The 55,384-nt window shown below is 70.0% G+C and carries 58 protein-coding genes and 5 pseudogenes (1 of these 63 cut by a window edge); 16 read left to right on the top strand and 47 right to left on the bottom strand.

Translation table 11 applies throughout. From position 1 onward, the window contains the following. From ACF08M_RS27430 to ACF08M_RS27390, 9 genes and pseudogenes are all read left to right on the top strand, one after another. Positions 1-385, top strand: a pseudogene (locus ACF08M_RS27430) (transposase); it begins 145 nt to the left of the window's first position. 79 nt (positions 386-464) lie between these two features. Continuing rightward, on the top strand, positions 465-944 hold the full coding sequence (locus tag ACF08M_RS27425; RefSeq protein ID WP_392187928.1) for a tyrosine-type recombinase/integrase: 480 nt from the start codon (positions 465-467) through the stop codon (positions 942-944). 79 nt (positions 945-1,023) lie between these two features. Next, on the top strand, positions 1,024-1,881 hold the full coding sequence (locus ACF08M_RS27420) for a HipA family kinase (protein ID WP_392187927.1): 858 nt from the start codon (positions 1,024-1,026) through the stop codon (positions 1,879-1,881). Beyond that, positions 1,878-2,261, top strand: coding sequence for a DUF3037 domain-containing protein (locus tag ACF08M_RS27415; RefSeq protein WP_392187926.1), 384 nt, complete (start codon positions 1,878-1,880; stop codon positions 2,259-2,261). The genes ACF08M_RS27420 and ACF08M_RS27415 overlap by 4 nt, the downstream gene beginning before the upstream one ends. Before the next feature lie 236 nt (positions 2,262-2,497). Next, entirely contained in the window at positions 2,498-3,259 is a 762-nt protein-coding gene (gene fabG, locus ACF08M_RS27410; protein ID WP_392187925.1) for a 3-oxoacyl-ACP reductase FabG, read from the top strand. A 20-nt stretch (positions 3,260-3,279) separates the two neighbouring features. Then, positions 3,280-4,035 carry an SDR family oxidoreductase gene (locus ACF08M_RS27405; protein ID WP_392187924.1) on the top strand — a complete coding sequence of 252 codons (756 nt, stop codon included), beginning with the start codon at positions 3,280-3,282 and terminating at the stop codon, positions 4,033-4,035. 118 nt (positions 4,036-4,153) lie between these two features. Then, positions 4,154-5,734: an ABC transporter substrate-binding protein gene (locus ACF08M_RS27400; RefSeq protein WP_392187923.1), complete on the top strand. Its 1,581-nt coding sequence runs from the start codon at positions 4,154-4,156 to the stop codon at positions 5,732-5,734. 88 nt (positions 5,735-5,822) lie between these two features. Further along, positions 5,823-6,506 carry a uracil-DNA glycosylase gene (locus ACF08M_RS27395; protein ID WP_392187922.1) on the top strand — a complete coding sequence of 228 codons (684 nt, stop codon included), beginning with the start codon at positions 5,823-5,825 and terminating at the stop codon, positions 6,504-6,506. A 150-nt stretch (positions 6,507-6,656) separates the two neighbouring features. After that, entirely contained in the window at positions 6,657-7,142 is a 486-nt protein-coding gene (locus ACF08M_RS27390; protein ID WP_392187921.1) for a hypothetical protein, read from the top strand. A gap of 80 nt (positions 7,143-7,222) precedes the next feature. Here the strand turns inward: ACF08M_RS27390 and ACF08M_RS27385 are convergent, their stop codons facing one another. Further along, a complete protein-coding gene (locus ACF08M_RS27385) occupies positions 7,223-7,684 on the bottom strand; it encodes a hypothetical protein (RefSeq protein WP_392187985.1) in 462 nt (153 codons plus the stop codon). Positions 7,685-7,780: 96 nt separating this feature from the next. Continuing rightward, the gene (locus ACF08M_RS27380; protein WP_392187920.1) at positions 7,781-8,446 is read right to left on the bottom strand and encodes a TetR/AcrR family transcriptional regulator; all 666 of its coding nucleotides are present in this window, start codon (positions 8,444-8,446) and stop codon (positions 7,781-7,783) included. A 76-nt stretch (positions 8,447-8,522) separates the two neighbouring features. On the opposite strand from ACF08M_RS27380, the gene ACF08M_RS27375 reads away from it, so the two are divergent. The 3 genes and pseudogenes from ACF08M_RS27375 to ACF08M_RS27365 all read left to right on the top strand — a co-directional run. Beyond that, a complete protein-coding gene (locus tag ACF08M_RS27375; RefSeq protein WP_392187919.1) occupies positions 8,523-9,734 on the top strand; it encodes an FAD-dependent monooxygenase in 1,212 nt (403 codons plus the stop codon). 85 nt (positions 9,735-9,819) lie between these two features. Continuing rightward, complete coding sequence (locus ACF08M_RS27370) at positions 9,820-10,719, top strand: Gfo/Idh/MocA family protein (RefSeq protein ID WP_392187918.1); 900 nt, start codon at positions 9,820-9,822, stop codon at positions 10,717-10,719. Between the two features lie 40 nt (positions 10,720-10,759). Then, positions 10,760-10,888, top strand: a pseudogene (locus ACF08M_RS27365) (IS5/IS1182 family transposase); the annotation flags it as partial. Between the two features lie 284 nt (positions 10,889-11,172). On the opposite strand, the gene ACF08M_RS27360 reads toward ACF08M_RS27365, so the two are convergent. The 10 genes and pseudogenes from ACF08M_RS27360 to ACF08M_RS27315 all read right to left on the bottom strand — a co-directional run bounded on the left by ACF08M_RS27360 (position 11,173) and on the right by ACF08M_RS27315 (position 20,185). Then, complete coding sequence (locus ACF08M_RS27360) at positions 11,173-11,526, bottom strand: hypothetical protein (RefSeq protein ID WP_392187995.1); 354 nt, start codon at positions 11,524-11,526, stop codon at positions 11,173-11,175. 360 nt (positions 11,527-11,886) lie between these two features. After that, positions 11,887-13,071 (bottom strand): RNA polymerase sigma factor, encoded by a 1,185-nt coding sequence (locus ACF08M_RS27355; RefSeq protein WP_392187984.1) that lies wholly within the window; start codon positions 13,069-13,071, stop codon positions 11,887-11,889. 8 nt (positions 13,072-13,079) lie between these two features. After that, on the bottom strand, positions 13,080-13,487 hold the full coding sequence (locus ACF08M_RS27350) for a YciI family protein (RefSeq protein ID WP_392187917.1): 408 nt from the start codon (positions 13,485-13,487) through the stop codon (positions 13,080-13,082). Between the two features lie 240 nt (positions 13,488-13,727). After that, on the bottom strand, positions 13,728-15,350 hold the full coding sequence (lnt, locus tag ACF08M_RS27345) for an apolipoprotein N-acyltransferase (RefSeq protein WP_392187916.1): 1,623 nt from the start codon (positions 15,348-15,350) through the stop codon (positions 13,728-13,730). A 102-nt stretch (positions 15,351-15,452) separates the two neighbouring features. Beyond that, positions 15,453-15,941, bottom strand: a complete 489-nt coding sequence (locus tag ACF08M_RS27340; RefSeq protein ID WP_392187915.1) for a nuclear transport factor 2 family protein — start codon at positions 15,939-15,941, stop codon at positions 15,453-15,455. Between the two features lie 69 nt (positions 15,942-16,010). Next, positions 16,011-16,871 (bottom strand): universal stress protein, encoded by an 861-nt coding sequence (locus ACF08M_RS27335; RefSeq protein ID WP_392187914.1) that lies wholly within the window; start codon positions 16,869-16,871, stop codon positions 16,011-16,013. Between the two features lie 435 nt (positions 16,872-17,306). After that, positions 17,307-17,990: a hypothetical protein gene (locus tag ACF08M_RS27330; protein ID WP_392187913.1), complete on the bottom strand. Its 684-nt coding sequence runs from the start codon at positions 17,988-17,990 to the stop codon at positions 17,307-17,309. A 164-nt stretch (positions 17,991-18,154) separates the two neighbouring features. Continuing rightward, a pseudogene (locus tag ACF08M_RS27325) lies at positions 18,155-18,295 on the bottom strand (undecaprenyl-diphosphatase); the annotation flags it as partial. Next, positions 18,292-19,671, bottom strand: coding sequence for an integrase (locus tag ACF08M_RS27320; protein WP_392187912.1), 1,380 nt, complete (start codon positions 19,669-19,671; stop codon positions 18,292-18,294). The gene ACF08M_RS27320 and the pseudogene ACF08M_RS27325, both read right to left, overlap by 4 nt. Positions 19,672-19,849: 178 nt before the next feature. Next, the gene (locus ACF08M_RS27315; RefSeq protein WP_392187911.1) at positions 19,850-20,185 is read right to left on the bottom strand and encodes a hypothetical protein; all 336 of its coding nucleotides are present in this window, start codon (positions 20,183-20,185) and stop codon (positions 19,850-19,852) included. Between the two features lie 872 nt (positions 20,186-21,057). Between ACF08M_RS27315 and ACF08M_RS27310 the strand changes: the two genes are divergently transcribed. Both ACF08M_RS27310 and ACF08M_RS27305 read left to right on the top strand, forming a co-directional pair. Then, on the top strand, positions 21,058-21,285 hold the full coding sequence (locus ACF08M_RS27310) for a GrpB family protein (RefSeq protein ID WP_392187910.1): 228 nt from the start codon (positions 21,058-21,060) through the stop codon (positions 21,283-21,285). Between the two features lie 70 nt (positions 21,286-21,355). Next, positions 21,356-22,159 (top strand): class I SAM-dependent methyltransferase, encoded by an 804-nt coding sequence (locus ACF08M_RS27305; protein ID WP_392187909.1) that lies wholly within the window; start codon positions 21,356-21,358, stop codon positions 22,157-22,159. A 182-nt stretch (positions 22,160-22,341) separates the two neighbouring features. Here ACF08M_RS27305 and ACF08M_RS27300 read toward each other — a convergent pair whose 3' ends face one another. From ACF08M_RS27300 to ACF08M_RS27285, 4 genes and pseudogenes are all read right to left on the bottom strand, one after another. After that, positions 22,342-23,010 carry a PolC-type DNA polymerase III gene (locus ACF08M_RS27300; protein WP_392187908.1) on the bottom strand — a complete coding sequence of 223 codons (669 nt, stop codon included), beginning with the start codon at positions 23,008-23,010 and terminating at the stop codon, positions 22,342-22,344. Between the two features lie 117 nt (positions 23,011-23,127). Beyond that, complete coding sequence (locus ACF08M_RS27295) at positions 23,128-23,745, bottom strand: class I SAM-dependent methyltransferase (RefSeq protein ID WP_392187907.1); 618 nt, start codon at positions 23,743-23,745, stop codon at positions 23,128-23,130. Beyond that, on the bottom strand, positions 23,742-24,992 hold the full coding sequence (locus ACF08M_RS27290; RefSeq protein ID WP_392187906.1) for a protein-L-isoaspartate O-methyltransferase: 1,251 nt from the start codon (positions 24,990-24,992) through the stop codon (positions 23,742-23,744). The genes ACF08M_RS27295 and ACF08M_RS27290 overlap by 4 nt, the downstream gene beginning before the upstream one ends. Before the next feature lie 160 nt (positions 24,993-25,152). Then, positions 25,153-25,629: pseudogene (locus tag ACF08M_RS27285) on the bottom strand (ABC transporter); the annotation flags it as partial. A gap of 298 nt (positions 25,630-25,927) precedes the next feature. On the opposite strand from ACF08M_RS27285, the gene ACF08M_RS27280 reads away from it, so the two are divergent. Continuing rightward, on the top strand, positions 25,928-26,617 hold the full coding sequence (locus tag ACF08M_RS27280; RefSeq protein ID WP_392187905.1) for a hypothetical protein: 690 nt from the start codon (positions 25,928-25,930) through the stop codon (positions 26,615-26,617). 38 nt (positions 26,618-26,655) lie between these two features. On the opposite strand, the gene ACF08M_RS27275 is transcribed toward ACF08M_RS27280, so the two are convergent. The 25 genes from ACF08M_RS27275 to ACF08M_RS27155 form a co-directional block, all read right to left on the bottom strand. After that, positions 26,656-27,426 carry a class I SAM-dependent methyltransferase gene (locus ACF08M_RS27275; protein WP_392187904.1) on the bottom strand — a complete coding sequence of 257 codons (771 nt, stop codon included), beginning with the start codon at positions 27,424-27,426 and terminating at the stop codon, positions 26,656-26,658. A gap of 93 nt (positions 27,427-27,519) precedes the next feature. Continuing rightward, the gene (locus tag ACF08M_RS27270; RefSeq protein WP_392187903.1) at positions 27,520-28,170 is read right to left on the bottom strand and encodes an HAD family hydrolase; all 651 of its coding nucleotides are present in this window, start codon (positions 28,168-28,170) and stop codon (positions 27,520-27,522) included. Then, on the bottom strand, positions 28,167-29,267 hold the full coding sequence (locus ACF08M_RS27265) for a DegT/DnrJ/EryC1/StrS family aminotransferase (RefSeq protein WP_392187902.1): 1,101 nt from the start codon (positions 29,265-29,267) through the stop codon (positions 28,167-28,169). Before ACF08M_RS27265 ends, ACF08M_RS27270 begins: the two co-directional genes overlap by 4 nt. Then, positions 29,264-30,313, bottom strand: coding sequence for a radical SAM protein (locus ACF08M_RS27260; RefSeq protein WP_392187901.1), 1,050 nt, complete (start codon positions 30,311-30,313; stop codon positions 29,264-29,266). The genes ACF08M_RS27265 and ACF08M_RS27260 overlap by 4 nt, the downstream gene beginning before the upstream one ends. Before the next feature lie 78 nt (positions 30,314-30,391). Beyond that, positions 30,392-31,348: an aminoglycoside phosphotransferase family protein gene (locus ACF08M_RS27255; protein ID WP_392187900.1), complete on the bottom strand. Its 957-nt coding sequence runs from the start codon at positions 31,346-31,348 to the stop codon at positions 30,392-30,394. A 56-nt stretch (positions 31,349-31,404) separates the two neighbouring features. Continuing rightward, the gene (locus ACF08M_RS27250; protein ID WP_392187899.1) at positions 31,405-32,082 is read right to left on the bottom strand and encodes a dTMP kinase; all 678 of its coding nucleotides are present in this window, start codon (positions 32,080-32,082) and stop codon (positions 31,405-31,407) included. Then, the gene (locus ACF08M_RS27245) at positions 32,076-32,906 is read right to left on the bottom strand and encodes an inositol monophosphatase family protein (protein ID WP_392187898.1); all 831 of its coding nucleotides are present in this window, start codon (positions 32,904-32,906) and stop codon (positions 32,076-32,078) included. Before ACF08M_RS27245 ends, ACF08M_RS27250 begins: the two co-directional genes overlap by 7 nt. After that, positions 32,903-33,472: an AAA family ATPase gene (locus tag ACF08M_RS27240; protein ID WP_392187897.1), complete on the bottom strand. Its 570-nt coding sequence runs from the start codon at positions 33,470-33,472 to the stop codon at positions 32,903-32,905. Before ACF08M_RS27240 ends, ACF08M_RS27245 begins: the two co-directional genes overlap by 4 nt. Beyond that, complete coding sequence (locus tag ACF08M_RS27235) at positions 33,469-34,359, bottom strand: nucleotidyltransferase family protein (protein ID WP_392187896.1); 891 nt, start codon at positions 34,357-34,359, stop codon at positions 33,469-33,471. The genes ACF08M_RS27240 and ACF08M_RS27235 overlap by 4 nt, the downstream gene beginning before the upstream one ends. Next, on the bottom strand, positions 34,356-35,495 hold the full coding sequence (locus ACF08M_RS27230) for a hypothetical protein (protein WP_392187895.1): 1,140 nt from the start codon (positions 35,493-35,495) through the stop codon (positions 34,356-34,358). Before ACF08M_RS27230 ends, ACF08M_RS27235 begins: the two co-directional genes overlap by 4 nt. Next, positions 35,492-36,319, bottom strand: coding sequence for a hypothetical protein (locus ACF08M_RS27225; RefSeq protein ID WP_392187894.1), 828 nt, complete (start codon positions 36,317-36,319; stop codon positions 35,492-35,494). The genes ACF08M_RS27230 and ACF08M_RS27225 overlap by 4 nt, the downstream gene beginning before the upstream one ends. Beyond that, positions 36,312-37,100, bottom strand: a complete 789-nt coding sequence (locus ACF08M_RS27220) for an HAD family hydrolase (protein ID WP_392187893.1) — start codon at positions 37,098-37,100, stop codon at positions 36,312-36,314. Before ACF08M_RS27220 ends, ACF08M_RS27225 begins: the two co-directional genes overlap by 8 nt. Beyond that, on the bottom strand, positions 37,097-37,801 hold the full coding sequence (locus ACF08M_RS27215) for a ribulose-phosphate 3-epimerase (protein WP_392187892.1): 705 nt from the start codon (positions 37,799-37,801) through the stop codon (positions 37,097-37,099). Before ACF08M_RS27215 ends, ACF08M_RS27220 begins: the two co-directional genes overlap by 4 nt. Then, positions 37,789-38,652 (bottom strand): dTMP kinase, encoded by an 864-nt coding sequence (locus tag ACF08M_RS27210; RefSeq protein WP_392187891.1) that lies wholly within the window; start codon positions 38,650-38,652, stop codon positions 37,789-37,791. The genes ACF08M_RS27215 and ACF08M_RS27210 overlap by 13 nt, the downstream gene beginning before the upstream one ends. Positions 38,653-38,695: 43 nt before the next feature. After that, complete coding sequence (locus tag ACF08M_RS27205; protein WP_392187890.1) at positions 38,696-39,523, bottom strand: hydroxypyruvate isomerase family protein; 828 nt, start codon at positions 39,521-39,523, stop codon at positions 38,696-38,698. Between the two features lie 77 nt (positions 39,524-39,600). After that, positions 39,601-40,305 carry a 7-cyano-7-deazaguanine synthase gene (locus ACF08M_RS27200; RefSeq protein ID WP_392187889.1) on the bottom strand — a complete coding sequence of 235 codons (705 nt, stop codon included), beginning with the start codon at positions 40,303-40,305 and terminating at the stop codon, positions 39,601-39,603. Positions 40,306-40,320: 15 nt separating this feature from the next. Continuing rightward, positions 40,321-40,932, bottom strand: coding sequence for a phosphoribosyltransferase (locus ACF08M_RS27195; RefSeq protein ID WP_392187888.1), 612 nt, complete (start codon positions 40,930-40,932; stop codon positions 40,321-40,323). After that, positions 40,929-42,983, bottom strand: a complete 2,055-nt coding sequence (locus tag ACF08M_RS27190) for a hypothetical protein (RefSeq protein ID WP_392187887.1) — start codon at positions 42,981-42,983, stop codon at positions 40,929-40,931. The genes ACF08M_RS27195 and ACF08M_RS27190 overlap by 4 nt, the downstream gene beginning before the upstream one ends. Further along, positions 42,980-43,630 (bottom strand): HAD family hydrolase, encoded by a 651-nt coding sequence (locus ACF08M_RS27185; protein ID WP_392187886.1) that lies wholly within the window; start codon positions 43,628-43,630, stop codon positions 42,980-42,982. Before ACF08M_RS27185 ends, ACF08M_RS27190 begins: the two co-directional genes overlap by 4 nt. Beyond that, entirely contained in the window at positions 43,627-45,456 is a 1,830-nt protein-coding gene (locus tag ACF08M_RS27180) for a non-ribosomal peptide synthetase (RefSeq protein ID WP_392187885.1), read from the bottom strand. The genes ACF08M_RS27185 and ACF08M_RS27180 overlap by 4 nt, the downstream gene beginning before the upstream one ends. Positions 45,457-45,494: 38 nt before the next feature. Continuing rightward, positions 45,495-46,127 (bottom strand): GTP cyclohydrolase I, encoded by a 633-nt coding sequence (gene folE / locus ACF08M_RS27175; protein WP_392187884.1) that lies wholly within the window; start codon positions 46,125-46,127, stop codon positions 45,495-45,497. Positions 46,128-46,179: 52 nt separating this feature from the next. Beyond that, the gene (locus ACF08M_RS27170) at positions 46,180-46,926 is read right to left on the bottom strand and encodes a 7-carboxy-7-deazaguanine synthase QueE (protein ID WP_392187883.1); all 747 of its coding nucleotides are present in this window, start codon (positions 46,924-46,926) and stop codon (positions 46,180-46,182) included. Further along, positions 46,923-47,168: a hypothetical protein gene (locus tag ACF08M_RS27165; RefSeq protein WP_392187882.1), complete on the bottom strand. Its 246-nt coding sequence runs from the start codon at positions 47,166-47,168 to the stop codon at positions 46,923-46,925. The genes ACF08M_RS27170 and ACF08M_RS27165 overlap by 4 nt, the downstream gene beginning before the upstream one ends. Next, the gene (locus ACF08M_RS27160; protein WP_392187881.1) at positions 47,165-47,824 is read right to left on the bottom strand and encodes a 6-pyruvoyl tetrahydropterin synthase family protein; all 660 of its coding nucleotides are present in this window, start codon (positions 47,822-47,824) and stop codon (positions 47,165-47,167) included. Before ACF08M_RS27160 ends, ACF08M_RS27165 begins: the two co-directional genes overlap by 4 nt. Continuing rightward, the gene (locus ACF08M_RS27155; protein WP_392187880.1) at positions 47,821-47,967 is read right to left on the bottom strand and encodes a hypothetical protein; all 147 of its coding nucleotides are present in this window, start codon (positions 47,965-47,967) and stop codon (positions 47,821-47,823) included. The genes ACF08M_RS27160 and ACF08M_RS27155 overlap by 4 nt, the downstream gene beginning before the upstream one ends. Before the next feature lie 302 nt (positions 47,968-48,269). Between ACF08M_RS27155 and ACF08M_RS27150 the strand changes: the two genes are divergently transcribed. After that, the gene (locus ACF08M_RS27150; protein WP_392187879.1) at positions 48,270-49,583 is read left to right on the top strand and encodes a helix-turn-helix transcriptional regulator; all 1,314 of its coding nucleotides are present in this window, start codon (positions 48,270-48,272) and stop codon (positions 49,581-49,583) included. 449 nt (positions 49,584-50,032) lie between these two features. Here the strand turns inward: ACF08M_RS27150 and ACF08M_RS27145 are convergent, their stop codons facing one another. The 6 genes and pseudogenes from ACF08M_RS27145 to ACF08M_RS27120 all read right to left on the bottom strand — a co-directional run. Next, entirely contained in the window at positions 50,033-50,404 is a 372-nt protein-coding gene (locus ACF08M_RS27145; protein WP_392187878.1) for a hypothetical protein, read from the bottom strand. A gap of 685 nt (positions 50,405-51,089) precedes the next feature. Next, positions 51,090-52,196 (bottom strand): hypothetical protein, encoded by a 1,107-nt coding sequence (locus ACF08M_RS27140; RefSeq protein WP_392187877.1) that lies wholly within the window; start codon positions 52,194-52,196, stop codon positions 51,090-51,092. A 362-nt stretch (positions 52,197-52,558) separates the two neighbouring features. Then, positions 52,559-53,563: a hypothetical protein gene (locus ACF08M_RS27135; RefSeq protein ID WP_392187876.1), complete on the bottom strand. Its 1,005-nt coding sequence runs from the start codon at positions 53,561-53,563 to the stop codon at positions 52,559-52,561. Positions 53,564-53,695: 132 nt separating this feature from the next. Next, positions 53,696-54,262 (bottom strand): hypothetical protein, encoded by a 567-nt coding sequence (locus tag ACF08M_RS27130; protein ID WP_392187994.1) that lies wholly within the window; start codon positions 54,260-54,262, stop codon positions 53,696-53,698. 300 nt (positions 54,263-54,562) lie between these two features. After that, positions 54,563-54,766 (bottom strand): annotated as a pseudogene (locus ACF08M_RS27125) (GntR family transcriptional regulator); the annotation flags it as partial. A gap of 126 nt (positions 54,767-54,892) precedes the next feature. Beyond that, on the bottom strand, positions 54,893-55,384 hold a 492-nt coding region (locus tag ACF08M_RS27120; RefSeq protein ID WP_392187875.1), incomplete at its 5' end, for a glycoside hydrolase family 15 protein.

The raw sequence follows: 55,384 nt of genomic DNA, 5'->3' as shown, positions 1-55,384 counted from the left end.
CCGGGACGACGGCCGCCGCGACGGTCGCAAGAGCTTCTCCTGGCGCGACCACCGAGACCTGCTGATCGCCGCCCACCAGCAGCTCGGCGGCCCGATCGTCCTCATCTGGGACAACCTGAACGTCCACAAGGCCGCCGGCCCGCGGGAGTTCGCCGCCTCTCGGGACTGGCTGACCATCTACTACCTGCCGCCCTACGCACCCGACCTCAACCCCGTCGAAGGCATCTGGCCCCTCCCGCGGCGCGGCTGGCTCTCCAACGTCGCCTTCACCACCCCCGAACACCTCATCCAGCGCGTCCGACGCGGCTTACGGCACATCCAGTACCGCAGCGACCTCATAGACGGCTGCCTCGCCGAGACCGGCCTGACCATCAGACCCACCTGAACAACCCAGCGACATCACGAGTTCAGCCTCAGTAACGCCGGCAGAACTGCGTGTATACATAGCGAAGCTTGGCAGCTCCGTGAGGTCGGTCGACTATGTGCGTGGCATCTTGGGTGAGCTGTCAGGGATCCTGGAGACAGCTGTTGATGACAAGCGGATCGCTCGAAATCCGATGCGCGTGAAGTCGGTGCAGTGGCCGAAGGCATCGAAGGGGTGCAGGGAGGCGTGGTCGTTATGGAACACCTATACGTGGAAGCCTGCTCTGGCCAAGGCTGAGGTCATCCCCCAGCGGCCCGAGGGAGCCAAGCCCTGGCAGTGGGCTGCAGCTCCCAAGGACGGTTTCCACGTGCTGCGACATACCTACGCCTCGATCATGTTGGAGGCAGGCGAGTCTGTCGCCACCCTGGCCCAGCGGTTGGGGCACTCATCGCCGACGATTACGCTCGGTTACTACGCGCACTTCATGCCCGGGGCCGGGAACCGGGGCCGGGCTGTGATCGACGGTTTCCTCGGAAAGCGGGTCGCCGGCCAAAACTCCCCAGATTCTCCCCAGGGCTGATCGGGGTGATTCCCCAGGCTGTACGGCCCTGACCTCGGTCCGTGGATCTCCAGGGATCTGAGCCATATAGCCTGGGGAAATGCTCACCGAAGTCATCGCGACCCGCTATGTCACACCCTTGCGGGAGGGCGGATCGCTCCCCGGGATCGTCGAGGCCGACGACCTCGGCACCTACGTCATGAAATTCACCGGCGCCGGACAGGGGCGCAAGACGCTGGTCGCGGAGGTCATCTGCGGACAGCTCGGCCGCAGGCTCGGCCTTCGCGTCCCCGACCTCGTACAGATCCAGCTCGACCCGGTCATCGGGCTCGCCGAGCCCGACCAGGAGGTGCAGGAGCTCCTGAAGGCCAGCGGCGGGCTCAATCTCGGGATGGACTTCCTGCCCGGATCGATCGGCTTCGACTCGCTCGCCTACCGGGTGGACTCCCGGGAAGCCGGCCGGGTCGTCTGGTTCGACGCGCTGATCAACAACGTCGACCGGTCCTGGCGCAATCCGAACATGCTGATCTGGCACGGCGACCTGTGGCTCATCGACCACGGCGCCACCATGATCTGGCACCACAACTGGCCCGGCGTCCGGACGTCCGCCGCCAAGCCGTACAACGCCTCGGACCATGCGCTCGCCCCCTTCGCCCCCGACATCGCGGCGGCGGCCGCCGAGCTCGCCCCCCTGGTCACCGAGGAACTGCTCACCGAGGTCGCGGCCGACGTCCCCGACGAATGGCTGGTGGACGAGCCCGGCTTCGACTCCACGGACGAGCTGCGCCGCGCCTATGTGGAGGCGTTGTTGCCGCGCGCCGCGACCATTCATGAGCGGATCACGCTGGAGGGCCCCACCGAGCCCAAGCCGTCCCAGGCTCCTGGCTGGCTCACCGAACACCTCACCCCGTGGCCCCACCCCACCAAGAAGAAGAACGACAAGGACGGCCAGCAGTGAGTGAGCGCGATGTCTTCGAGTACGCGCTGCTGCGTGTGGTGCCGCGGGTGCAGCGCGGCGAGTTCTTCAACGCGGGCGTGGTCGTCTACTGCCGCGCGCGGAGCTTCGTCGCCGCCCGTACCCATCTCGACGAGACCAAACTGAACGCCCTTGACCCGACCGCCGACGTGGTCGGAGTACGGGCCGCCCTGCGCGCCGTCGAGGGCGTCTGCCGCGGCGGTGCGGACGCGGGCCCGGCCGCTCGCGACGACGCGGGCCGCCGCTTCCGCTGGCTGATCGCGCCGCGCTCCACCGTGGTCCAGCCGAGCCCCGTGCACAGCGGCCTCACGAGCGACCCGGAGGCCGAGGTCGAACGGCTGCTGGACCTGCTGGTGCGCTGACATTCCTGCCCCGGCGCCGCGACTCGTGACCACTGCGGCAGCGGCGCCACCGGGTGTGACATGCGCCCCTGCGGCCGTGGGCCGTTGACACCGGGTGCCAGGGCTTCTAGCGTCTCGTCTGCTGAAGGTACTAAGCGGTTGCTCAGCTATCGGGAAGGGTCCGCGCACACGAACGCTCCGTGCCGGGCCTCCCCGACGTCCGCTGAGCGGCGATCCAAGGGCGAGGAGAACCAAGCATGTCCACCACCGAGCAGCGCGTCGCCATCGTGACCGGAGCGGCGCGGGGCATTGGCGCCGCCACCGCGGTGCGCCTGGCGGCCGAGGGTCGCGCAGTCGCCGTACTCGACCTCGACGAGGCGGCCTGCAAGGACACCGTCGAGAAGATCACCGACGCTGGGGGCACCGCCCTCGCGGTCGGCTGCGATGTGTCGGACAGCGTCCAGGTGGAGGCCGCGGTCGCGCGGGTCGCCGCCGAGCTCGGCGCCCCGACGATCCTCGTCAACAACGCGGGCGTGCTCCGCGACAACCTGCTCTTCAAGATGACCGAGTCCGACTGGGACACCGTGATGAACGTGCACCTCAAGGGCGCGTTCCTGATGGCCAAGGCCGTCCAGAAGCACATGGTGGACGCCAAGTTCGGCCGAATCGTCTCGCTCTCCTCCTCGTCGGCGCTCGGCAACCGCGGGCAGGCCAACTACTCCGCGGTGAAGGCCGGCCTGCAGGGCTTCACCAAGACCCTGGCCAAGGAACTCGGCAAGTTCGGCATCACCGCCAACGCCGTCGCGCCCGGCTTCATCGTCACCGAGATGACCGCGCAGACCGCGGCCCGGGTCGGCATGGGCTTCGAAGAGTTCCAGGCCGCCGCCGCCACCCAGATCCCGGTGCAGCGCGTCGGCCGCCCCGAGGACGTCGCCAACGCCATCGCCTTCTTCGCGGGCGACGAGGCCGGCTTCGTCTCCGGCCAGGTCATGTACGTCGCCGGCGGACCGCTCAACTGACCTGGGGGGCTACGGACATCATGGCTGTGCAGGAGAGTGGGAAGGTCGCGCTGATCACGGGCGCGAGCCGGGGCATCGGCTACGGCGTCGCCGAGGCGCTCGTGGCCCGCGGCGACCGGGTGTGCATCACCGGGCGGGGCGAGGACGCTCTGAGGGAGGCCGTGGGGCGGCTCGGCTCCGGCCGTGCGATCGGTGTGGTGGGCAAGGCGCACGACGAGGCGCACCAGGCGGAGGCGGTCGAGCGCACCATGGAGGTGTTCGGCCGGGTCGACTTCCTGGTCAACAACGCCGGTACGAACCCGGTCTTCGGCCCGATCGCGGAGCTCGATCTCAACGTCGCCCGCAAGGTCTTCGAGACGAATGTGATCTCGGCTCTCGGTTTCGCCCAGCAGACCTGGAAGGCCTGGCAGAAGGAGAACGGCGGGGCGATCGTCAACATCGCCTCGGTCGCCGGTATCTCCGCCTCGCCGTTCGTCGGCGCGTACGGCATGAGCAAGGCCGCCATGGTCAACCTGACCCTCCAGCTGGCGCACGAGTTCGCGCCGGTCGTCCGGGTCAACGCGATCGCCCCCGCGGTCGTGAAGACGAAGTTCGCCCGGGCGCTGTACGAGGGCCGTGAGGCGGAGGTCGTCGCGGCCTATCCGCTCGGCCGGCTGGGGGTCCCCGAGGACGTCGGCGGCGCCGCTGCCTTCCTCACATCCAGCCAGTCCGACTGGATCACGGGACAGACACTGGTGGTCGATGGCGGGATCTTCCTGAACGCGGGCGTGAACTGACAACGGCCTGAGCGGGTTTGGCCCTGATTGACTCAAGTGCCCTGTCGGGCCTGGGGATTGACCCGACGGGGCGCTGCGGTAAGGTCTGCCGACCCATGGCTGATCGAGGAGCGTTCACGTGTTCTACCGAGCCAGTCTGCAGGCCGCTGCAGTCCTTGCTTCCCTTTCTCTGCTGGCAGGTTGCGGATTTCTCGCCGACAGTGGCTCGAAAGTGGAGCAGAAGATCGTCGTCGGTACGACGAGTGAGCCCTCCACCCTCGATCCCGCGGCTGCGTGGGACAACTCCTTTGAACTGATGCGGAATGTCTTTCAGACGCTGGTGAGTTTTCCGACCGGCAGCACCACCCCCGAGCCCGATGCCGCGGAGTCGTGCAGGTTCACCGACACCACCAGCACGGCCTACCGGTGCAAACTCCGCAAGGGTCTGAAATTCTCCAATGGCGACAGACTCGACGCCGAGGCCGTGAAGTACTCCATCGACCGGATCTCGGAGATCAAGGTCAAGGGCGGCCCCGTCGGCATGCTCGGCTCGCTCGACCGGGTCGAGACCAGGGGTGACGACATCGTCGTCTTCCATCTCACCAAGCCGGACGCCACTTTCCCCTTCATCCTCGCCACGCCCGCGATGTCGCTGGTGGCGCCCAGCGACTATTCCAAGCACAAGATCCGCAGTGATGGAAAGGTCACCGGATCCGGTCCCTACCTCCTCGATACGTACAAGCCGGGGAACCGGGCCGAACTGGTGAGGAATCCGGGTTACAACGGTTTCGCCAACCGCAAGAACGACGCTGTGACCATCCGGTACTTCAAGGATTCCGCCCCCGTGGTCGCCGCGCTGAGGAAGAACGAGATCGATGCGATCTATCGCGGCCTCACCGCCGAGGAGGTCGTCAGCCTGGAAGACAACAAGGACAAGAACAGCAATCTGCAGATTGTGGAGACTGTCGGCGCCGACATCCGGTTCCTGGTCTTCAACCCGGATGATCCGGCCGCCGGGAACGTGGCCGTACGGCGGGCCATCGCCCAGCTCGTCGACCGTGACGCGCTGGTGGCCAAGGTCTACCAGGGCACGGCCGAGCCGCTGTACTCCATGGTCCCCAAGGGCATCGCGGGACACACCACCAGCTTCTTCGACGCCTATGGCGATCCCGACCGGGACAAGGCGAAGCGGATCCTCGTCAAGGCGGGCCTCACCAAACCTGTCGCATTGACGTTCTGGTACACGACCGACCGGTACGGCTCCTCCACGGCCCCCGAGTTCGACGAGCTGAAGCGTCAGCTGGAAGCCTCCGGACTGTTCGAGGTCACGCTGAAGAGCAAGCCCTGGAAGGATTTCCAGGAAGGCTTCACCAAGGGTGAGTACCCCGTCTTCGGCCGTGGCTGGTTCCCGGACTTCCCGGACCCGGACAACTTCATCGCCCCCTTCGTGGGCAAGGACAGCATCACCGGGACGCCCTACATGAAGGACGAGATCACCGAGCGGTTGCTGCCGCAGACCCGCAAGGAGAGCGACCGGGGCGCGGTCAGCAAGCAGTTCGAACGGGCCCAGCAGATCCTGGTCGACGATGTGCGGCTGCTGCCGCTGTGGCAGGGCAAGCTGTACGTCGCATCGGGCGAGGACATCGGCGGCGGCGAGCGCGCCCTGGACCCGCAGACGGTCATGCAGATGTGGGAGCTGTACCGCAAGGCCAGCTGGTAGGCCCCCGACGGGGCTCGCGGGGTCCGTTGTCAGTGGCCCCCGGTAGGTTCTCGGATGGAGAACGTATTACTTACCGGAGGTTGTTGACGTGACCGACACCGACCTGCTGCCCGAGTCCTGGCGCGGCGTCCTCGGCGAAGAGCTGCAGAAGCCGTACTTCAAGGAGCTCACCGAGTTCGTCGAGGAGGAGCGGGCCAAGGGGCCGGTCTATCCGCCGCGCGACCAGGTGTTCGCCGCTCTGGACGCCACTCCCTACGACAAGGTGAAGGTCCTTGTCCTCGGCCAGGACCCGTACCACGGGGAGGGCCAGGGGCACGGCCTGTGCTTCTCCGTACGGCCCGGGGTGAAGACACCGCCCTCCCTGCGGAACATCTACAAGGAGATGAAGGAGGAGCTCGGCCTGCCCGTCCCGGACAACGGGTATCTGATGCCGTGGGCCCAGCAGGGCGTCCTGCTGCTCAACGCGGTGCTGACGGTGCGTGCCGGCGAGGCCAACTCGCACAAGGGCAAGGGCTGGGAGAAGTTCACCGACGCGGTGATCCGCGCGGTCGCCTCGCGGTCCGATCCGGCGGTCTTCGTGCTCTGGGGCAACTACGCCCAGAAGAAGCTCCCGCTGATCGACGAGGACCGCCATGTGGTGGTGAAGGGCGCGCACCCGTCGCCGCTCTCCGCCAAGAAGTTCTTCGGTTCCCGTCCGTTCACCCAGATCAACGAAGCGGTGGCGGCGCAGGGGCACGAGGCCATCGACTGGCGCATCCCCGACCTGGGCTGACGCCACGGTCCCGGTCCCGGCCGGTGGCGGGCGCCCGGTGGACAGTCCCGGACGCCCGCCCGAGCCTCAGCGGTATTGGTCGCGGCTGCGGCTAGCGTCGATCGGGAACGGTCGGTCGGGAACGGGTGGACAAAGGACAGGGAGGCCGCAGTGACGGAGCAGCGGGAGGCGTCGAAGGACGCCGTCATGACCAGGATCGGCCAGGCGATCATGCTCCTGCACGGTGGTGACCGGGAGGAGGCCCGCAACCGCTTCGGCGACCTCTGGTCGGAGATCGGCGAGGACGGTGACGCCCTGCACCGGTGCACCCTCGCCCACTACATGGCCGACACCCAGGATGATCCCGGTGATGAACTGGCCTGGGACCTGAGGGCGTTGACCGCGGCCGACAGCCTGACGGACGAGCGGGCGGCGCAGCACTCCGACGCACTCGCGGTGCGGGCGTTCTACCCCTCGCTCCATCTCAATCTTGCCGCGGACTATGTGAAGCTCCAGCGTCCCGAGGCGGCCCGGATCCATCTGGACCGGGCCCATGCCGCCTCCGGTGTGCTCGCCGAGGACGGGGCGGACGACGGCTACGGGGGAGGGGTCCGTGCGGCGATCGCACGGCTGGAGCTGAGACTGCGGGAGATGTGAGGGGTGGTCCGTCCATGGCGGACGGGCCACCCGCTCGCTCTTCCCGTACCGGGTCCGGTGGCGTCTTTCCCGTACCGGTCTCAGCGGCCGTAGGTGTTGTCGCAGATCCGGGACTGCGGGCTGCCGGCCGGCCAGTGCCCGTACCCCCGTCCCAGTGCACAGACGTCCGTTCCGGTGACGGGGGCCGGCGCGGCCGGGGCGGGTACGGCCGGAGCGGGCACGGCCGGGGCGGGCACGGTCACGAGGGGCGGGGCATGACGCGGTCGGGGCCGTGCCGCCCCCGGATGGTTCCCTTGCCGTGGCGCGAGGGCGGCGGCGCGGCCGGTGTCCGCCGGTGTCCCGGCCGTGGGAGCGGACGCGGAGGCGGACGGTCCGGGGGCCGGTACGGCTTCCAGGCTGTCGTGAACCGGTGGCCGCGCGATCTGTGGTGCCAGGTCCTGGGCGGGGCTGCTGTTCCCGGGCAGGGGCGGAACGTCCGGCTGCGGGGTCACGGACACACAGCCGGACAGCGTCGTGACCGCCACGCCGACCAGGAGCTTCATGGTGATTCTGGTTCGTTGCACCTGGTCAACTCTGCTGGGCGGAACCGCTTCCCGGTGAGCCGGGAGGCCCGGATTGGCCCGCACGAGTGACTCCGGTCAGCGCAATGCCCCGTCGGATCCCAGCATCCCGCGCAGCAGTTCGGCGAAGCCGGTGCGCAACTCCTCCTCGGTCGGCACGGACTGGTGGTACGAACCCGCGGCGCACGAGAACATCAGCCCCTCGCACCAGGCCACCAGGGACAGGGCGTGCCGCTCGGGCTCGGCCGATCCGGCCGCCGCCATCAGGGCCGTCAGCGGCTCGCGGAACTGACGGCCCGTCGCGTCGTAGAACTTCCGCAGTTCCGGGCGGCGGGTGGCCTCCAGGGCGAGCTCGTAGCGGCAGACGAGCAGTTCGGGATGGCGGGTGAGATACCGGTGCAGGGCCGACGCGAGACCGGCGACCAGCGCCTCCGGGCCGGGGCGCGGGCCGTTCTCCGCACCGCGTCCCGGGCCCGTGTACGTCCCGGATGCCTGCCCGGCGCCAGGAACGGGGAGCTCACCCGGGGCGAGCACCCGTGCCTCGCGCTCCGCCAGCCGTCGCACCGTCGCCTCCAGCAGGGACTGCCGGGTGCGTGCGTAGTTGGATGTCGACCCCTGGGGGAGTCCGGCGCGCTCGTCCACCGCCCGGTGGGTCAGTCCGCGCATCCCTCGTTCGGCGAGGAGTGCGAGAGCGGCATCGGCGATGAGATGGGCCCGGGAGGTGCCGGTGGTGCGTGTGGCCATGGGGCCAATCTATCCGGGGAACTACAGCTGTAGTACGGTGGAATCGCTACTACAGGTGTAGTTTCGAGGAGGAGTGATGGACAAACCCCACGCCGTCGTCATCGGCAGCGGAATCGGCGGCCTCACCACGGCGGTGGCCCTGCGCGGGTGCGGTTGGCGGGTCACCGTCCTGGAGCGCGCCGCCTCCCTGGAACCCGTCGGTGCCGGCATCGCCCTCTCTCCCAACGCCCAGCGCGCTCTGGACGTCATCGGCCTCGGCGACGAGATCAGATCCCTCGCCGCCTGGCAGGGCGCGGGCGGCATGCGCACCCCGAGCGGGCGCTGGCTCTCCCGTACGGACAGCACCGCCGCGGCCGAGAGGTTCGGCGGCCCGATCGTCCTGTTGCACCGGGCCACCTTCGTCGGCCGTCTGGTGAGCCGGCTGCCCGACGCCACCGTCCGTACCGATACCGCGGCGGAACTTCTCGATCCGGGTGCGGCGGGCGGTGCGCGCGCGGTTGTCCGGACGGCGTCCGGGACCATCGAGGCCGACCTCGTGATCGGTGCCGACGGCATCAAGTCGGGCGTACGCGGCGTACTCTTCCCGGCCCACCCCGGGCCCTCGTACGCCGGATTCACCACCTGGCGCTTCGTCGTCCCCGCGTCCGGGCGGTCCTTCGCACCGCACGAGACCTGGGGGCGCGGCGCCCTCTGGGGCACCCAGCCGCTCAAGGACGGCAGGATCTACGCCTACGGGGCCGCGATCGCTCCCGCTGGAGCCCATGCCGTCGACGACGAGAAGGCGGAGATGATGCGCCGCTTCGGTGGCTGGCACGATCCGATCCCCTCGGTCATCGCCGCCGCCGAGACCGGCCAGGTGCTCCGCAACGACGTGCACCATCTGATCGACCCCCTGCCGTCCTTCCACCGGGGCCGCACCGTCCTCGTCGGCGACTCCGCCCATGCCATGGCACCCACCCTCGGCCAGGGCGGCAACCAGGCAGTCGAGGACGCGATCGTGCTCGCCCACCACGTGACGCCGGACGGCGACCTCGGTGCGGGGCTGGCCGCCTACACCGCCGACCGGCTGCCCCGCACAACAGCCGTCGTCCGCAAGGCCGCGAAGGTGTCCCGGCTGATGGGCCGGACCGGTGCCCCTTCCGTGATGCTGCGCGATGCCCTGATGTCCACCGTCTCGCGGCTCGGACCGACGCTCGTCCTGCGCACCTTCGACGGCATCGCCGACTGGCGGCCGCCGCAGCACACGTATGCTGCCCGGACGAAGGACGCGCACAGGCCATCGCGGTAGACATCGGCTCGAAGAGCCCGACGGAGCACCCTCGCCGGCGAACACCGCGCCGGCGAGGGTGCCGAACAGTGAGAGGGAGAACCCCGTGAAGGTCGGCTGCATCGGGCTCGGAGACATCGCGCGAAAGGCGTACCTGCCGGTTCTGACCACCCTGCCCGGGGTCGAACTGCATCTGCAGACCCGCACCCCCGCCACCCTGACCGCGGTCTCCGAGGCCCACCGGATCCCGGCCCGGCAGCGCCACGCCGACCTCGAATCGCTGCTCGCCGTGGGCCTGGATGCCGCGTTCGTCCACGCTCCCACCGCCGTACATCCCCAGATCGTGGGCCGGCTGCTGGACGCCGGCGTCGCCACGTACGTCGACAAGCCGCTGGCCTACGAACTCGCCGAATCGGCAAGGCTGGTGAGCCTCGCCGAGGAGCGCGGGACGAGCCTCGCCGTCGGTTTCAACCGCAGGGTCGCGCCCGGCTACGCGCAGTGCGCCGAGCACCCGCGTGAACTGATCCTCATGCAGAAGAACCGGGTCGGCCTGCCCGAGGAACCACGCACCATGGTGCTCGACGACTTCATCCATGTCGTCGACACCCTGCGCTTCCTCGTCCCGGGGCCGATCGAGCACACCGTCGTACAGGCCCGGATCCGCGACGGTCTGATGCACCACGTGGTGCTGCAGTTGTCCGGTGACGGATTCACCGCGATCGGCCTGATGAACCGGCTCAGCGGCTCGACCGAGGAGCGGCTGGAGGTCTCCGGCCAGGACTCCAAGCGCGAGGTCGTCAACCTTGCCGAGGTGATCGACCACAAGGGCCAGCCGAGCGTACGCCGGCGCGGGGACTGGGTTCCGGTGGCCCGGCAGCGCGGTATCGAGCAGAGTGTGCTGTCGTTCCTGGACGCCGTGCGGGCTGGGGAGGTGCTGAACGCCAGGGACGCGTTGCAGACGCACGAGCTGTGCGAGCGTGTCCTGCGCGACCTGGACTGTGCCTGAAGCGTGTTGCGGAAGGCTGCGGGGCGGGTATTTCTCCTGTGTGGGTGGGGTGTTGCGGGCTGAGCTGTTGTGGGTGGAAGCGTTCACCGGGCTGCGGATGAGGCAGTTCGATCGGCTGCAAAAGACCGTGCGCGAACGGGGAGGGAACGGGCCTGGTGAGGGCCTGCCCGGATCGGTCCGCGGGACAGGGGCAGGCACGGCCTCCACCCGGATCACGGGGCGTCGAGAGCTCCGCCGTCCCGGAAGTCCGTGCCTGTCCCACTGCCGAGTCCCGTCGAGCCGGCAGATCATCACGAACCGGATGTCAAATGGCCGAATTCGACGCCTTGGGGCCCATGGAGGCGTAGAGAATTCCCCTCGCCCCAGCTCAGCGGGCACCTCTTCGTGTCAGACCCCTGCGGCCCGTCATCGATCGGTGGATCCGGGGCGAGCGAACCGTGCCGTGGTCAGGAATCAGCTCACGTGGCCGCGGAACACCCAGCGTCCCCTGACACCGCTCTCGTCGACCTTGCAACTGCCGATGCAGATGAAGATGTTGGATTCATTGACGCAGTGAAAATAGCTGCGCACCTTGTTTCCGGGGTAGACGACGTCGATCTGCGCCGCTTTGTTGGACGGGCCGGAACGTACCGGAGCGGGCTTCGATTTTACCGTGTACGTCTTGCTCTCCGGGGCGCACTGGATTGTCCCCTGGATCTGAACGGAGCCATTGACGGTGGGGGTGGCGGCCTGAGCGGGGGCGCCAAGCCCCCATACGGCCAGGGCGGTTCCGACGGTCACCGTTGCTGCACGCATTCGGAATTTCATCAATACCCTTTCCTTGCACCAAGTTCCACATATTATTTTCCGTCGCCATCCAACCCGGTCTCGAAGGTGCATGGGCGACCCCTCGCGGGAAGGAGCGGAGACGATCAAGTCTTGACTTCTCGGTGGGGCAGTAGCAACCGGAATATTCGTATCGTGATCACATCTTGATCAAGGCTGATTCCATGCGGCGCTTCGTTGTCATCAAGCGGAATTCGGTATTCAGTAAAAGCGGTCACGGCAACCGCAGTTCGTGATGGGCAGGGCGACGTGCAGCTGGTCTCGACCTGACTGCTCGCTGTGGGCCGGCCGTTCTGGCCGCGGGGCCGTGCCAGTGCCGCGGGAAGGTTCGAGCGTGGTCCGTCAGCGGCGCCGGCGGGCGTTGAGCCGGGCGGCCCGGCGCGTCAGGTGGTCGCGCTCGGCGAGGTTGGGCGCCTTTTGGGCCGCCTCGGCGTACAGCCGTGCCGCTGTTGCCAGATCGCCGTCGCGCTCGTGGAGGTGCGCCGCCACCGCGGCGTGGCGGGGCAGTGTGTCGTCCAGCGCCGCGAGCGCCGCCAGGCCGGCGCGCGGTCCGTCGGCCTCGCCGACGGCCACCGCGCGGTTGAGCCGGACGACCGGGCTGTCGGTCAGGCGCGCGAGCTCGTCGTACCACTCGACGATCTGCACCCAGTCGGTCTCCTCGGCCGTGGGCGCGTCGGCGTGGAGCGCCGCGATGGCGGCCTGGGCCTGGAACTCGCCCAGCCGGTCGCGGGAGAGGGCCGCCTGCAGGATCTCGACGCCCTCGGCGATCGACGTGGTGTCCCACCGGCCGCGGTCCTGCTCGGCGAGCGGCACCAGACTGCCGTCGGGCGCGGTACGGGCGGCGCGCCGGGCGTGGTGGAGCAGCATGAGGGCGAGCAGCCCCGCCACTTCGGGGTGGTCGATCGCGGCTGCGAGTTGCCGGGTGAGCCGGATGGCCTCGACGGCGAGATCGATGTCGCCGGAGTAGCCCTCGTTGAAGACGAGGTAGAGGACGCGCAGCACGGTGGCGACGTCGCCGGGGCGGTCGAACCTTCCCCGAGCTCTCGGCTTCGCTCGAGCAGGGGATACCCCATTGCCGGCGACGGTGCGTTTGGCCCGGCTGATGCGCTGCGCCATGGTCGCCTCGGGCACCAGGTGGGCCTGGGCGATCTGGCGGGTGGTCAGCCCGCCGACGGCGCGCAGTGTGAGTGCGACCGCGGACGACGGCGTCAGTGACGGGTGGGCGCACAGGAAGTAGAGCTGGAGGGTGTCGTCGACCGCGGGTGCGGGTCCGGGCGCAGGCTCGTCGTCGACGAGGTCCTCGCGTCGGCGGCGGGCGGTGTCCGCCCGGGTCGCGTCGAGGAACCGGCGCCAGGCCACGGTGACCAGCCAGCCCTTCGGGTCCCGTGGTGGGTCGGCCGGCCAGACGCGGACCGCCTCGACCAGTGCGTCCTGTACGGCGTCCTCGGCCGCCGCGAAGCCGGCTCCACGGCGGACGAGGATCGCGAGCACGCTCGGTGTGAGGCTCCGGAGCAGTACCTCGTTCATCTCGGAGGTCACTCCGTGACGGTGGGCGGCGCGGTCAGGAACGGGCGCACCTCGAGCCACTCGTGGATCGGCTTCCCGCCCGCCCCAGGGGCGGCCGACAGTTCCCCGGCCAACTCGACGGCGCGCTCGTAGCTGTCCACGTCGATCACCATCCAGCCGGCGATGAGGTCCTTGGTCTCGGCGAATGGGCCGTCGGTGACCGGAGGGCGGCCCTCGCCGTCGTACCGGACGAACGTCCCCTCGGGGGCGAGCGCCTGTCCGTCGACGAACTCGCCGGTCCCTTCGAGCCGGGCCGCGAAGTTGTTCATGTACTGCACGTGGGCCGAGATCTCCTCCGGCGTCCACTGGTCCATGGGGACGTCGTTGACCGGAGCCGGGGCGCCGCGGTAGTGCTTGAGCAGCAGATACTTGGCCATGGTGTTTCTCCTCGGTGCTGGTGCGACCCATTCTGGTCGCGTTCACAGCGGGGACGGAGCCGGTCACGGGTTCTCGACATCGCCGTCGGATATTTTTTGGCTCTCGTGGACGGGCCCGGGTGAGCCGTCCCGTGTCGTCCGGGCCCATGGCGTGGCGCGAGAGCGGGGCGGAACGAGGCATTTCAGGACCGGCACGGCACTGCCCCGAACCTTCGGGACCGGCCTCCGGCCCACCCCGGCTCAGAGCCGGGGCTCGCCGCCCGAGACGACCACCGACGCCTTGGCGTCCCCCGCACCGGCCCGCCCGCCCCCGTCACGGCTCCTGAGCGTCCGCACCCCCTCGTACGCGCAGAACACGGCCAGCACCGCCGACGCCCCGTGCACCGGCCAGTCGCCCAGCCGTACGTAGAGGGTGGTGCCGGACGCCAGCGGTACGTCGAACACCGCGGCCCCACTGGTATTCGTACCGAGTGGGGCACCGACGCGCGCACCCTGCGGGCCGTACACGGCACTGACGCCGGTGAGCGTGGCATGCACCATCGGGCGGCCGTTCTCGGCGGCACGCAGCGCTCCGAGCGAGGCATGCTGTTCGGGAGCCCAGCTGTGCTGGAACGTCGTGGTCGACGACTGGTCGATCAGCAGCTGCGCCCCGTCCCGGGTCAGCCGTCGGCTCATGTCGGGGAAGGCGGACTCGAAGCAGATCAGCGGCCCGATGCGCAGCCCCTTGCCTCCGTCGGCTCCGGGGAGCCGCATCGTGACCGGATGGGTGCCGCGGAGCCGGTCCTTGCCCGCAGCCTTGCCCACGGATGTGACCCACCCGAGCACCGAACGGGCCGGCACGTACTCGCCGAACGGCACCAGCCGCATCTTGTCGTACCGATCTCCGGTCAATCCCTCCGGACCCACCAGCACCGCGGACTTGAAGATCCCCGTCCGACCCTTTGCATCGGTCTGCAGAGCGTCCATGTTGACCAGTACATCGGCACCCACCCGACGCGAGAGGGCCGCGATCCGGGCGGTGATGTCCGGGTGCCTGGAGAGATCCACACCGACACTGCTCTCGCCCCACACCACCAGATCGAGACCGCGTCCCGCCAGCGAGCCGGTCAGCTGCTCACTGACGGCGAGCCGGCGCTCGACGCTGTGGGGTCCTGCGAGCACGCCAGGCTGCACGACGGCGACCCTGGCCACGCCCGACGGCTCGGGCCGCGGTGCCCACCGGGCCATCGCCGACACCGCCACGGCGCATGCCACGACGGCGACGACGGCGACCGTCCGGGCGGCCGCGGTCACGAATACCAGGGCCACGGCGGTGTTCACCGCGACCACCAGCAGGCTCACCAGCCACACCCCGCCGACCGATGCCACGCGGAGCGCCGGAGCCACCTCCCACTGACTCGCGCCGAGCAGCCCCCAGGGGCCGCCGAGCCCCTGCCAGGAGCGGACCAGTTCGATCACCAGCCACCCGCACGGCACCACCACGACCGCGGCCGCGGCGGACCCCGCGCGCGCCGGCCCGTGCAGTGTCCGGAAGACCAGCAGTCCCCACGGCGCCCACAGCAGACCGAGCAGAGCCGCCAGGATCACGAGGAACACATGGAGACTCGGCAGCAGCCAGTGATGCACGGCGAGCAGGTAGCCCGTCCCGCCGAGCCAGCCGTCGAGCGCCGCGCGGCGCGCCGTACCGGCGGACCGGATCAGCAGCAGCCACGGCACCAGACCGACGTAGGCGAGCCACCACAACGAAGGGGCGGGGAAGGCGAGCGCGGGAAGCGCACCGGCGAACAGCGCGCCGCAACCGCGCCACCGGCCGGACCGCCGAATCCGCTGCCACTGCTCGCGCCGACCGGCCGGAATCCGCATGCCGCGCCTCCTCGTCCCCGCCTGATCAGCAGTGTCACCCCTGGGCACCCGTTCCGCAGTTCTTCCCCGGCGCCGGAAGGCGGAAGCACTCGTTGGGCGGACTCAGCCGACGGCGCGCGGGCCCGCTGTGCCGCGCCACTTCTCGTCGACGGTCACGGTACGGATCCGCCAGCCGCTCTCCGTACGCGACAAAGTGAACGTGTACCGTCCGCCGGAGACGAAGTCCGGCGCCCTCGTCCCCGCCCCGGTGCCGCCCCCGCCGCCCTCCAGCCGCATCGGGTTCAGGTAGTCCGCCAGCACCTCGGCGCGGTCGCCCGGGCGGCCGTCCAGATCCTGGATGCCGAGCCTGCGGTTGACGATCAGATGCTGGCGCACGGGGAAGAGCCGCATGGTCTTTGCGAGCCACTGGGAGACTTCGTCGGCAGGCCCTTCGACACCGCCCGCGCTGCGGTAGTCGGCGCGTCCGTCCGCGGTGAACAGGGCCCGGTAGTCCGTCCATGCGCCGTCGTCCACCGCCCGGGCATAGCCGGTGATCACTGCATCGATGGACAGCTGGTCCATCACGGTCGAGAGATCCTCGCGCTGCGTCATCGGGCCAGTGTCTGCCCGCCGGCGTGCGAGGCCAAGGGGTGTGCACGCACGGGCGGGCCGGCACCGCTGTCAGCAGGGCACCACGGCCACCGGGCCGAGCGCGTGCGTGAGCGTGGTCTGCGCGACGGGGGAGAGTCCGAGACCGAGGGACTCGCCGCCCCTGCGCCGTCCGATCACGGTCAGCGCGGCGGTCGCCGAGGCGGTGACCAGGGTGCGGGAGGCGGAGCCGCCGACCGGCTCCCTGACGACCTCGACCTGCGGGTACTTCTCCTGCCGTCCGGCGGTGATTTCGGCGAGGGTCCGCTCGGCCGCCCCTGCCGCCGCATCCCGGTCGAAGACGGGGCCGCCGGACAGCATCGAGGAGAACATCGTCCAGCCGTGCACGATCCGCAGGCGCGCACCGGGTCGGGAAACGGCCGTCTCGAAGGCGAAGTCCAGTACCGCTTCACTGCTCTCGTCGGCGGCCACGCCCGCGACAATGTCGGCGTAGGCCTCCGTCGCCCCGTCGTCCACCTCCGACGGCCCGCCGTGGATGACGACGACGGGGCACCTGGCCATCGAGGCGGTCGCCAGGCTGTTGGAGCCGAGCATCAGCGACCGGAATCCGCCGAGCCCGCGCGAGCCGACGACCACCAGCGACGCGTCGCGGCTGAGCGAGGTGAGCGCCGCCGCGGGGAAATCCAGCGGTGCGAGCGTCGTCGGGTGCAGATCCGGAGCGATCTCGCAGACCCTCCGTACCGACTGGGTGAGCAGCTCCTCCGCCCCGCGAAGCTGCGTCTCCTGAACGCTGCTCCGGGTCGGCGTCCGGGCGTGCACGATCACCAGCGCGAGCCCCCGGCGGACGGCTTCGCGCGCGGCCCAGTCGAGTGCCTCGCGGCTGTGCGACGAGCCGTCGACGGCTGCGATCACGGGAAGCTCGGCGGTGGTCATGGTTTCCTCCAGGTTCCGGCGGTACGTGTCCCAGGCTGGTACGCGCGCACGTCGTACGGCAGGGACTTTCGGCCCCATCTGCCTGAACCCCATCAACCCGGATGATCCACGCGGATGCCACCCGTGGTGTCGGGTCGGGGCACGCCTCGTACGCTACGGCCGGCCGTGGTCTGCCCGTGGCACCGCCCGTACTCCGCGCGGCACCACCCGTTCCTCGACTTCCTTGCCGGGCAAGCCCCAGCGTGTGCCTGTGAAATCGGCGCAATCGGCGGAATCAGCGAAAGGAGTCCGGATGGGATCGCGTTGCGTCATCTTCGACATAGGAGGGGTGCTGGAGGCGATCCCAGTGCCTGGGTGATGTTCCCCAAGCGCACCACGGCGTATCCCCCGGCGTCCCGTTTGGAGGCCGTTTTCTTTGGTCGTTGGCGGGGTCGGCTACAGGGGAGGTCGTCCTGACAACTCCAGCACGGTCATCAGGTGGCGCTGGGTGTGGGCGTATGCCTCCTGAGCGTTCAGTGTTCCTGCATTCACGTTCAGAACGTGCCACGAGGTCTGTGCGAGGAGGCGACGGGTCAAGGCAGCTTCGAAGCGGAGATGAGCGGCAGCCGACGAGAGGTCATGAACAGCCCGAGTACCAGGGCAGTCGGCGAGTTTCCGTACGTACCAGTCCTCCCAGGCATCGCCTTCCCGCTCGACTGCGCGTCGCAGCGCCGTTTCCGGGTTGTCGTGGACATACACCACGGTGACCTGGGCCGGCTCCACGGCCCGGGACAAGTCTTCCATGACCTGGACGAGAGTCCCCTCGTCGTGGCCCCATGCCACGAGGGACGGGATGAAGGGCAGAAGGGCATCCGTCACCAGGTAGTCCGTGCCCGCCGCGAGTGACTCCGCGACGTAGGCGCGAGTGCAGTCAACTAAGGTCGCAGGCTGGACGGCGGCAGTCTCACTGGCGAACTCTTCAGCCACGGGCCTGAAGGCCGACCGTGTGAGAATGTCGGCCTCCTCGAAGTGGTCGACCGATGCGCCGACGCCGGTAAGCCACTGGGCCACCGCACGACACAGGGTGGTCTTGCCGACTCCGGGGCTACTGCCGATGACGGAGATGAGGTGCATAGCCATGGCGGCAGTCTCGCACCCGTTGCAACCTGCGCTTGCACACTGCCAGCTGCCCGCCTCCCGGTCTCCCGAGTGGGAGACCGGGAGAAAAGTGGGAGATGATCAAGGCGCGTAGATGCGTGTAAGCGTCAGAATGCGCTGGACAGCCCTTAGGCGTGGCAACTTGGTCAGCCCGCGGACTCGCCCGCGTGCGGGCTCAGTACACCCGCCGCCACCAGGGCGAACAGCAGCACGCCGAGCAGCACGCGGTAGATGACGAACGGCATGAAGCTCTTGGTCGTGATGAACTTCATGAACCAGTTCATCACTCAGGGCTCTTTGCTGCCTTGACCTGGGCTTTCACCCATTCGTCAAGATCGACTGGGAGGGAAGTGGGAGGTACTGGCAGCCATTCGGGGTCCAGCGTCACAACGAACCTCTCCCACCGCATCTGCAACGACTCCATCATGCGGCGTTCCATCGTCGTGGTGACGTTGCTGTACAGCCCCTCAACACCCGCGACCTCATGCCCCATCCGCGACTCGACCACCACCCGGGCGTGCCCACCGCCAACCTCGTCAATCCACTCCTTGTGCCCGTGCCGCACCAGGTATAGGCGCTTGCCCGCGTATGGCGTCGCAGGAATCCTGGGCAGCGGCCGACGCGAGCGCACCATCTGCTTCCGCCCCAGCCTCGTCCTGTCGAAGTTCTCATGGACCGCCCTTCCGTCGGCTATGGGCCTCCAGTAATGGTAGGTAAAGTTCGCGTTCGCCAGCAGACCGCCACGTATGGACAGAAAAACCCATTCGCTGTCATGGCTGCTCAGAAGCATCTCCAGCAGTTCCGCCAAGAACCGGGGGATCACCAAGTCGCGGTGTGACTCGTACTTCGGTGGAAACAGCTTTAACTGGCCGTGTTCCCGCTGATGTTGCCAGTGCACCCGTACCGCCGGCATCGCGTCCTGACCGGCGTATCGCTCCAGCGCCTCCTCTCGCCGGTCAGGATCTGGATCGGAGGCTGGCCAGGCTGGGTGACAGAACTCGCGACGGAGTGCGTACAACTCGCCCGGCCGCATCCCGGTCATGGCCATCGTCCAGATGAACACGTAGCCGGGGAAGCCCCAGAAGACCAGTGCATTGCAAGCGAGTTGATGCACATCCTCGATGCGCATCTCCCGCTTCTTCTCCCGCTTCTTCTTCTTGTACCTGCCGCGCTTCTGCTTCGCTGCCTTCGGCACGGGGGAGGAAGTCCGCAGCTCATCATCGACGGCGTCGTCCATTAGCATCGAGAAGACCGTGAGGATCTCCTCCCCGTACTTTTCGCCCACGTTGGGGAGCGCCTTGAGCTGCTTCCTCCAGGCCCGATAGGCGGAAGGCTTGATGTCGCCCACGGCTGTTTCGCCCCAGCGGGGCACGATGTGCAGACGGATCATGGAACGGATCGCCTTGTCCCGGAGGTGCCCGACGTCGAGGGTGTCGGGCCAGGTTTGACAGTACTCCTGCATCAGGACAGAACCGTCACGACGCGAGAGGTACCGATCGTTGCGGACATCTGACTCACGATCGAGGCCATAGTTGTAGGCCTCTTCCTCGGTCCACTCGGTACTCGACTTCGAGTCGAGCAGCTTCTTGCCTGTCTCGGGATGAACCTTTCCGGTTTCCCATCGAACTCGGCAACTCTTCCCTCGCCACTCGATCCATGGCATACGTACCCCTTGTTGCTGTCGAGTTGGATTGCGGAGCGCTTGCAGACATTCCTGTCCGTCAGCACTCCACAGGGCCCAATTTTGTCGGGCCGGTCGGTAGGCCTCGAAGGCCGCTCCGTGCTTGGTCGTGCGGGTCGGCCGTATTGCGATCTACGCGGCGGCGGCAGCGAGCGCAGCACTACCGCGGACCGGCGACCTGCCGTGCGCCTGCTGCGCTTGTCGGTTTTGCCACAGGCCGGCGGCTCGCCGTGCGCCTCTTGCGCTTGCCGGTGTTGCCATGGACCCGGCTCTCGTGGCGCGCCGAGATCTCGGCGAGGTGGGACTCGGTGAACACCAATCGGCCAGCCATGCGGGTGTGCGGGAAGGGGGCGACTGTCTGGTTGACCCCATCGCGCAACCACTTCTGGCCTCGCTTGTCCTTTGGGTCCTCGGTGGCCAGTCCGAGGAGGACCGTCGCGGCCTTGACGTCGTAGTGCGCTTCAAGGACGAGATTCGACTTCCTGGGGGCTGCCACATCTCTCCCTTTCTTGCCGGGTCTCATCCAAGGCGAGGAGCCAGCGGTCGTTTGGGTGGGTGCGAGGACGACGCGGAGTGCCCGGCACGCGGCGAGGTCTCTATGCCTTTGGTCAAGTGGGGTGGGAGGAGGGCCTGGTTGTGGGCCTTTCCTCTGGCTCCCCGTGGATCGAGGTACCCGACGACTCTGTGGCCGGGACGAGGTCGACGTAGAAGGCGAGGCGGGCGGTGGTGGAGAAACTGGCGCCGTTGCCGACTCACTAGGAGGACTCCCGCTTGGTGGCCTATGCGGCGAGGGCGACGTCCGGCGCGCCGTTGACAGCAAGAAACCTGAGGCACGAGTGGCACGCGTCGTAAAGCCGGACCTTCCGCTGCGGGGAGTAGGGGCATGTCAAGTCCTCACGAGTAGCGTCTCCTATGTTCACCTATCAAGACTTATCTAGAAGCCTATCGACTCGTGTGTCGAATAGTCAATCATGTCTTTCGATGTTCAGAGGTATCGCTACTTGCTTATCCAGTCTGACCCTGTGAGTGACTTGTTCGATCCCTCTGCTCCTGAACGTGACGGCGGAGTGCAGGGCAGTGCGCTGGCTCAGACTCACGTCAGCCTTCGTGCGGCGATCAACAGGTTCACCGACACCGTGAGCGCCCGCCTCAACGGAGCAGCTGGCGACTATGCATGACGTCCCGGTTACGGCCGGCGCGTCACCGCAGGCCAGCCGCCGGCCTTGGCCGGGCGGCACGGTCGCGCAGCGGAAGGTAGAGAGCCGCGGGCGGAGACAGTAGCGACTCGGTACGCGATAGCCATGGATCTCTGAGGGATGCGATGGGATCTGGCGATCCTGCGAGACTGCTGACATCACTGACATAATCGTGGTCAGTGACTACGAACCCCACTGGTCCGAGCGGTTCGAGGATCTGCGGCAGCGACTGGCACCTCATGTCGCGGATCTGGCTGTGTCCATCGAGCATGTCGGCAGTACTCAAGGCCCTGGTCATCCGCGACGGACCTGCGTCGGTGCGGCGTGTCGCGGTTCCCCACGAAATCCGGTGGAGTCTCAGCGGCCGGAAGTGGTTGGGTCCTGCTCAATGCTTCGCTGACACGGCCCGGCACAGTGCGAGGCGCAAGGTCCGAATCGGAGGCGCGGTCTAGCCCGCGTGTCGTCGAGTGATGGAGGTTGTCGCGGTGGCTGGCTATGGGGCGCTTTCCAACGTATACGAGTGGCTGATCGGGGACGACAGGTTGACCCCCGCCAAGGCAGCCGCGGTTTACTACAGCGATGTCGTGGGCTCTCTGCCGCCCAACTCACGCGTCCTCGACTGCGCGTGTGGAACCGGCCAGCTCGCCGTCGGTCTCGCGAGTCTTGGCCTTGACGTGGTCGCCGCAGACGCCAGTGATGGGATGGTTCGCCGGACCGAGAAGGTCGCCGACGAGCAGGGTGTCTCGCTTCGAGCCCTCCGCGCGAGCTGGGATGAGCTGCCCGACCACCTGGAGGACTCCACGTTCGATCTGGTGTTCTGCGTCGGCAATTCGCTCGGGCACGCCGAGGGCGCAGCCGGGCGCCTGACCGCACTGGAAGCGATGTCGCGGCTGCTGAATCCGGGCGGACGCCTTGTGCTCCACTCACGCAACTGGGAGCTCGTGCGCTCCGCCGGCTCACGGGTAGACGTCCGCGATCGACTCATCCGCCGCAACGACCGCGATGCGGTCGTCAGCTACTACTGGCAGATCGAGCAGCGCTGGGAGCAGGAACACTTCCTCGAGATCGTGGTCGCCCAGATCGAGCCGGATGGGGCAGTGCGAGCCTGCTCGGAGCGGTTGTCCATCTGGCCCTACCGGTACGAGGACCTCGTGGCGCAGTTGCGGAGTGTCGGGCTTACGGTGCAGTCCACCACCTTTGCCCCCGAGAGCGATGGATACCTGGTGGTCGCCAGCCGCGACCAGGCGCGAGGCATGTCTGAGCCGACGCGCTGATCCGCCTTTCGTCGTTGTCGTTGCCGACTTGCCAGCTCGCGACCGCCTGCAGCCGGTTCTTCGCGAAGTGTTCAGCGGCAGTAGCTGGGGAATTACCTGAACTTTTACCTGGGGAATTTCGCGATCGTCCACAGACCCTGAAGGGGCTGACCGCATCACGTCTTTCCTGCCGGGGCGCCGGTTCAGAACAGGGCTCGTTGCTCCGCTTCCGGGGCTGCGTGCGGCCGCCGACTGGGCTGCAATCCGGCGACCGCGTCCAGTTCGAGGAGGGTGCTCCACCGCCCGTCGGCGCATCCGTCGTCCAGGAGCCGGGCCAGCACCTGGGCGGTGACCTCGACATCCGGCATGGCCTGGTGCCGTCCGGCCGGCTTGGGGATGCCGTAGTAGCCGAGCAGGCCATCCAGCCCGTAGGAGCCGAGCCCGGGCGCCACGGCCTTGGCCAGACGCAGCGTGTCCAGCAGTGGCGTGCCCGCGAGCATGGGACAGTGCTCGGCCTGTCGGCCGATGATCCCGGCCTCCGTGGAGGCATGGTGGGCGACCAGCCGGTACGGCGGCGCGGTCAGACGTGCGTCGAGCCGCGACAGCACTTCGGCGGCCGGACGTGCCGTGGAGAGCATCTGCTGGGTGATGCCCTTGAGCTGTACGTCCCGCGCGGTCACGGGAACGTCGGCGGGCGGCCGCATCAGGTCCTCGAACCGGCCGACCTCCACCAACCGGTCGCCTACGGGGCGCAGTGCCAGCACCGCGACCTCGATCGGCTCGGCAGGCCGTCCCGCCGGCGTGAGGCCTTCGAAATCGACCACCAAGAACGTCGTGGCGGCGAAGCGGGGATCGTTCACCAGCGCGTTCACGGTGCCATCTCCTGCCGGAACGCCCCGGCATCCGAGCGGGTGCGGCAGTAGGAGACAAAGATCTCTCGGGTGCGGTTTTCGATGTCTGGCACCGGATGCTTCCTTCTGGTCACGGGGTCAGGGCCGCAGGGCGTAGCAGCGCAGGACATCGAGGTCGGCGGTCCGTACGCAGGACCAGCCGGTCGTCAGCAGTTCGACGTCTAGGGGTGAGATCCCGAGCTTCTGGAGGGCCGGGTTGGTGGTCGTGCGGCGGCCGGAGATCTCGGTGACGACCCAGAAGACTCCGCCGGGCGCGAGGATGCGCCGGATCCGGTCGAGAAAGGCCGGCTTGTCGCCGATCCACCGGTAGACCAGGCGACAGGTGATGAGCCCGTAGGCGGGGTGTGAAAGGGCAGTGAGGTCGGCGGTGGTGATGTCCAGGCGCTGCCAGGCCGGCCCTGTGCCGAAGCCAGGTCCGGGGTCGGCGTCGTGAGCGGCGGCGAGCTTGACCGCGCTGGGGGAACAGTCGGCGCCGGTCGTCCGGTACCCGAGCTCGTGGTGGAGGTGGCGGGCCAGGGCGCCCTCGCCGCTGCCGATGTCGAGGGCGGGGCGGCCCTTGCCGGGACCGAGGTGCTCGGCCAGCAGTTGCTTCTCGGCCGTGCACGCCTGCCGGTAGCGGCGGCCGCTTGCCCAGAGCGGCTCCCAGTACGCGATGGGTAAAGAGCGGTCGTCCCGGCCCGGTGCTGCAGTGCTCACAGGGCGTTCTCCGTGTGGTGCTCGGTCGGGCAGGGGGCGGCGGGTTGGTGGGGCACCGGCGCGAGCGGAGGCAGGACCCACGTCAGGGCGCGCAGGCCGGTACCGGAGGCGACGTGCTGCGGCCCGCCGCCTTCCGGCACGGTCACCCGGTACGCATCGGGCCGTCCGGCCAGGACCCAGCGGGCGTGCACGTCCTCGAGCTCGGCCCACACGTCCCGGGGCCCGTGGACGCGGACGGTGTCCTCGCCGGGCCCGGCGACCGCCCAGGAGTCCTCGTCGGGGGTGGCGATCGTCATCGTCTCAGCCCGGAAGTCGCGGACGAGCCCGGGCGCCAGGTATGCGGCCGCGAGCCAGAAGCCGTACGCGTCGTCCGGCGGCGGCGCGAGCCGGGTCGGTCGCGGTACGCCGGGGTCGGCCTTGATCCGGGGCCGCATCGGCACGGCGTCGAGCCACGGGTAGCCGAGCATGGGCCGGTATCCGCGCGGCCGCCCTCGCAGCACTGCCTCGATCTCGCCTGCCCCGGTACGAGTGGCAAGGAGCTGTCCGGGCCAGCTCGGGGTGCGGGTGGTGAGCGTCGTCAGCAGCCGCCCGCCGGGCGCGAGCTGCTCCACCCACGCCGACGGGACGCAGGGCACGCCGATGCCGGAGTGGATCCGGTCGAACACTCCTCCCGCCGGGTGCCCGTCGAGAGCATCGCCCTCCACGACCGTCGCCCCCAGGCCGAGCCGGTCGAGGTTGCGCTGGGCGAAGGCGGCCATGTAGCCGTCCCGTTCGACGCCGACGGCGAGGCGGGGGCCGGTGACGGCGGCGGCGAGCGCGAGGGAGACTCCCGGGCCCGGGCCGAGCTCCAGGTATCGCTGCCCAGGCGCCAGTTGCAGTGTCTGGAGCGCTTCGACGGTGGCCTGGCCGTAGGTCGACATCGACGTCATGTGCCCACCGATCACCGGCCCGCGGACGAGCGCGTCGAGCTGCTCCCCGTCGCACTGCAGCAGAACCGACTCACCGCTGTGGATCAGGTCGAGCCATTCCTCCCGGTCGTCCGGGTGCGCGCCGTCGAGCAGGCGCCACTCGATCGGCTCGACGCCCGGATCGCTCACCCGTACATACGCGTGGGGAAGCAGAACCTCCCGCGGCACCGACAGCAGCGCCTCGCGCAGCCGGACATCGTTCAATACGCCGTCGGCCTCGAGACGCTCCACCATCGCGGCACGCCGGGCGCTTGTCGTGGTGGACAGGTCAGCAGACATGACGGTCCTCTTCCTGACGCGGTGGATAGCAGGCTCCGGCGCAGCGGGCATGACGGTCAGGCAGGGGGCCCGAGACGCCTGCGGCAGGCGTTCCGGCGCGCCGCGCGAAGGGGCAGCGTAGGCGACGACCGACCGCCGCAAAGCCGCTCAGCGCTCCCACCCCAGCTCGCTGTAGGTCGTAGAAGTCGTTGTAGCCGGGCTGGTTGTTCGCGGCGAGCTCGGCGCCGAGCGCCGCCTCGATCATGGTGAGTTCCGCGGCCCGGGCCAGGAAGGGCCGCAGCCGCCCGGTCAGCCACGTCACCGTGATGCCCAGCAGGGCGCGAAGGCCGGTCGCCACAGCGATGACGGCCAGCTGCGGGGCCGCCTCCCACAGCCGGTCGGAGATGTCTCCGGAGGAGATCAGCGCGGTCAGGGTCCCGGTGACGGCCAGCAGGCCCAGAGCCGCGAGCATGCCGGTGCCGACCTGGCAGGCGAGCAGGCCGGCCGTCGCGACCCGGTCGACCCGCCAGGCCATCTTCAGGGAGCGCAGCACCAGCGCGGGCAGGCGCCGCGCCATCGTGACGGTCGTCATCTGCGCACCGGCCTGGAGCCGGGAGGTGTCCCGGTAGAGGAACTCCTCCTCCTGCGGCGTACTCACAGCGTTCTGTGGAGGGCGCGCTGCCGACGCGTCCTCGCCCTGCTGCGCGGATGTACTGTCCGTGCTCAAGCTGTCCCCCGATCTGTCGGTCGTGGCTGGTCCGTGATGCTCAACGAGCTGGCCGAGATATCGAACTGGTGTGTTTCAGTCGCTCCGGGATTCCCGAGATAGAGCGGGTGGCAGCGCATGAAAGATGCATGGACCCGTCCGGCACAACGGGTCGGCCGAGTCGCGTAGTTGGCCGAATCGCGAAAGCCCGCTCCGGCGGGCTCAGCGACGGGGGCACGGCCATGCCGGGATGTGCCCCGCGCCATCGCGCGAAGTCGATATCGTGGGGCCGGTGCGGATCATGGATGCCGAGTTCGTTTCCACGACCTTCGTGGTCGTCGATGTGGAGCTGCGCCGTCAGCCCGGCGGCCCCGTCCCAGTGGCCGTAGCTGCCCTCGCTCTCAGTGGCGCGGACTTCCGGCCCCTGTGGCGGGTTCACCAGGAGATCTGCGAGGAACCTCACTCCTCCTGGAAGAATCCGCGGCCGCCCCGCCTGCCTGACGAACTCCCCGAGGGATCCGTGGGGCTCGCCCTGCGGGAGATTGAGCGGCATGTCACGGCGCAGCCGCACCGGATCGTCGCCGCTCTGGGCTTCATCGAGGCCTCTTTGTTGCACACCGAGCGGGCCGCGTGCCCGCGTCTTGCCTCCCTTACCCGCTGGGACGCGGTAGAGCTGGCTCGAAAAGCCAGCCCGGACGTCGAGGGAGGGTTCGAGCAGCTCGCTCAGAATCTTGGCGTGCCCCTGGGCCCAGGCCGTCGGCCCGCCACCCAGGAAGCATGGACGGTGGCCCAGATGTTTCAGCGCGCGGTCGAGCGCGGTGCGGCCACGGGTCGGTGGTCGACCTTTGCCCAGTTGGAGGAGATCGCCGGGACCGTGCCGAAGCCGGTCGAGGAGAAGTACCTCCCGCCGCCCACGGTGCAAGGTTCGCTGTTCGACTGACGGTCCCCGGTCCTGCCCCGGGCTCCGGGCCTCTTCGGTCATGCCCGGCGTGCGATGACGACGCATCGTGCGCTGTCATCGGAAAGGGCGCTGCCGTCATACCCGCCGAATGTCCCGTGCACCGCGAGTCCGGCCTGGTCGAGGACCATTTGGAGGTCCTCCGGGGTGTACAGGCGTGAGGAGCTGCGGAACAGTTCGACGCGGCCGTCCTCGTAGCGGGTGGACATGCGGCTGTTGAGTCGGGCGGTCACCGGGTCCCAGGTGGTGTGCACGGTGGTCGTCGACTGGGGACCCTTCAGGACCCTGGTGCCCACTCTGGTCGTAGCGCTGTTGGGCGGGAAGTGATCCATCCCCAGGAGGGCGCCGGGCCGCAGGACTCGGGCGATCTCCTTCAGGACATCGAGATCCTCCTCGGGGGCGTCGAGGAACCCGAAGCTCCGCAGCATCACGACGGCGTCGGTGGACGCGTTGCCAAAGGGCAGCGCCCGGACGTCGGCGCGTACGAACGGGGGGCGCCGACCGTCAGTGCCGGCCGACGAGGCCGCGTGCGCGAGCATGTCGGGAGACAGGTCCACCCCGATCGCACGGTGGAAGCCACGCCGGGTGAACTCGTGCGTGTGGCGGCCGAAGGCGCTGCATAGGTCGAGGATTGCCTGGCTGGGCTCAAGGTGCATGTGCTGGATGAGGAAGCCGACGGTGCGTTGCGTCTTGGCGTGGTTGTGGTGGCCGTAGCGCTGGTGGGGGCCCTGGCCACGGTAGTTGGTGATCCACCAGGGCTCTTGATCGGCTAGGGCTGGGTTGCGGGGCATGGCACTCCGAGGACGCGAGACGGGCGGGGCGGTCGGGTTCTGGCCGGTTCGCACGGGGCTGCTGCCCACCGGGGTGGGCAGCAGCACTACGGGTCACCCGGGGATGAGGCCGGGCACGGGCGCGAGCAGGCCGTCGCGGACGGCGAGGACCCGCATGCCCGCCGCCAGTGCGGACGTGATGCCGTCGGGTGCATCGTCGACGGCCAGGCAGCGGGCAGGGGCGCGCCCGATCAGCCGGGCGGCCTCCAGGTACGCGTCGGGCGCTGGCTTCCCCCTTGTCACCGACTCGGTCGTCACCACGACCGGCAGGAGCTCGTCGAGGCCGAGCTGCTCGATGACGGGGTGGATGAGGACTGCGGCCGCGGCGGAGGCGACGGCCCGCGGCAGGCCCAGGGCCTCGGCCCGGCGCAAGAGGTCGATCGTGCTGTTGATCAGCCGCGGCGGCGGGCCGTTGAGAAGCAGGCGCCGGCTGGCGCGCACGATCTCCTCCGTGGGCAGGGTCCGCGGGCCCGCGAGCCGGGTGATGACGTCGCGGATGGGCAGGCCGCCGTTCAGGGTGTACCACTGCGGGTCGACGTTCACGCCGTACGGCGCGAGGGCCTGCTGGAGTGCGCTCAGCCGGATGTCAGCGTTGTCGACGACGGTGCCGTCCCAGTCGACGACGACACCGTCGGCGTCCTGGAGCAGCTGATCCACCGTGGGCTCGGACGCCGGGCCGAGTGGGGGCGGGGGATTGGCGGTCATCGGCCCTCCGCCCAGGTCTTGGCCTCGCGCTGGATGGTCTCGGCGAAACGGTGCAGGTCGGCCTTCGTGGTCTGCTGCTGGAGGGTGACGGCCAGCATTCGGTCCACGGCATCGGCGGCGCGCGGGCAGTCGGCCGGGCTCAGGTCCTGGCAGGCCGGGTGCTGGTGCGCCGCCCGGAGCCGGTGGGTGCCGACGGAGTTGGCGACCCCGGCCTCGGCCAGGCGGGCGCTGAAGCCCCGGGAGTGGGCGAGGTCGACCCGCCACAGTGCGCTGTACCCGTTGGGTACATCGTCGGTCGGTGGGGCGTGCACGGTGAGCCCCGGGGTGTCGCCGACGAGGTCGTAGAGCCGGTGGGCCTGCTCGCGGCGCCGGGCTACGGCCTGGTCCAGGCCCTTCAGGTTGTGCCGGGCGAGCGCGGCGAGGGGCTCGGCCAGACGGTAGTTCATTCCGCGCCGGCTGGCGGCCGGTGACCCGGGGGCGGGGGTGAGCCAGTGCGTGCGGTACGCGGCGGCGCGGGCAGCGAGGGTGGCGTCGTCGGTGAGGAGGTAGCCGCCCTCCCCACAGGAGATGATCTTGCCGTCCTTGAGGGAGAAGCAGCCGATGCTGCCGACCGTTCCAACCGCGCGGCCGCGGGTGGTGCTGCCCTGGGCCTGGCAGGCGTCCTCGACCAGGTACAGGTTGGCTGACTGCGCGTACGCGGCTAGGTCGAGCAGGCCGTCGGTCCGTCCGGCGAGGTGGACGGGGACGATCGCGCGGGTGCGCTCGGTGCTCTTGGCGACCACGTCGGCCAGGTCCATGCCGCGCCCGTCCTCGGCGGCGTCGACGAAGACCGGACGGGCGCCGGCGGCGGTCACGGCGGACACCGTCATGATCACGGTGGCGGCGGGGAGGAGGACCTCGTCTCCGGGGCCGACGCCGCAGGCGACCAGCGCGGTGTGCAGCGCCGCCGTTCCGGAGGAGACCGCGATGGCGTGCCCGACCCCGTGGACGGCGGCGAGTTCAGCTTCCAGGGTGGCGGCCTCGGCGCGGCCGGCCGGGTCGGGCATGCGGTCGAGGGACGCCTTCAGCGCGCCCAGGGCCTGGGAGGTTGTCGTCATGCCGGGCTCCCGGAGGCCGTGGTGTTCAGCACCTGGTCGAAGTCCATGAGGGGCCACATGTTCACGCAGTCGACGCTGAACAGGGCACAGTCGCTCCCGCAGCCGCTGGGCTTGCCGAACAGCTCGGCCGCGTCGGCGCCCTTGATGGTGCGGTGGCGCTCGGTGGGCGTGGCGGCCATCTTCAGGGAGGACGGGCAGTCCCAGAGCGAGCCGTCGGGTTCGGCGAAGTACAGGGTGTCCCCGCCGAAGCAGCCGTCGACGGCGCCGGTGAGGTGGTGGACGGCGGAGGCGACCTGGCCGGGGTAGGTCCGGGGCGGGAGCTGGAGCGGGAGCCCGGCAGCGTAGAGACGGTCGAACTGTTCCTCAAGGACAGGGAGTTCGGCGTTGGTGAGGACCAGGGTGTCGTGCAGGCTGTGTCCTTCGGGCAGGGCGACCGGCTGGGGTACGGCGTAGTCGCAGCCCAGATCGGCGGCCAGCTGCGGCACGCCGAGGATGTCCGCCAGGTTGAGCTTGGTGATGACGGTGTAGAGGCCGACCCGGGGCCGGGCCGCCGGGCTGCGGGCGGCGAGCAGGGTCTTGATTCCGCTGACGACGCCCTCCCAGCCGTCGCCGTCCTTGCGGGGCGGGCGCCAGGTGTCGTTGTAGTCGGGGTCGGTGGAGTCCAGCGAGACCGAGATGCCGTCCACGCCCAGCTCCACCAGGCGGCGGGCCATGTCGGGCTGGTTGAGGGCCACGCCGCTGGTGCACACCACGACCTCGAGTCCTCCGCCCTTGAGGATCTCGATGAGGTCGAGGATGGGCCGCCACATGAGCGGCTCGCCGCCGGCGAGGAAGACCCTCTGCATGGCCGAGCCAGGCAGGGTGCGGGCGAAGTCCATCACCTGCTCGGTGGGCAGGTCGTGGGGCGAGAAGTGCGACAGCAGGCCGGGGGTCTTGTCGACGCGCTGCTGGTCGAGCCAGGTGAAGTAGCAGGGCTTGCACGTGTGCGAGCCGCAGTAGGAGCGCAGTGCCCACAGCAGGCTCACGGTCCTCGGTATCGCGGTCATGGTCGTCCCTCACGTAGTCGGAGCGGGGCGGCCGCGCGCGGGCGGCCGCCGCTGCTCAGTCGGCTGGTTGGCGGGTGTTCAGCCGTGCCAGGGGTTGTCGGGGCTCTGCAGGAGCCGTACGCGCGCGTGCTGGGCGGCGAACTCGTCGGCGCGGGTGTGCCGCTGCTTCCACAGCACGGCGAGCCAGCGCAGGGCGCAGGTGCGCTGGGCGGCGAGGAAGAGGTGGCGGTTGGCGGGGGTGATGCCGAGGTCGGGCAGGAGCGTGATCCAGGTGCTGTCGGGGATCTCGCGGGCGCTGATGTGTTCGATCAGGTCGACGGCGTCGAAGTGGACGGTGCTGTGCCCGCTGTACTCGAAGTCGACGCAGGGGCTGGCGGCTCCGTCACGCAGCCAGTTGTTGAGGTTGGAGTCGCCGCGGGAGAGCACGGCCGGGGTGGAGGTGTCGTCGACGAGCTCGGCGTCGCCGCTGGCGTGCCAGGCGGTGAGCAGGGCGCGCATTTCGGCGGTCAGCGGGTCGTCCTCGTGGCCGGCGAGGAGTTCGGGCCAGCTGCCGGTCAGGCGGAGCATGTAGTGGGCGCCGGAGTCGATGCGTTCCAGCTCGGCCATTAGCCCGGACAGCGGCACGTCGTGGAGGCGCTGGGTGGTCTGGGCCAGGCCCTTGAGAGCTGCTTCCAGGTCGGGGCTCTCCAGCAGCGGCGTGCCCTTGAGTAGCGTCATGCCGATGGCGGGGACCTCGTCGTGGTTGTCGAGCCACAGCGGGCGGGGGACGTCGTCGACGTGGTGCTCGGCGAGCAGGTTCAGGGCCGCCCATTCGCGGTCCAGGCGCCGGCGGTGGTTGCCCTTGGCGTAGAGCTTGACGCAGATGGGCCCGGCCTCGGGGTCATCCCAGGCGTAGACGTGGTTCTGGAAGCCGCCGGTGAGCGGGCGTAGCCCGTGGTCGGCCAGTACTTCCTTGAGGCGGGTCTCACTGCCGGTGCGGGCGCCGCGCAGGTCGGTGAGGAGCTCGGCGGGCGGGGCGAGGCGCGTGGGGTGCATGCGGGGTACTCCGTGACATCTGGTCGTCGGCGGTGCCGGGTGGATGGGTGTTCGCTCTACTGCTGAAGAGAACTGTGCTCGGCCGGGATGGGTATCGGGACGCGTTCGGCGATCGCGCGGACGACGGCCCGGTGGACCTGCTCGGGGGTGAGTCCGAGGACGTCGACGGTGACCAGATGCGGGTCGTCGGCGGCGAGGTGGCCGTAGGCGTAGTGGACCTGGCACAGGAAGGCGTGCTGCTCGGCGGTGTATAGGTGGCCCTCACGGTGGGCGGCCCGGGCGATGGCCTCGTCGGCGGGCAGCCGCAGCCACACGGCCACGTCGGCTGCCGGCCCCGACAGCGCGGAGACGGCCCTCAGCCACCCGATGCCGTCCGCGGGGCGGCCGGGGTGCTTCTGCAGGAGGGTGGCGAGGCTGTACGACTCGATGGTGTGGATGCCGCGGTCCTCGATGACCGTCTGGCCGACCGTGAGAGCCGGGGCGATGTGCGTGGCGACGGTGTTGGTGCGGATCGCGGTGGCGAGCATCGTGTCGGTGACGACGCTGCCGTGCCGGGAGAAGGGGTCCCCGCTGGCGAAGAGGTCCAGGAGCGTGCTGCCCAGGGTGTCCTCGGTGCGGGTCAGGTTGTCGGGCAGGTAGTTGACCGGCACCTGCTCGCGGGTCAGGTGTTCGCCGAGGAGGCGGGACTGGGTGGTCTTCCCGGCGCCGGGAAGGCCCTCGAACGCGATCAGCATGCCGGGCCCCCCGCCGCGGCCGACCACGGGGTGCCCGTAGTGGTGGCTGCGAGGATGTCCAGGACGGCGTCGCGCAGGCCGGGCGCCGTCGCGATAGTGGTGAGCGAGGCGGGGGTGTGCGGGGTGCCGTCGGTGTCCATGACGACGGCACCGGCCTCGCGGGCGAGGACGACGCCTGCGGCCATGTCCCAGTCGTGGTTGCCCAGGGTGATGGTGGCGTCGAGGGTGCCGTCGGCGACGAGGGCCAGGTCCACGGCGGCGGACCCGAGCATGCGCACACGCTGCGCCTTCTCGGCAAGGTGGGCCTGGATGGAGAGGGCGACCAGATTGCGCTCGGGGCCGTCGGGGCCCGTTCCGTAGTCGCCGACGGCGATCATCGCCTCGGGCAGCGTGCGGGTGCCGGCGGCGCTGATGCGGTGGCCGTCGCGGTAGGCGCCCAGGCCCTGGGCGGCCCAGTAGCGGCGGCCGATCAGGGGCAGGTGGATCACGCCGAGGACGGGCACGCCCTCGTGGACGAGCGCGAGGGAGATCCCGCACAGCGGCAGGCCGCGGATGAAGTTCGCGGTGCCGTCGACCGGGTCGATGATCCAGTAGGTGTCGGCGTCGGTGTCGCCGCCCTCTTCCTCGCCGACGAAGCCGATACCGGGGGCCCCGTCCAGGAGGGCCTTGCGGGCCCCGCGTTCGATGGCGAGATCGACGTTGGTGACCATGTCGCGGTCGCCCTTGGCGGTGATCCGGTCCGGGGTGAGGTCGCGCAGCTGCTGCTCGGCCCTTTCGGTGACCGAGCGGGCGAGGTCGAGCAGCGCCGGGAGGTCGGGGCTCATGCGGAGAAGGCTCCCTTCGGAGCGGGTCGGGTAAGGCTGGTCTCGGCCGTCAGGTAGGACAGGGCGGTGCGGGTGCAGTCGGGGACGGGGGCGCTGGTGTCCAGGCGCAGCGCGGGAACGGTGATCGGCTCCGTAGTGGCCTTGAGTCGTCGGTGGAGGCCCAGATTGCGGTTGGCGGCAGGATGGGTGCCCGCCTGCACATCCGTGTGAAGACGGGCGGCGGCGACGTCGTCGGGGCAGACGCACTCGATGATGCGCAGCGACCGGCCGGTCTCCTCGGCCAGCCGCTGCACGTCCTCGACCTGGTAGCGGCGCGAGCAGGTACGGCCGTCGAGGACCACGGCCGCCTCCGGGTACTCGCCGAGGTGCCGCGCGGCCGTCAGATGCATGACGTGGACGCAGAAGTCGTCCTGCTCCCGGGTGTAGGTGACCAGGTGCGGGCCGAACAGCGCGTCGCGGATGCGGTCCTTGTCGAGCAGCAGCGTCGTCGGGCCGAGATTCAGGGCCAGTGCCCGGGCGAGGGTGCTCTTGCCCGTGCCGGGCAGCCCGGCCAGTTGAACGATCACCGCGTCTCCTCCCCTCGGTTGGCCCCGCCGGCGGTCGAGGTGCTGGTGAACACCTCGGGCAGGTGGGCACGCAGCACAGCCCAGCCTGAGCGGGCCGTTTCCGGAAGCGGCGCCCCGGCTCCGGGGGACTGGTCCGGGGCCGGCAGGGCGAGGCGGGCGGCGTCGGCCAGACCGGACCAGCGCGGGCGCGCGGCGAGACGGGCGAGAGCGTGCGCCAGAGCGTCCGCCCGGGCGAGGACAGGCAACGCCTCTCCGCCGTCGCCTTCGGCCTCGGTCCGGGCAAGAGCGGCCCGTATGTCCGCCGGGTCGGCGGTGTGGCCGAGGCCGGTGGTGATGTCGACGCTCACGGTGGGCGTCAGCGCGTCCCCCGTGGACCGCCGGCGCGTGTGCGCACCGCGACCGGGCTCCGTGAAGCCGAGCTCGGCCAGCACGTCCAGCGCCGCGTCCCGGTCGGCGGCATCAACCAGGAGATCGATGTCGGTGAACTGCCGGAGCCCGCCCGGCGGGTACAGGACGGCGTCGTACGCGAGTCCGTTCAGCACCGCGACGGGCATGGCCCGGCCGGCGAGCGCCCGCACGATACGAACGGCTTCGCCGCGGTGGAGCCGGTTGTGCAGCGTGTTGGCGCGCACGATCTGGCCGAGGACGGAGCGCATCGGACGCGACAGTCCCGCGTCCGCAGGGCCGCCCAGCAGACGGTCGGCCAGCAGGCAGACCAGCTTGGCGTCGATCGCCGCCTCCAAAACCGCGCCGAGCGGGATGGAAGCCGACGCGGGCGGGCTGGTGTCCGGGCGGGGATCGCACAGCCACCGCAGGGCCGCTGCGGCCGGCCCGGCCCCCTCGGGCAGCGGCAGCGTCGCGGGGGTGGGCGTGGTGGGGGCGTTCACCCGTGCACCTCCGCTCCCGCGCCGAGGAGGCGGCCGACGGCGTCGGCGAGGGCGGCCGGGTCGGCACCGGCGTGGATCCGGTAGCAGGGCAGTTCGGCCAGGGCGTCGACCACGCGGCCCAGGTTGCCGTCAGTGATGGCCGGGTCGGGTGCGGGCCAGAGCCAGTGGTTGATGTGGGAGCTGGGCCCGCGGCCCGGATCGGTCATGAACAGACGAGTGTGCAGCAGCTCGTCGCGGGCCTCGGCGCCCGCGACCGGCTCGACGCTCACCGACGTCCGGTCGGGGTCGAGGTGAGGGAAGAGCAGCATGGCCGGGCAGACCGATCCGAGGACCTGGCCGTCGCCGGACAGCAGCCGGGCGAAGTCCCACGGCTCGATGGGCACCTTGGGGCGGCTCGACCACCGCTGTTCGGCGGGCACCGTGCGTTGGGCCTCGGGGACGAGGTCGGCCAGGTGCGTCAGGGCAGTCAGCGTGCCGATGCCGGCCCGCAGCCGCGCGGGCCACACGTACCCGGCGAGCCCGCCCTCTTTCTCGGCGCGCAGCAGGAGCCGGTCGTTGGTGACGTAGTCGGCGCCGAGGCGGTGCAGGGCGGCGAGCAGGGTGGTGGTCTTGCCGCGGCCGCGATGTCCGGCGATGACGACGCCGCGCCCGCCCAGGGAGAAGGCCGCGGTGTGCGCGTAGACCGCGCCGTTCTCCAGGAGCTGGGCGGTGATGGCCTGCCGGGGCAGCCGCGCCGCCCAGTGCAGCGCCGCCGACTCCGTCGCGCAGCGCACGGTGATCGTCGCCTGCCGGGTGCCAGTCACGATCAGCGTGTGCAGCGCCTCGACCCAGAAGGCGCGGCCGCCGGGCCGCGCGAGGACGGCGGCCATCAGGCGGGGCCCGATCTCGACCACGGGCGCGTCGGCGAAGCCCTCGACCTCCTCGTACGCCGGTCCGCCGTCGACCACCAGGTCGACCTGCCCGCGCGCGAAGGACGGCCCGGTCTGCTCGTAGGCGTACAAGGTGCCCGTGGCGTGGGTGAAGGCGGCCTTCGAGTTGGTGCGCAGGCAGACGGAGGCCTCGGCCTGAGCGAACGTGGTCTCCCAGAGCCCGCCCGGCTGCCGGGCGGGGACCTGGTCGGCGGCGGCGGCCGTCACGGACGGTCCCCTTCCGGCCGGGGCTGCGCCTGGGGCAGCTGCGCGCGGGCCGCGTTCACCAGCCCGGACAGCTGGTCGGCGGAGGCGGAGGTGTGGAGAGCGACAAGGCCGTCGGGGCCGACCGCCTTGCGCAACCACGTCGGCTCGACGGCCCGCACCCCGCGCCCCCAGTGGTTGCGGCCGCACCGGGACCCGGTGAGGGTGAAGCCGGTCCCGGCGCGAATCGCGGTGATCTCCACCGGCGCGCTGGAGCGGTACTTGAGCTCGGCGTGCTGGGCGGCGTGCCGGCTGGTGTGCTGCTGCTCGGTGTCGGGGAGGTCGGTGTAGATGTTGAACACGGTGGCGGGTCCGTCCAGGACCGAGGTCTGGTGCCAGGCCCCGAACGGCACGGCCACCAGGTCGCCGGGCCCGCACGCCTGCCAGTTCAGCGCCGGGGTGCCGGACGGGTCGTGCCAGGCGGTGATCACCAGCACGCGCCCGGACAGGACCTGGAACACCTCGAGCTGGGCCGGGGTGTTCCAGTGGCCGATCGAGCGGTGGAGTTCGCCGCCGGGCAGCTGGCCGGGCCGGTAGACGCAGAGGTCGGCGAACCAGTCGGCGCCCAGGGCCCGGGTGGGCGGCAGGATGTCGCGGTGCGCGGTGTAGAGAACCGGGTCGCTCCCCGCATCGCAAGCGGTGCGTGCGGCGCCGGGGTCGGCCAGGTAGCAGGCCGGCGCGCCGTTCGCCGCGGTGGCGAGCAGGTCGGACAGGTGCCGGTCCACTCCGTCGCCCGCGGCGCTCAGGAGGGCCGTGCCCGCGGCGGGGCCGGTGGCCAGGTCAGTCATGGGAAGCGCTCCGTGAGATCAGCTCCGCGCCGGCCGCGCCGCACGAGGAGAGCAACAGGTCCGGCAGCTCGGCGAAGTCAGCGAAGTCAGGGACGTGGGGTCGGGTGGCCTCGCGGCGGGGGGTGTAGTGGACGGCGCAGCATCCGGCGCCCAGGGCACCGTCCACATCGGTGAGCAGGTCGTCGCCGACGTGGACAACGCGGCCGAGCGGCATGCCGGCCCGCTCGGCGACGGTGGCGAACACTTCGGGTCGGGGCTTGGCCACGCCCAGGTCGCCGGAGAACAGGGTGTCGTCGAACCGGTCGAGCAGGCCGAGGTCGGACAGCAGCAGCCGGTGGACGTCAGACGGTGTCGCCAGCGTGTTGGACGTCAGCACCAGGCGCCCGCCCGCGGCCTTGATCGCGTCCAGGGCCTCGCGCGCCCCGGGGATCGGCTGCGGGCAGGCCCTCAGCACCGCGTGCGTGTGCACCGCGAGCAGCAGCTTCAGCAGATCGGGCGCGCCGGGGTCGATGCCGAGCTCGTCGAGCACCGCCCCGACCTGAGCCTCGACACCGGGCTGCGCTCCGGCCGTCCGCTGTTGGTACGCCGCCTCGGCCCGGGTGCGGCCCACGACCTCGCTCAGCTTCTCCGGCGCGGGGTGGTGGCCGTAGGCGTGCAGGACGCGGCCGAACTCCGTGATCCGCCAGGCGTCCGCGGCCTTCCGGTCCCCGTGGGTGATGAGGGTGCCCCACAGGTCGAGGCTGACCGTCCACCCCGCCAGGGGCAGCGCGGAGCCGGTCACCGGGCACCTCCGTGCGGGCGCGCGGTGGTGTGCTGGCTGCGGATCCACTCGGCGGTCGCGGCCGGGTCGTCGCTGCCGAAGAGCAGCGAGCCCGCCACGACACCGGTGGCACCGGCGGCGACGAGGTCGGGCACCGTGTGCTCGCGGATTCCCCCGTCGGCCAGGAGGGGGATGTCTGTGCCGCGCCGGTCGAGGATCTGACGTATGACCCGCATGCGGTCCAGGGCCTCGGGGACCATGCCGGTGCCCTTGGTACCCAGCGGGGTGCCGACCATGGTGACGGCGTCGACGGATTCGAGGAGGTCCTCGACGCGCTCGGGCGCGAGGTCCAGGGTGAGCGCGAGACCGGCCGCCTGACCTCCGGCACGGATGCGGCCGATCGCCTCCAGCGCTCCGTCGGCTTCGGCGTGGACGGTGATCAGGTCCGCGCCGGCGTCGGCGAACGCCGCGGCCAGCTCGGCCGGACGGTGCGCCATCAGGTGGACGTGGAACGGCACCTCGGTGCGGGGGCGCAGCGCGCGCACGAGGTCGGGGAAGAAGATCGCGTCGGGGGTGAAGGAGGTGTCGGAGGCGTCGATGTGGAAGGAGTCGGCGTACGGGCCGATCCGCTCGACCTCGGCGGTCAGCGACCCCAGGTCGGCGGACCACAAGGAGGCGTCGATGATCGTCCGCTCGCGCGGGCGGTCGGTCAGGAAGGACACAGGGCACTCATCTCGTCGAGGTCGCAGTGACGGGGCGCGGGCAAGGGAGCGCGGAGCCGGCCGGTGATCGCGGCAGCCATCTCGGCGGCCACCTCCGGTGCCTCGCGCAGGTCCACCCGGATGGGCAGGACGCGAGGGTGGTGGGCGCCGAGCACCCGCCGGTAGGCCGCCGAGTAGCGGGGGAGGAACAGCAGGCGCTCGATCGCCGCGGGGTTGCCGCCTCCCCGGCCCCGGGCGATGGCGCGTTCGCGGGCCAGCGGCCAGGGGGTGTTGAGGAAGACGGCCAGGTCGGGGTGGAGGAACCAGGCCGCCACGATGTCGAGCAGACGCTGCAGGATCTCGTCGGCGGGCACGTCGGGCTGGGTCTCGGTCAGGACGGTCAACGCCCAGGCGATCTTGGAGTAGACGCCGTGGTCGATGATGACGACGTCGTGCTCGGCCAGGGCCGGCTCGTAGAACGTCTGGTGCTGGTGGGCTTCGCGGCACAGGCGCAGCAGGACGTCGACGGTGGCGTGATGGGCGTGTGCGTAGCCGCCGGCGCCGGTGCGGGAACGCAGGGGCTGGGCTTCGAGGACCTCGGAGAGCCGGCTGATCGTGCCGGGGCGGGGCCCGTAGTGGAGAACGGCCACCGTGAAGCCCGCGGCCCGCAGCTGTTCCCCGGCCAGTTCGGCGGTCGTGGTCTTGCCCGCGCCCCAGACTCCTTCGGTGCTGACCAGGAGCCCGCGCGGGCCGCCGAGCCGCCACGCGGGGGCGCGGCCGGCGGACGGGTCGGACGGGCCGGCCAGTGTGGCGGGGGCGGGGGCGGCATGGTGCGGGGGGCCGACGGCGCTGCCTTGCGTGCCGGGGCGCATCGGGTCTCCTCTCCGAGTGGTTGATGGACGGGATGCGGTGGGGTCAGCTGCGGGCGGTCAGGGAGGGCAGCCAGTCGAAGTCGACGGCCGGGTTGCGGGTCGGCTCGTACTCCAGGCCGATCCAGCCGTCGTAGCCGGAGGCGTCGATGCGCGAGAAGAAGTCCGGGTAGTCGAGGACCCCGGAGCCGGGGCGCCCGCGGCCGGGGGTGTCCGCGATCTGGAAGTGCACGATGCGACCCCGGTGGCGCTCCAGCAGGCCGGGGATGTCCTCGCCGTTGCGGCCGTGGTGGTACAGGTCGCACAGGAACCCGGCGTTCGACAGGCCCGACGCGTCGTTCACGCGGTCGGCCATGGCGACCGTCGCGTCGGCGTCGCCGAGCGGGTAGGCGGGGGCCTCCTGACGGCTGATGGTCTCCAGCACCACCGACGCCCCCACCTGGTGGGCGGCGCGAGCCGCCAGCACCAGGCTCTCCAGGGCGAGCTCGTCCTGGGCGCCGTGGTCGGTGTCCGGCTGCCGGTTGCCGTAGAGGGCGTTCAGGACGCAGCAGCCGGTCCGGTCGGCGAAGCCGACGGCGGTGTCGATGCTGTCGCGGAACTCGGCCGCGCGGCCGGGAACGGACAGCAGACCGCGGTCGCCGGCGCGCATGTCGCCCTCGAGGAAGTTCATCGCGACCAGCTGCAGGCCGGCGTCGCTCAGGGCGCGGGCCAGGGCGTCGACGTCGCGGTCGGCCGGAACGGGGGAGTCGAAGGGCCACCAGATTTCGGCGGCCGTGAATCCGGCGGCGGCCGCGGCGGCGGGGCGCTGAAGGAGCGGCAGGTGGCCGTAGAGCATGGACAGGTTCGCGGCGAAGTTCAGGATGCCGGTGTTCATCGTGGTCGGTTCTCCGTCCGGTGGTTGCACGGCGAGCCGCCGTGCGGGTCTGAGGGAAGGAATGGGCAAGCTTCCAGTCAGGTCGGGGCGCCGACCGTCTTCAAGGCGGCGAAGAACTCCTCGGCCCGGTGCTCGGGGTAGGTGCCGTCGCGCATGGCCCGCAGGTAGTAGCTCTGCACGCGCTCCCACTCCCATGGGTTGGCGGCGAACTCGCCGGTGATCTGGTTGTTGGCCAGGGCGATCCAGCGGCGCAGGCAGCTGGAGCAGCGCCCGCAGTGCACGCGCCGCCCGCTCGGTTCGAAGCAGGAGAGGGTGTCCAGCAGGTCTCGTACGGGCAGGCCGGCCTCGACGTACCAGCGCACGATGTCGGTCTTGGTCATGTCCCAGAAGGGGCTGTCGACCTTGATCGGGCGGCCGGCGAACTCCGAGAGGACCTCGCTCATCCGCGCGAAGGCGTCGGGGCTCTTGTCGAGCGTGTGGTCACCCCTGACGCCGACGCACCAGATGGTGTCGGCGCCGTAGTTGGAGGCGAGCATCGCGAAGTAGATGTTGCGGAACGGGATGAGCGGGCGGGTGTCCCAGGCGGACAGGTCCAGCGCGGTGCTGACCGTGAGGTCGATGCCGCACCGCTCGGCGAGCTCGCGCACGCACTGAAGCTCCTCCTCGCGGAAGTGGTGGCGGATGTCGAAGTACACCGCGGGCGGTTTGCCCAGGTAGTGCCAGGCCGGGAAGGAGTCCAGGCCGGCGGAGTACAGAAGAATCGAGTTGCCCTCGTTGCCCATCAGGTCTTCCCCTTTTCAGCTCTGGTCGCGTTCGGACGGGGAGGCCGCACCCTGTTCAGGCACCGGGCCGTCTCCGGCCGTCGGGATGGTCGCGGGGGCGGGGGCCTTCGGCCCGTTCTCCGTCTCCCAGGGGAAGATCACCCAGGTGTCGGTGTGCTCGGCGATGTAGTCGATGCGCTCCTCGGGGGCGGCCGGGCCGGGCCAGTTGGAGCGGTTGACGGTCAGCACCGCCGTGCGCAGCCGCCGGACGCCGAGCGCCTCGACCATCCGGCGAATGCGCTCCAGCGTCGCTCCGCTGCCAGCGATGTCGTCGACCAGCAGGACGTCCCGCCCGGCCAGGTCACCGAGCGAAGCGGGGTTCTTGGTGGCCGGGGCGCTGGTCTTGGCAGCGTTGACCCCGTCCGTCACGGTGTGCGTGACCTCGACCGTCCGGACATCGCGGATGCCGAGCTGATGGGCGACCATCACAGCCGGGATCATGCCGCCGCGCATGATCCCGACGACGATCTCCGGCAGGCCGTCGTCGCCCGCCTGCTCGGCGAGGTCGCGGGCGAACGCCTCGATACCGCTCCAGGCCAGACATATGGGCGCCGGTGCGGTGACGGGCGGGGTAGATGTGGTGGTCACGGAAGCTGCTCCTCAGAGTGGACGCCCGGCGTGCTGAGCACGCGGACCTGGTGCCAGGCGGGCAGGAAGCGGTCGACGATCAGGGCCCAGACGCGGTGGACCTCGGGCTGAACGCTGGCGGGGACAGTCATCTCCACCTCGGCCGCGCCGACGGCGCCGGGAAGGTGGTGGGCGGCGAGGGCGTGCCGGCCGTGGTCACGCAGCTGCACGGTCAGCCACACCCCCGGAGCCTCAGCGGGCAGGTCCACGGTGATCCGCAGGGCCTGGCCGGGTACGAACTCGTTTGGCGTGTGAAGGCGGACGGCCGTGTGGGCGGGCGTGGTGGGACGGTCGGCCACCAGGCCGCAGCGCGGGCAGGCCACGCGGACCCGCTCCACGGCGCCGGGCACGAGCCCGGACCACACGGTCCGCTCCAGCTGGCCGCGGCAGTATCCGCACCGGCTGGCGTCCGTCGTCCCGTGGGCCGGGGTGTGGGCGGCGGTCGCGGCGTCGGTGAACTGGTCGAGCATGCCGAAGCGGGAGTGCTCGCTCATCTCGGACAGGGCCTTGGCCCAGCCGGTGGCGTGACGGTCGAGCGCATCGGGCAGGCCGGGCAGGGGCCCGTACCTGGCGCGCAGCGACTTCTGGACGAGGTGCAGCGCGGCGAGGGCGCTCTCCCGGGCGGCTTCGCGATGACGCCGCAGCACCTTGAGCCCTTCGACCACTCGGGTTTTGGGGCGGTCGGCCGCCATTGCCCAGGCGCGCAGGTTGTCCTCGAACAGAGCGCCGGCGTTGAGGGCGGTCAGCCAGCCGGTCAGCTCCGTACGCAGACCGAGCGCCGCCCCGTGCGCGTCGGCGATGGCCACCAGGTCCTCGGGTTCGTGCCAGATCCCGTCCCGGGTCAGCAGCCCCGGCGGCCCGCCGGGGCCGGGGAGGGTGAGGAAGGCCGGGCGCGGGCCGGGCCAGGGGGTGAGGACCGGCGCCGTGCCGGGCGCGGGCGGGGGAGCGAAGGTCTGCTCGGGGTCGCCGAGCAGCAGGTATCCGCTGGCCCGGCCTGCGGTGTCGTTGAGGTCGGCGGTGACGGCGCCGGCCGGGCGGGCGGCGGCGAGCAGCCGGCCGGTCAGGCGCGGCTCGGCGTTCACGGGCAGGTCCTGGTGCACCATCCCGATCACCGCTGCCGGATGCCCTTCCAGGGCGGAGTGGGCGAGGGACACGCTGGAGGGGTAGTGCTCGTGCGGGTCGAGGATGAGCGCGGTGCACACGAACAGCGCGAGCGTCCGGCACGCCAGGTCACGCAGCAGCAGCGGGGTGAGCGTGCCGCCCGCCCGGCACCGCTCCGGGGTGCAGCCGCCCGGCACCGGCTCGCCCGCGACGGCGAGTTCCCGATCCCCGGTCAGCCCGCACACGCTGTAGGGGCCGAGGAGGGCGTGCGATCCGGAGCCGTGGGCCTCCACCACGGCGGTGCGCCACCGGCCGCCGACGGCGGTGTCCAGGCCGGTGCGCTCGTCAAGGTGCCGCCCGGTGCGGGCGGTGCCGGTGAGCCCGTTGAGCAGTACGTCGTGCTCCTCGGGCTGCGGGGTGCGGGCGGCGAGGATCTTGGCGAGCGAGAAGGCGACGCCCGGAAGGTCGATGCCGGTCAGCAGCCCTACGCGTACCGAGCGCTCGGACCAGGTGTGCAGGAGAGGGGTCAGGGCAGCCAGGGAGCAGGCGTCGGCCGGGGCGGTGAGCAGCACGCTGCCGCCGTCCGGGACCGGCACCGTGCCAGCGCCGCTCAGGTCGTCGACCGGTACGAAGCTGCGGCCCAGGACTCGGGCGGCGCCCCGGGCGAGCGGGCCGGTCGAGCCGACACCGACCACGAGGCGTTCGTCGGCCGGGCCGGGTGCGGGGGCCAGGGGCGGCTGGGCGCCGTAGAAGGTGGCCACGTTCGCCCAGCGGGCGGCCCGCTGCGGGTCGACCGGCCGCAGCAGCGCGATCCGCCCGTCGTCCAGGTGCTCGCTCCAGGAGGTGAGGTCGTCGGCCCAGCAGAATCCGTTGGGCAGCTCTAGGTCCGTGACCGGGTCGGGGGTGGTCATCTGCGGTGTTCTCCCTTCGTGTCCGGCGTGGGTGCGGGCAGGGTGATGCCGCATGCGGCGAGGTCGGCGATGAGGCCGGGGACGGAGAGGAAGTCGACCGCGTGCAGCCCGACATGCCGGGCGGCAATGACGTTGGTGTGGTTGTCGTCGGCGAAGAAGATCTCTCCAGCGGCCACGCCCATGGCCTCGATGGCCAGCCGGTAGGCCACCGGGGAGGGCTTGATCACGCCGAGGTCCGCCGAGCTGATCAGCGTGTCGAACGCGTCGAACCTGAGACGGGCCAGATCCGCCTCCAGTCCGCCGGTGTTGTTGGTGAAGATGCCGACGGGGATGCCCTGGGCGCGGACGGCCTTGAGGACGGCCACCGCGTTCTTGTCCAGCTCCCCGGGATCTTGCGCCCACACGTCCACGGCGGCCCCCGCGCGGGGACCGAACTCGGCCACGAGTTCGTCCCGGACGGCCTCCAGCCAGTCCTGGTGGGTGTAGACGCCGTAGTTGGCCAGTGCGAACGCATCCTTGTAGGCGATGCGGCGCAGCGTGCCCGGCGGTAGGCCGACCGCCTTCTCCGCTTCGGCGCGGCCGTTGCCGCGGAAGTGCAGAAGGACTCCGCCCAGGTCGAACAGGGCGGCGCTCACGCGCGTGCTCATGACGGCTCCCGGGTGGCGAAGGCCAGCGCGCGGGCGAGGAACGCGGGCGTCGGTTGGGCGGTGAAGTGCGTGAGCGGGATCTCGAGTCCGAAGGTCTCGTTGATGCGGTGCAGGAGCTCCACGCAGGCCAGGGAGTCCCCGCCGCAGGAGAAGAAGTCGGTCGTCGCGGTGGCCGGTTCGGCGCCGGTGGCTTGCCGCCACCACACCCGGACCGTGTCCGGCAGCTCCACGGGCGAGCCGTCCGCGGCTGCTGCCGGGGCGGTCTCGTCCGGCTCGGCGGCCGGGCCAACGCCGGGTAAGGCCAGGGCGGCGATCGCGTGCACATCGGGTTTGCCGTACCCGGTCAGCGGGAGCGAGGGGTGAAGGTGGATACGGGCCGGAACGGCCGTCGAGGGAAGCAGACCAGCCAGGTGCGCGCGCAGTGCCGCCTCGGTGATCCGGCCGCCGGGGACAGCCGCGTGCAGGGCGAGGACGTCCCGGCCCTCGGCCGGCTCGGCGAGCGCCGCCGCCGCGGTCACACCGTCGAGGGCCAGCGCTGCGGCTTCGACTTCCTCCGGCTCCAGGCGCACGCCGCCGAGGTTGAGCTGCCGGTCGATCCGGCCCGCGTACACCAGCTGTCCGTCCGGGCGCCGCCAGGCCCGGTCGCCGGTCCGGTACACGCGTAGCGCTCGGCCGCCGATCGTGAGCGTGGGGAAGGCGTAGGCCGTACGGTCGGGCAGGCCCGCGTATCCGTCGGTCAGGCCGACGCCTGCGAGGTACAGATGACCGGGCTGCCCGTCGGGCACGGGCTGGTTGTGCTCGTCGAGGAGGAAGTCCTCCACCCCGGGCACCGGCCGGCCGAGCGGAGCGGGCTGGTCGTCGGCCGTGATGTGCGGTGCGACGTGGGTGGCGATGGTCGCCTCGGTCGGACCGTACGCGTTGGCGACCTGGTGCCGGCCGATCCAGTAGGCGAAGCGGGCCGGGTCCAGCGCCTCGCCGCCAACGACGAGCAGCCGCAGCTCGGGCAACGTCACCTCCGGTAAGGCCGCGAGCATGGTCGGGGTCAGCGTGGCCACGGTGACCTGTTCTGCGGCGAGCCACCGGACCAGTCCGATCCCGGGAACCCGCTGACGGCCGTGGGGCACGCACAGGGTTCCGCCGACGGTCAGGGCCAGCAGGGTCTCCCAGAGCACGACGTCGACCGAGGCCGCGGCCAACTGCGCGATCCGGTCCTCCGCCGTGATCCGGTACAGATCGGCGAAGGCGGTGATCCGGTGGGCCAGTCCGCTGTGGGGGAGCACCACGGGTTTCGGTGCGCCCGTCGAACCAGAGGTGTGCAGGATGCACGCGGTCCGGCCGCCAGCAGTCGAGGCGTACTCCGCGCGCGGTCCGGGCAGGTGACCCGTCTCCGCCTCCGGGAAGGTGACGGCCGGTATGTCCTCAGGCCACCAGCTCGGAATCGCCCCGCCGCTGTGGACCAGGAGGTCAGCACTGCCGGCCAGCAGGCGGAGCCGGGCCGGCGGGTGGTCGAGGTTGACCGGCACCGCCGCCGCCCCGGCCCGCCAGATGCCCAGCAGGCATCCCACCCAGTCGGCGCCCGGCGCCAAGCCGATCGCGACCCGCAGCTCTCCGCCGCCACGGGCGGCGGCCGAGACGACGGCGGCCACATGCCCCGCCCGCTCCCACAGCTCCCCATAGGTCACCCTCTCGTCCGCCGAGCGCACAGCGCAGGCGTGGGCGCGGGCCTCAACCTGCCCGGCGACCGCGGACAGCACGGAGCCCGCCGTAGGGCCGGTCTGCATCTCGGCGCGCGACAAGTTGTCTTCCGCAGCCGGTGACGTGGACATCAGCTCACCTCCTTCCTGATCTATTTGCCGGTTCGCGTTCAGGCCGCGTACCACTGGGCCGCGGCGAGGAACTGCTGGTTGAGCACCGGGTCGCTTCGGAACCGGCCGCCGGTGTGCGCCGTGGTGGTGCGGGCGGTCTCCATGCGCACGCCGCGCATGCTCATGCACAGGTGCACACCACGTACGGCGACGGCGACGTCCTCGCGTCCGATCACGCCGGCCAGGTGCTCGGCGAACTGCCGGGTGAAGCGCTCCTGGACCTGGAGACGGCCGGTGTAGTGCTGGGCGATCCGTCCGAACTTTGACAGACCCACCACCTCCCCGTCGGGCACGTATCCGGCGGTGACCTGGAGGTTGATGGGCAGCATGTGGTGCTCGCACAGCGACCACACGCTCATGCCGCCCACGATGACCAGCTGGCCGCTCAGCTGGGACTCGGTGAAGCAGGTGGCGGTCGCGGCGTCGTCCGGGGACAGGAACTCCTTCCACCAGGCCGCGACGCGGCCCGGGGTGCCGATCAGCCCGTCCCGGGTGGGATCCTCGCCCAGCTCGACCAGGAGCTGGGCGATCAGGCTGGCGACGCGGTCGGTGTCGATGCCCGGCGCGGACCGGGCGGGTGCGGGTACGGCGGCACTCAGGGCCGTCTCAGGGCCGGTGACTGACGTCGTCATGGGCTTCTCTCGCTTCCGGGGGGCAGGGGAACGAAGGGGCAGGGGCGGGAGATCAGCGGCCTCGCGCATCCGCGAAGGCCAACACGTGCAGCCGGGTGGTGAAGTACCAGTGCCGGGCCGCGACCGCGTCAGCGAGGACCCGGGTCGTGGCGGTGATCTCGTCTGCGGTGGTGCCCTCGGGCATCACCCACACCGGCGCCAGCCCGTGCGATTCGGCGAGCTCGGCGATGCGGTCGAGGTCGGCCACCGAGGAGGCAACGAACTTGAACGTCGCTCGCCCGGACGCTCCGAACGCCTCAAGTACGGCGGGCACCACGCTCTTGGCTTCGTCCATGCCGAAACTGGCGATCTTGGGCGACACGTTGAAGCGGACCCCGCAGACCACCAGTTCGGGCACGGGCGCGATGGTGCCGTTCGTCTCGAACTCCACCCGCTTCCCGGCGGCCAGCAGCCCCTGAACAAGCGGCACCAGGCGCGCCTGCTGGAGCAGCGGCTCCCCACCGGTGATCACGATCAGCTCCACCGGCGAGGACGTGGCCCAGGCCACGAGGTCCGCCGCCGTCTGCTTCGTCGACTCCTTGCGGGGGGCGAAGTGGTCCCAGTCCCACGTGTACTTCGTGTCGCACTTGGTGCAGGTGAGGTTGCACCGAGACAGGCGGATGAACAGGGCGGGGTGCCCGCAACTCGGGCCCTCGCCCTGGAAGGTCGGCACCTCGACACCGAAGCACTCCGCGACGATCAGCCGGTGCGCGGCGTCATTTGCGTCCAGGCCGATGCTGATCGGCTCGGAGACGGTCACTGCTCCTCCACACCGAAGCGGGCCCAGCTGCTCGTAGTCCTGCGGACGAGGGCCGCGGCCAGGCGGCCGAGCTTGGGAGACACGATCGTCCTATTGGCCTCAACATGCATCTCGCCGGGTCGCGCCGTGAGCATCTGGTGCCGCGCCATGGTGTGCTGGCATGGCTGTGTCTGAGCGCCGGAGCTCTCCTGTACAGGGAGTCGGCCCTCCGGCTCTGCGCCGGCGAACTGGAGCGTCGTCACAGTGTCCTCCTCGTGTACTGCGCCCAGCTGGTTTCTGTCTCAGAGACACGGATCGCGGCTGGGTAGCGATCCAGCCAGGTCATGAGGTGCTCGGCCAGGCGTTCGGAGGTGGGGTTGAAGGGCACCGTCTCGTTGAGAACCGCACCGTTGAGGACCTCCTCGATGTGCCAGCTCAGGTCCTGCGGCACCGGGGTGGGGCGGCCGTAGGCATCGGCCGCCGTCACCAGGTAGGAGTGACCATGCCGTTGACCGCACTGATGCCCTGCGGGAAGCCCGCTGAGGTAGTGCGTTGCCTCGAATCCCACAGTGAATCCGTCAGTCGGCGCCGGGGCCCGGCCCGTGCGTATCCGCACTTCCACCAGGGCAGCCGTGACGTCGTCCGGGAGATGCTCGCGCGACCACTCGGTCAGGCTCGCGGCCAGGCCCTCGTCACTGACGTCCGGGACGCGGCCGTTGAGGAGCCGGTGGTCGAAGACGTCACGGATGTGATGCTTCAGAGGCTTGAGGCGGCCGAAGTCCACGACGAAGCCCACGTCGTCCAGCGACTCCGCGGCGAGCACCACCTCAGCGGTGAAGGAGTGCCCGTCATCCCGGCCGTCCAGCTGACGGGTCGCCTCGAAGCGGAAGAGCTTGCCGATGCTCCACAGACTGCTCACCGGGACAGCCCCGGCTTCGCGTCGTCCGCATACGCGGTGGGGTAGTCGAACGACAACACGAAATGGATCTCGTACACGGTCACCGTGCAGTCCATGCCTCCCGAGTCGAGGAGAACCGCGCGATTGGATACCGGCTTCGTCATCTGTCGATGTCCTTCCTCATGCTTCGGTTTGTAGCCCGCAACGTGGTGGTGCGCTCCGGCGGGGCTGCGGTGAATACAGAAGGCGTCGTGGCATTCCTTCAGCACCACGACAGGGCTTCGTTAAGGCGGGAGACACCCTCAGCAGAAGGGACAACCGGCGTGCGCCAGCGTCACACCATGTCGCTGAGGTGATCGAGTGTCGAGCAAGCGCGCCCGCATACCAAGGGGCTGGGTGTAGTCCCGGTGTAGTCCTGTCCCGCGAACCGCGTTCGGCCGGCACCACGACGTGTTTGGATCGCGGTATGAACCATCGGGAGCGTCATCCGCTGGCCGTCGCCCGGGCTGCTCTCGGCATGTCCTTGGACCAGATGGCCAGAGCGATCCGCGCCGCTGCCGCGCGTGAGGGAATGCGTTCGGGCGTCGACCGGCAGCGCGTGTACAAGTGGGAACAAGGGGTCATACCCAGCGTCGACAACCAGCGGTACATCGCTCAAGTCCTTGGCGTACCTGCCGAGAAAATTGACCTGGCCGAATGGCCGAGCTGGGTGTCAACCGGCGACAGAGGCGTTGTGCCGTTGGGGCACGCCAACGCCGTGTCCGCTCTGCGAGAGGCATTGCACACCATGGACCGTCGCACCCTGCTCAGCGCCATCCCCGGCTCCGCACTCGTCGTCCTGGCCAGCGACTGGGCGGATGCCGAACCTCCGGCCTACGCCGAACGACAGCCCACGCCCGGTGCCGCCGTCGGTGAAGACACCGTCGGCCTGCTGGAGGAGACCAGCGCCCGCCTCAACACGCTGGCCACCGAACAACGCCAGCACATCGCGCCCCTCTACGACGCCCACCTGGCCCAGGTCACCGACCTGATCGAGGGGGACTGCTACCCCAGAACCCTGGGGACACGCCTGCACAAGCTGGCAGCCAGCCTCTCCCAGACGGTCGCCTGGATCCGGTTCGACCACGGCCAGCACGCAGCAGCAAGCCGATACTGGATCGCCGGGCTGCACAACGCACACGCCGGCCATGACCGGGATATGGGTGCGGCCCTTCTCAGCGATTTGGCCTACCAGGCGTCCTGGCGCGATAAGCCCGCCACCGCCGCCGGGATCCTCCAGCAAGCTCTCCGCCGTACCACCCACCCGGCAGCCAGTTCGCTGCTTCACCTGCGTCTGGCGCGCGCCCAAGCCGCCCTCGGCGAACACCGCGCCACCCGGGACTCCCTCGCCACGGCCGAGCGCCTGCTCGGCACCGGGGACCCCGGCGACATGCCGGCCTGGTGCTCCTGGATGTCTCTGGCCGATCTCGCTGTCGACTCCGGACGCTGCCTGCTCGACCTCGGCGACACCACCCGCGCACACACCCTCATCGCCGAAGGCCAAGCACTCCTGCCGCCCAGCCGGGACAAGACCCGCGGAATCTTCCTCGCCTACCGCGCCCAAGGTCACCTCAGCCTCCGCGAACCCGAAGCCGCAGCTACCGACGCCCTCGAAGCACTCCACTTGGCCGAACGGATCGGAGCGCCACGGTGTGTTCAGCTCGTCCACGAACTGGCTCCCGCCTTCATGCCATACCGGACGGCAGAAGGCGTGCCTGAACTGCTTCACGCCGTCGCATAACCGGGGCAGAGAAGGGTAGTGGTGGCCGGGCTGCAGTCGCCGTTGATGTAGATGTCTGCGATGACTAGCCGGTCCTGTGAGTGTGAGTGCACGCCTACGCGGGTGACGAGTTCGCCGACCTGGAAGGTGTGCAAACTGGTGGTGGCGGTGTGTGCTTCGAGCCTGGTGGCGACGTGAGAGGGCGTCCCCGGTGACGGGCAGCTCGATGGGGAGCTGATTGCGGCCGGCCTTGCCGAACGTCAGAGCCGTGGCCCGTTGGGCATCGCTGTCGAGACCCACCACACGGTGGCCCATCTGCGCGGCGCGTAACGCCAGCGGAAGATCCACATAGCCCTGGCCGACGACCAGGACCCGCAGCGAACTCGCATCAGCGAGACGGCGGACCTCCTGCACAACCGCCCCGGCCGCGACCGGTATTCGCGTACTCAACGGTGTGGACACACTGAACATCAGGTACTCCTCGCCTCATTGAGCGCGCTGCGCAGTTCAACGGCTCGTTCGGCCAGCCAGTCGAGGTAGGGCCCCGGTGTCTCCTCCGCCGGGCTGCCGAACCAGAGGTCGGCGGAGTGCTCCAGCGTGTGGGCGGCCCAATCGGGTTTCTCGGCCACGACTTTCTCTACGCAGTCGACGACATCGGATGCCCACCAACCGACGTTCCTGACCCGGATCCTGAACACTTCCAGGGCTTCGTCGTCGGGCGTTGTGCGCCAGAGGTCGTCACAGAGCTCCGCGAAGAAGCGCGCGGGATACTGCTCACGCCACTCATGGTCCTGCTCGATCTCGTGGAGAATGCGCCAGCCCAGCTCGTTGTCGTCGGTCATCGGTCCCCTCCGATGGCCAGGTTGTCCTCCAGCGCACCGGCGGCCCCTTTCTTCCAGTGAGCACAGGCCTCGTCCTCGGAAATGCCCAGGTAAAAGGCCCGAAGCCATGCGGTGAAGGCCTCCATCCGAGGCGATGTGCTTGTGTATGGAGCACCCGGCGATATGGGGTTCTTAGTGCGTTTGGCCATATTGGTTTCACCTCAGGACTGCGGGCGCGGGAGCGGCGTTTCTCCCGACCTCGATGGCCAGTTCGCACGGGAAATCGGCGCAGAGGGGCTCCGAGCCGAATCCGGCAGTCCCTAGAAATGTCAGGTTGTCTACCGGGTCCAGCTGTTCGGTTTCGTCCGGAAGATAGACCACTACGGTGGCCTCGCCGGGGGGAGAACCCCTGTGGGAGAGCTGCACCGTATGAGTCGGTGGGTCATACATTTCCGTGTACGTCGCGAGGACCGAAGAGGCGAACTCTTGGCTCGGTGCGATCGGCCGGCGGACCGCTTGCTGCTGAATCGGCATCATGCTCGTTCTGGTGGTGGTGGGCTTCGGGACGGAGAGGGCACTGGGGGAGATACGGGGGGGCAGGGCCGGGGATACGGATCGGCTCGTCCTGTTCGATCGGTTGGTCGCGGGTGGTATTTGGGCCGGCCGGTGCGTTGAGCCGCCGGGACATCAGGGGCGGCGGCCGGTGTCAGGGATGAAGCAAGGTCAAAGGGTCGGCGCGGCGCGGCGAAGGGCGAGTGCGGTGTCTGGTCTCGTACTTGTCGAGCGCATTGTTGACAGAGTCGAGGCGCAGCCCCATGCGGACAGCGATGACACCCGCGCTTTCGCCCTGAGTACGACGGCGGAGGATCTCAGCCGTGGTGCGGTCTCTGTGCCGGTAGATACGTATGACCTCAGCCACTTCGGCGGCCGCAACGTCCACAGCTGCTGCGATGAGAGCGATTCTCTCTCCCCGGGCAGCCCGCGCGAGGATCTGCTCATCCCGGTACTGCCAGGGCGCCTTACCCGGGACATGGCTGGGGGCAGCCTCTGGGTCCGGCGCGTCCAGGAGAGGCTGCCCGGCCTCCCGAAGCCTGGCGAGAACGGCGCTCGCGCTCAGGTGCAGAACTTCCGCAGTGACGTCGCTTGATGCCACGCTTCGGTAAATGGTGACCAGTTGCTCGGTGTCGATGCCCAGCCGGTCGGGACCCACACGGGCCCGCAGTCCGTGCTCTGTGAGGCGACGGTCAACGAACTCATGCGACCGACCGGTGAGTCTGCGGATCTGGAATTTGTCGAAGCCCTGCCCATGGAGCTGGACAACGGTGCTGCCAGAGAGGGGGATGGCGGGAGGGATGAGTTCAATGTGCTGTCGAGCCAGGCTGATCGACGGTGGCCGAAGGGTCACGCCTGCACGGAGCAATTGGTCACGCGCCGTGCCATAGGACATCCCGCACATGTCGGCGACCGTCTTGATGCTCAAGGGGCTTTCGTACAGCCGCACGAGGCGGGGAACGTCCAGCTTGTTGATCAGCTTCATTCCCCGAGGTCGCAGTTCGACGCCTGCGGCGAGCAGCATCTTCCGCGCTGTCCCGTACGTGTACCCGCAGAGCCAGCCGACACGGTCGATGCTGAGCCCCAGGTCGTACAGGATCGCCATGGTGACTACGACCGGGGCCGACGTGCCCCTTGTGCCCTCGGCGCGTATTTCCACGCCTTCGTCCTGGAGCAACGCACGGATCACTTCCCGACGAACCTTGTACAGGCTCGCCAGGCGTTCCAGCGAGTATCCGCCCGACTGGTAGAGCACCGCCATTTCAGCGGCGAGGCTGGCGACGCGGCCTCGCCCGGCGCGTGGCTCCGGTCTTTGAGGCCGCATCTGAGTGATCCCGTCGGACGGGGGTGATATGGCGGGCATGTCATTCCTTCCGGGAAGCATGGGCGAGGAACACGGGATCGCCGGTGGTATTCGGGCGGATGGAGCTCAGGCCGGCGGCCGTGAGCGGCTTGTCCGCAGATCCGGCAGGGCTCTGGGCCAGCAGCGTTGCGCAGCTTGGTCAGGGTCAGCCAGGGAGCCGGATACGTAGTACTTGGTGGTGATCCGGTCCGTCCTGTACTGCGACGACCACCTGCGAATCCGCGCCCGGCGGGCGTCGTGCTTAGGACGTGGTCTGGTCATCACCTACTGGGCGTGGCCATCGACGGAGTGAGGAGGTCGGCCAGGATGTCGGGGCGCCAGTACTCCCCTCTGCCTTCAAGGGCCCAGTACAGCCGGGATCCGCCGCGGACCGAGGATGCGGGGATGTCACGCAGGGTGGCGCCGCGCCGCCACAGTCTGCCGCCGGAAGTGCGCCATCTGTCGGGCAGGACGCCGGGTTTCACGAGGAAGAGCGCGGTGTGCGCCTCGACGTCTCCGAGCACTGGCCCCCACGACCGCTCTCCGGTCCGGAGAAGAGCGGTCAGCGCGGCGCGGCAGGCATTCGGGCTCACGCGCACCACGTCGACGACTCGGCCGGTGACCACATCTCCGCGCAGCATCGCGGAGGGGCTGGGCTGGTGTGACATGGCATCCGGCAGGAGATGCAGCGGGTCAGTGCGACGCTGTGGGGAGGCGGCCGGTACCGGAGAGGGGCGGCTCTTCGGCGTCAGTTGTCGGCCCACTGCGCGGAACTGGCACTGCGTTGTCTCGTGCCCGGTGAGTACTCCGCAGGCGTAGCCGCGGGCGATCAGCGCGCAATCACTTTCGTCCTGGGATCTCAGTATGGACAGGCTGGTGTCGACTTCATCTCTGGACAGTCCCGTGCGTGCCGCGATGTGGTCCACCAGGTCGCGGTCGGCCACATCGTCCGCCAAGTGCCGCCACACCTTCACCACCTCGTCGGGTAGCTCCTCCACCGCATCCCCGGGTATGGGCTCAACGATGACGACGTGCTTGGCGATCGAGACGTGGGCCAGGGTGCGGTTGGTTGCTACGGAGGCCCACAGCCGGCAGGCGCGGCGATGCTCGTTGATCGTGCCGATGCCCTTGTTCACTTGCTGGGCGTACTCGGCCGCGGTCAGGCCCTGCAGCAGACTCAGCAGTGCCTGGTGGTGGATAGATCTGGGCCACCAGCCGTCGCCCGGATCCGGAGGGTTGGCGGGGATGCTGAGAGTGACCGGCACCTGCAAGACGGACATGGGCATGGACATGGCTCCCTTCTGATGGGCTGTGGAAAGGCTCAGGGCAGGTGGTCGGCGCCGAAGCAGGGAGGGCCCGCTGACAGGGCGGTGCCGTCCTCTGCGGTGCCGGTCTCGCCGTGCGGCGAGGTCGCCCCATTAGTTGGAGAGGCTCCCGCGGGAAGCCGTGACCGTTGTGGTGGGCACGGCTGGCCAGGGTGGTAAGTGGTGTGCGGACTCCCGGTGGAGAACAATGGCCGCGCATCCGCCACTGTGGTCCCCTGTCTGCCTCGTCGCGTCGCCACGCACCTGTGCCGTACGAGCTCGCGGCGCTCCTGTCGTTGGCGAGGAGGGCGTTGTGGGTGTGTTGCGAGGCGAGGCGAGCTCGTCGGCCAGGTCCGCGAGCGCGGTGGCCAGCACTGCGAACCGGAACAACCGCTCGTACTGGAGACCTGCGACCGGCTGGGATGCACAGGCCATGGCACAGGCCGCAACTGACAGCAGCCGCGCATACTCGCCCTCGCCCCGGCCGGCCACCTGTTCGCAGGTGGCATGGGCGAGACGGCACAGGACATCTCTTTGGAAGGTCTCCTGCACGGTCATCACATGGGAGGGCAGGCAGATGCCGCTGCGCCACCGCCCTTGGGCGAAGTCACGGATGCCGCGGATGGCATCCCGGTCGAACGACGTTGCGGATCGCTGCTGGTGCGGCTGGGCACGTTGCATGTCCGTAAGCGCGGACAGCCATGCATCCGGGGAAGGGGTGGAGCATGCTGGCGCAGTCGAACGCGCGTGCAGACTGCGGGACAGGTGAAGGACGCCGTCGTCGGCAAGGAACCGCAGCGCCCTCTTCACCGTGGCCGGCGTGGTCAAAAGCGCCTTCGCCAGGTCGGTTCCCACGGGCAGCTCGGTCCCGGGAGGGAAGGCGCCGTGATCGATCATCGCGACGAGCGGTCTGCGTGTGCGGTGGACGCCATGGTCAGGGGGGCGGTGGTCGACCACTTGCCACCGGCCCCGTATGAGCCCTGTGGGGACCAGTCGTTCCAGCGCGGGACGAAGCTCGTGGTACGAGTACCCGGTGGCACCGCGTAGCGCCCTCAGTGTGAGCCGAGTACCGGGCACGTAGAAGCCGGTGGCTATCTGATCCCGGAGCATTGCAGCCACCACGTCTGACGACGAGCCGAGGTCACCCTGCGAGACGGGAGGGGGGTGAGGGGGGAAAGACTTCATGGTGATCCGATCAGTGAACGAGGCGGAAGGCCGAGGCAGCGGCGATCGAGCCCACTGCGACCACGTCGGTTTGGACCCACGCGCGAGAGCTGCTGCGGACGCCGCGGCGCAGTGTGCGCGAACTGTTCACCGGACGGTCGATTCCGGCTCACCGGTCGTGGGAGTTGCGGGGATGCGCTGGTGCGGGACCGTGGAGACGGCGCTCCTCAAAGCCTGTTGCTGACGTTCGGCGGTCCCAAGGGCGAGCGCCGTGTCGATCAGCGGAACATGGCTGAAGGCCTGCGGGAAGTTCCCCACCTGGCGCTGGAGCCGGGAGTCCCACTCCTCCGCGAGCAGGCCCAGATCGTTGCGCAGGGAGAGCAGCCGCTCGAAGAGCCGGCGTGCCTCGTCGACCCGGCCGATCATCGCCAGGTCGTCGGCCAGCCAGAAGGAGCAGGCCAGGAACGCGCCCTCGTCGCCCTCCAGGCCGTCGACGCCGGCGTCCTCGCCCTTGGTGGGGTAGCGCAGCACGAAGCCGTCCTCGGTGGACAGTTCGCGCTGGATCGCCTCGATCGTGCCGATCACGCGCTTGTCGTCCGGCGGCAGGAATCCCATCTGGGGGATCAGCAGGAGCGAGGC

The sequence above is a fragment of the Streptomyces sp. NPDC015032 genome, assembly GCF_043080425.1.
Lineage (GTDB): Bacteria > Actinomycetota > Actinomycetes > Streptomycetales > Streptomycetaceae > Streptomyces.
The sequence above is the reverse complement of the archived record's forward strand: the minus strand, read 5'-3'. Positions and strand labels throughout refer to the sequence as shown.

Coding starts and splice junctions, on each gene's coding strand:
- ACF08M_RS27330 (WP_392187913.1), bottom strand. CDS start 17,990: ATGGCTATGCACCTCATCTCCGTCATCGGCAGTAGCCCCGGAGTCGGC.
- ACF08M_RS27200 (WP_392187889.1), bottom strand. CDS start 40,305: ATGGGCAACGAGGGCAACTCGATTCTTCTGTACTCCGCCGGCCTGGAC.
- ACF08M_RS27305 (WP_392187909.1), top strand. CDS start 21,356: ATGGAGGTTGTCGCGGTGGCTGGCTATGGGGCGCTTTCCAACGTATAC.
- ACF08M_RS27360 (WP_392187995.1), bottom strand. CDS start 11,526: ATGAAATTCCGAATGCGTGCAGCAACGGTGACCGTCGGAACCGCCCTG.
- ACF08M_RS27190 (WP_392187887.1), bottom strand. CDS start 42,983: ATGACCACCCCCGACCCGGTCACGGACCTAGAGCTGCCCAACGGATTC.
- ACF08M_RS27210 (WP_392187891.1), bottom strand. CDS start 38,652: ATGCGCCCCGGCACGCAAGGCAGCGCCGTCGGCCCCCCGCACCATGCC.
- ACF08M_RS27335 (WP_392187914.1), bottom strand. CDS start 16,871: ATGACCACCGCCGAGCTTCCCGTGATCGCAGCCGTCGACGGCTCGTCG.
- ACF08M_RS27150 (WP_392187879.1), top strand. CDS start 48,270: ATGAACCATCGGGAGCGTCATCCGCTGGCCGTCGCCCGGGCTGCTCTC.
- ACF08M_RS27155 (WP_392187880.1), bottom strand. CDS start 47,967: ATGACGAAGCCGGTATCCAATCGCGCGGTTCTCCTCGACTCGGGAGGC.
- ACF08M_RS27380 (WP_392187920.1), bottom strand. CDS start 8,446: ATGGCCACACGCACCACCGGCACCTCCCGGGCCCATCTCATCGCCGAT.
- ACF08M_RS27340 (WP_392187915.1), bottom strand. CDS start 15,941: ATGACGCAGCGCGAGGATCTCTCGACCGTGATGGACCAGCTGTCCATC.
- ACF08M_RS27420 (WP_392187927.1), top strand. CDS start 1,024: ATGCTCACCGAAGTCATCGCGACCCGCTATGTCACACCCTTGCGGGAG.
- ACF08M_RS27205 (WP_392187890.1), bottom strand. CDS start 39,523: ATGAACACCGGCATCCTGAACTTCGCCGCGAACCTGTCCATGCTCTAC.
- ACF08M_RS27385 (WP_392187985.1), bottom strand. CDS start 7,684: ATGAAGCTCCTGGTCGGCGTGGCGGTCACGACGCTGTCCGGCTGTGTG.
- ACF08M_RS27245 (WP_392187898.1), bottom strand. CDS start 32,906: ATGAGCCCCGACCTCCCGGCGCTGCTCGACCTCGCCCGCTCGGTCACC.
- ACF08M_RS27375 (WP_392187919.1), top strand. CDS start 8,523: ATGGACAAACCCCACGCCGTCGTCATCGGCAGCGGAATCGGCGGCCTC.
- ACF08M_RS27140 (WP_392187877.1), bottom strand. CDS start 52,196: ATGGCGGTGCTCTACCAGTCGGGCGGATACTCGCTGGAACGCCTGGCG.
- ACF08M_RS27350 (WP_392187917.1), bottom strand. CDS start 13,487: ATGGCCAAGTATCTGCTGCTCAAGCACTACCGCGGCGCCCCGGCTCCG.
- lnt (WP_392187916.1), bottom strand. CDS start 15,350: ATGCGGATTCCGGCCGGTCGGCGCGAGCAGTGGCAGCGGATTCGGCGG.
- ACF08M_RS27260 (WP_392187901.1), bottom strand. CDS start 30,313: ATGACCGCGATACCGAGGACCGTGAGCCTGCTGTGGGCACTGCGCTCC.
- ACF08M_RS27280 (WP_392187905.1), top strand. CDS start 25,928: ATGTGCCCCGCGCCATCGCGCGAAGTCGATATCGTGGGGCCGGTGCGG.
- ACF08M_RS27290 (WP_392187906.1), bottom strand. CDS start 24,992: ATGTCTGCTGACCTGTCCACCACGACAAGCGCCCGGCGTGCCGCGATG.
- ACF08M_RS27145 (WP_392187878.1), bottom strand. CDS start 50,404: ATGACCGACGACAACGAGCTGGGCTGGCGCATTCTCCACGAGATCGAG.
- ACF08M_RS27405 (WP_392187924.1), top strand. CDS start 3,280: ATGGCTGTGCAGGAGAGTGGGAAGGTCGCGCTGATCACGGGCGCGAGC.
- ACF08M_RS27320 (WP_392187912.1), bottom strand. CDS start 19,671: ATGCCATGGATCGAGTGGCGAGGGAAGAGTTGCCGAGTTCGATGGGAA.
- ACF08M_RS27270 (WP_392187903.1), bottom strand. CDS start 28,170: ATGACCGCCAATCCCCCGCCCCCACTCGGCCCGGCGTCCGAGCCCACG.
- ACF08M_RS27135 (WP_392187876.1), bottom strand. CDS start 53,563: ATGCCCATGTCCGTCTTGCAGGTGCCGGTCACTCTCAGCATCCCCGCC.
- fabG (WP_392187925.1), top strand. CDS start 2,498: ATGTCCACCACCGAGCAGCGCGTCGCCATCGTGACCGGAGCGGCGCGG.
- ACF08M_RS27225 (WP_392187894.1), bottom strand. CDS start 36,319: ATGACTGACCTGGCCACCGGCCCCGCCGCGGGCACGGCCCTCCTGAGC.
- ACF08M_RS27130 (WP_392187994.1), bottom strand. CDS start 54,262: ATGCAACGTGCCCAGCCGCACCAGCAGCGATCCGCAACGTCGTTCGAC.
- ACF08M_RS27355 (WP_392187984.1), bottom strand. CDS start 13,071: ATGAACGAGGTACTGCTCCGGAGCCTCACACCGAGCGTGCTCGCGATC.
- ACF08M_RS27250 (WP_392187899.1), bottom strand. CDS start 32,082: ATGCTGATCGCGTTCGAGGGCCTTCCCGGCGCCGGGAAGACCACCCAG.
- ACF08M_RS27275 (WP_392187904.1), bottom strand. CDS start 27,426: ATGCCCCGCAACCCAGCCCTAGCCGATCAAGAGCCCTGGTGGATCACC.
- ACF08M_RS27180 (WP_392187885.1), bottom strand. CDS start 45,456: ATGTCCACGTCACCGGCTGCGGAAGACAACTTGTCGCGCGCCGAGATG.
- ACF08M_RS27255 (WP_392187900.1), bottom strand. CDS start 31,348: ATGCACCCCACGCGCCTCGCCCCGCCCGCCGAGCTCCTCACCGACCTG.
- ACF08M_RS27185 (WP_392187886.1), bottom strand. CDS start 43,630: ATGAGCACGCGCGTGAGCGCCGCCCTGTTCGACCTGGGCGGAGTCCTT.
- folE (WP_392187884.1), bottom strand. CDS start 46,127: ATGACGACGTCAGTCACCGGCCCTGAGACGGCCCTGAGTGCCGCCGTA.
- ACF08M_RS27265 (WP_392187902.1), bottom strand. CDS start 29,267: ATGACGACAACCTCCCAGGCCCTGGGCGCGCTGAAGGCGTCCCTCGAC.